60 protein-coding genes and 1 tRNA gene (2 of these 61 cut by a window edge) are annotated in these 53391 nt (G+C 68.0%); 36 read left to right on the plus strand and 25 right to left on the minus strand.

The window, feature by feature from the left end:
- Positions 1–424, plus strand: the 3' portion of a protein-coding gene (cmk, locus tag RF701_RS07810) for a (d)CMP kinase (RefSeq protein ID WP_287978015.1). It extends 200 nt beyond the left edge of the window; 424 of the gene's 624 nt are visible here — the last part of the coding sequence; its start codon lies beyond the left edge, outside the window; it ends in the stop codon at positions 422–424.
- Here the strand turns inward: cmk and RF701_RS07815 are convergent.
- Both RF701_RS07815 and RF701_RS07820 read right to left on the minus strand, forming a co-directional pair.
- Complete coding sequence (locus RF701_RS07815; RefSeq protein WP_210359312.1) at positions 421–708, minus strand: type II toxin-antitoxin system RelE/ParE family toxin; 288 nt, start codon at positions 706–708, stop codon at positions 421–423. The genes cmk and RF701_RS07815 overlap by 4 nt on opposite strands.
- Positions 698–967, minus strand: coding sequence for a type II toxin-antitoxin system ParD family antitoxin (locus RF701_RS07820; protein ID WP_308814613.1), 270 nt, complete (start codon positions 965–967; stop codon positions 698–700). The genes RF701_RS07815 and RF701_RS07820 overlap by 11 nt, the downstream gene beginning before the upstream one ends.
- 260 nt (positions 968–1227) lie before the next feature.
- Here RF701_RS07820 and rpsA point away from each other — a divergent pair, with 260 nt between their 5' ends.
- The 7 genes from rpsA (at position 1228) to RF701_RS07855 (ending at position 7397) form a co-directional block, all read left to right on the plus strand.
- Positions 1228–2937, plus strand: a complete 1710-nt coding sequence (gene rpsA, locus RF701_RS07825; protein WP_203310292.1) for a 30S ribosomal protein S1 — start codon at positions 1228–1230, stop codon at positions 2935–2937.
- A 133-nt stretch (positions 2938–3070) separates the two neighbouring features.
- Positions 3071–3349: an integration host factor subunit beta gene (locus tag RF701_RS07830; RefSeq protein ID WP_203310291.1), complete on the plus strand. Its 279-nt coding sequence runs from the start codon at positions 3071–3073 to the stop codon at positions 3347–3349.
- A 459-nt stretch (positions 3350–3808) separates the two neighbouring features.
- Positions 3809–3892 (plus strand) — tRNA-Leu (locus RF701_RS07835).
- A gap of 11 nt (positions 3893–3903) precedes the next feature.
- Positions 3904–5310, plus strand: a complete 1407-nt coding sequence (locus RF701_RS07840) for an ABC transporter substrate-binding protein (RefSeq protein WP_308814614.1) — start codon at positions 3904–3906, stop codon at positions 5308–5310.
- A gap of 5 nt (positions 5311–5315) precedes the next feature.
- Positions 5316–5741, plus strand: a complete 426-nt coding sequence (locus RF701_RS07845; protein ID WP_308814616.1) for a DUF4112 domain-containing protein — start codon at positions 5316–5318, stop codon at positions 5739–5741.
- Positions 5742–5844: 103 nt separating this feature from the next.
- On the plus strand, positions 5845–6747 hold the full coding sequence (locus RF701_RS07850; protein WP_210359314.1) for a hydrogen peroxide-inducible genes activator: 903 nt from the start codon (positions 5845–5847) through the stop codon (positions 6745–6747).
- The gene (locus RF701_RS07855; RefSeq protein ID WP_308814617.1) at positions 6747–7397 is read left to right on the plus strand and encodes a fasciclin domain-containing protein; all 651 of its coding nucleotides are present in this window, start codon (positions 6747–6749) and stop codon (positions 7395–7397) included. Before RF701_RS07850 ends, RF701_RS07855 begins: the two co-directional genes overlap by 1 nt.
- A gap of 175 nt (positions 7398–7572) precedes the next feature.
- Here the strand turns inward: RF701_RS07855 and RF701_RS07860 are convergent, their stop codons facing one another.
- From RF701_RS07860 to pgsA, 3 genes are read right to left on the minus strand one after another with little or no spacing between them, the layout of a single operon-like run.
- Positions 7573–8034, minus strand: coding sequence for a molybdenum cofactor biosynthesis protein MoaE (locus tag RF701_RS07860; RefSeq protein WP_308814619.1), 462 nt, complete (start codon positions 8032–8034; stop codon positions 7573–7575).
- Complete coding sequence (gene moaD / locus RF701_RS07865; protein WP_203310287.1) at positions 8031–8288, minus strand: molybdopterin converting factor subunit 1; 258 nt, start codon at positions 8286–8288, stop codon at positions 8031–8033. Before moaD ends, RF701_RS07860 begins: the two co-directional genes overlap by 4 nt.
- 5 nt (positions 8289–8293) lie before the next feature.
- Entirely contained in the window at positions 8294–8860 is a 567-nt protein-coding gene (pgsA, locus tag RF701_RS07870; RefSeq protein ID WP_210359316.1) for a CDP-diacylglycerol--glycerol-3-phosphate 3-phosphatidyltransferase, read from the minus strand.
- Between the two features lie 224 nt (positions 8861–9084).
- Between pgsA and RF701_RS07875 the strand changes: the two genes are divergently transcribed.
- Positions 9085–10374: an MFS transporter gene (locus RF701_RS07875; RefSeq protein ID WP_203310285.1), complete on the plus strand. Its 1290-nt coding sequence runs from the start codon at positions 9085–9087 to the stop codon at positions 10372–10374.
- Positions 10375–10428: 54 nt separating this feature from the next.
- Here the strand turns inward: RF701_RS07875 and RF701_RS07880 are convergent, their stop codons facing one another.
- On the minus strand, positions 10429–10599 hold the full coding sequence (locus RF701_RS07880) for a hypothetical protein (RefSeq protein WP_203310284.1): 171 nt from the start codon (positions 10597–10599) through the stop codon (positions 10429–10431).
- Positions 10600–10703: 104 nt separating this feature from the next.
- Here RF701_RS07880 and RF701_RS07885 point away from each other — a divergent pair, with 104 nt between their 5' ends.
- Positions 10704–11189 (plus strand): GreA/GreB family elongation factor, encoded by a 486-nt coding sequence (locus RF701_RS07885; RefSeq protein ID WP_308814620.1) that lies wholly within the window; start codon positions 10704–10706, stop codon positions 11187–11189.
- 472 nt (positions 11190–11661) lie between these two features.
- Here the strand turns inward: RF701_RS07885 and RF701_RS07890 are convergent, their stop codons facing one another.
- Both RF701_RS07890 and RF701_RS07895 read right to left on the minus strand, forming a co-directional pair.
- The gene (locus RF701_RS07890) at positions 11662–13014 is read right to left on the minus strand and encodes an ATP-binding protein (protein ID WP_308814621.1); all 1353 of its coding nucleotides are present in this window, start codon (positions 13012–13014) and stop codon (positions 11662–11664) included.
- The gene (locus RF701_RS07895; RefSeq protein ID WP_210359319.1) at positions 13011–13733 is read right to left on the minus strand and encodes a response regulator; all 723 of its coding nucleotides are present in this window, start codon (positions 13731–13733) and stop codon (positions 13011–13013) included. Before RF701_RS07895 ends, RF701_RS07890 begins: the two co-directional genes overlap by 4 nt.
- Positions 13734–13940: 207 nt before the next feature.
- Here RF701_RS07895 and RF701_RS07900 point away from each other — a divergent pair, with 207 nt between their 5' ends.
- Positions 13941–14681 carry an EF-hand domain-containing protein gene (locus RF701_RS07900; RefSeq protein WP_308814622.1) on the plus strand — a complete coding sequence of 247 codons (741 nt, stop codon included), beginning with the start codon at positions 13941–13943 and terminating at the stop codon, positions 14679–14681.
- A gap of 49 nt (positions 14682–14730) precedes the next feature.
- On the opposite strand, the gene RF701_RS07905 is transcribed toward RF701_RS07900, so the two are convergent.
- Entirely contained in the window at positions 14731–16059 is a 1329-nt protein-coding gene (locus RF701_RS07905) for an MFS transporter (RefSeq protein WP_308814623.1), read from the minus strand.
- Positions 16060–16253: 194 nt separating this feature from the next.
- Between RF701_RS07905 and cyoA the strand changes: the two genes are divergently transcribed.
- The 7 genes from cyoA to RF701_RS07940 all read left to right on the plus strand — a co-directional run bounded on the left by cyoA (position 16254) and on the right by RF701_RS07940 (position 23060).
- The gene (gene cyoA, locus RF701_RS07910; RefSeq protein ID WP_308814624.1) at positions 16254–17396 is read left to right on the plus strand and encodes a ubiquinol oxidase subunit II; all 1143 of its coding nucleotides are present in this window, start codon (positions 16254–16256) and stop codon (positions 17394–17396) included.
- A gap of 11 nt (positions 17397–17407) precedes the next feature.
- On the plus strand, positions 17408–19408 hold the full coding sequence (gene cyoB, locus RF701_RS07915; RefSeq protein ID WP_203310277.1) for a cytochrome o ubiquinol oxidase subunit I: 2001 nt from the start codon (positions 17408–17410) through the stop codon (positions 19406–19408).
- 6 nt (positions 19409–19414) lie between these two features.
- Positions 19415–20044 carry a cytochrome o ubiquinol oxidase subunit III gene (gene cyoC / locus RF701_RS07920; RefSeq protein WP_203310276.1) on the plus strand — a complete coding sequence of 210 codons (630 nt, stop codon included), beginning with the start codon at positions 19415–19417 and terminating at the stop codon, positions 20042–20044.
- Positions 20041–20442 (plus strand): cytochrome o ubiquinol oxidase subunit IV, encoded by a 402-nt coding sequence (cyoD, locus tag RF701_RS07925; protein ID WP_203310275.1) that lies wholly within the window; start codon positions 20041–20043, stop codon positions 20440–20442. The genes cyoC and cyoD overlap by 4 nt, the downstream gene beginning before the upstream one ends.
- 14 nt (positions 20443–20456) lie before the next feature.
- Positions 20457–21143 (plus strand): SURF1 family protein, encoded by a 687-nt coding sequence (locus RF701_RS07930; RefSeq protein ID WP_210359322.1) that lies wholly within the window; start codon positions 20457–20459, stop codon positions 21141–21143.
- Positions 21144–21249: 106 nt separating this feature from the next.
- Positions 21250–22521: an ATP-binding protein gene (locus RF701_RS07935; protein WP_308814625.1), complete on the plus strand. Its 1272-nt coding sequence runs from the start codon at positions 21250–21252 to the stop codon at positions 22519–22521.
- Complete coding sequence (locus RF701_RS07940; protein WP_203310273.1) at positions 22518–23060, plus strand: response regulator transcription factor; 543 nt, start codon at positions 22518–22520, stop codon at positions 23058–23060. Before RF701_RS07935 ends, RF701_RS07940 begins: the two co-directional genes overlap by 4 nt.
- Before the next feature lie 129 nt (positions 23061–23189).
- Here the strand turns inward: RF701_RS07940 and RF701_RS07945 are convergent, their stop codons facing one another.
- Entirely contained in the window at positions 23190–23489 is a 300-nt protein-coding gene (locus tag RF701_RS07945; protein ID WP_308814626.1) for a polyhydroxyalkanoic acid system family protein, read from the minus strand.
- Entirely contained in the window at positions 23486–23929 is a 444-nt protein-coding gene (locus RF701_RS07950; protein WP_308814627.1) for a VOC family protein, read from the minus strand. Before RF701_RS07950 ends, RF701_RS07945 begins: the two co-directional genes overlap by 4 nt.
- Positions 23930–24084: 155 nt before the next feature.
- On the opposite strand from RF701_RS07950, the gene lnt reads away from it, so the two are divergent.
- Together lnt and metK are read left to right on the plus strand one after the other, a co-directional pair.
- On the plus strand, positions 24085–25614 hold the full coding sequence (gene lnt, locus RF701_RS07955; protein ID WP_308814628.1) for an apolipoprotein N-acyltransferase: 1530 nt from the start codon (positions 24085–24087) through the stop codon (positions 25612–25614).
- Positions 25615–25654: 40 nt separating this feature from the next.
- On the plus strand, positions 25655–26857 hold the full coding sequence (gene metK, locus RF701_RS07960) for a methionine adenosyltransferase (protein ID WP_308814629.1): 1203 nt from the start codon (positions 25655–25657) through the stop codon (positions 26855–26857).
- Positions 26858–26973: 116 nt separating this feature from the next.
- On the opposite strand, the gene RF701_RS07965 is transcribed toward metK, so the two are convergent.
- From RF701_RS07965 to RF701_RS07975, 3 genes are all read right to left on the minus strand, one after another.
- Complete coding sequence (locus RF701_RS07965; protein ID WP_203310268.1) at positions 26974–27333, minus strand: PilZ domain-containing protein; 360 nt, start codon at positions 27331–27333, stop codon at positions 26974–26976.
- A gap of 71 nt (positions 27334–27404) precedes the next feature.
- Entirely contained in the window at positions 27405–27773 is a 369-nt protein-coding gene (locus RF701_RS07970; protein WP_203310267.1) for a hypothetical protein, read from the minus strand.
- A complete protein-coding gene (locus tag RF701_RS07975) occupies positions 27770–28564 on the minus strand; it encodes a formate/nitrite transporter family protein (RefSeq protein WP_374758605.1) in 795 nt (264 codons plus the stop codon). Before RF701_RS07975 ends, RF701_RS07970 begins: the two co-directional genes overlap by 4 nt.
- 89 nt (positions 28565–28653) lie before the next feature.
- On the opposite strand from RF701_RS07975, the gene RF701_RS07980 reads away from it, so the two are divergent.
- Positions 28654–29334, plus strand: a complete 681-nt coding sequence (locus RF701_RS07980) for a tRNA (guanosine(46)-N(7))-methyltransferase TrmB (RefSeq protein ID WP_203310266.1) — start codon at positions 28654–28656, stop codon at positions 29332–29334.
- Positions 29335–29346: 12 nt separating this feature from the next.
- Here RF701_RS07980 and RF701_RS07985 read toward each other — a convergent pair whose 3' ends face one another.
- From RF701_RS07985 to RF701_RS07995, 3 genes are read right to left on the minus strand one after another with little or no spacing between them, the layout of a single operon-like run.
- Positions 29347–29523: a DUF4169 family protein gene (locus RF701_RS07985; RefSeq protein WP_288934918.1), complete on the minus strand. Its 177-nt coding sequence runs from the start codon at positions 29521–29523 to the stop codon at positions 29347–29349.
- Between the two features lie 9 nt (positions 29524–29532).
- Positions 29533–30081: a transcriptional regulator gene (locus tag RF701_RS07990; RefSeq protein ID WP_308814630.1), complete on the minus strand. Its 549-nt coding sequence runs from the start codon at positions 30079–30081 to the stop codon at positions 29533–29535.
- A 32-nt stretch (positions 30082–30113) separates the two neighbouring features.
- On the minus strand, positions 30114–31205 hold the full coding sequence (locus RF701_RS07995; protein ID WP_308814631.1) for a GNAT family N-acetyltransferase: 1092 nt from the start codon (positions 31203–31205) through the stop codon (positions 30114–30116).
- Positions 31206–31334: 129 nt separating this feature from the next.
- Here RF701_RS07995 and RF701_RS08000 point away from each other — a divergent pair, with 129 nt between their 5' ends.
- Both RF701_RS08000 and RF701_RS08005 read left to right on the plus strand, forming a co-directional pair.
- Positions 31335–31784: a DUF2721 domain-containing protein gene (locus tag RF701_RS08000; protein WP_210359328.1), complete on the plus strand. Its 450-nt coding sequence runs from the start codon at positions 31335–31337 to the stop codon at positions 31782–31784.
- On the plus strand, positions 31781–32176 hold the full coding sequence (locus RF701_RS08005) for a DUF4345 domain-containing protein (protein ID WP_210359329.1): 396 nt from the start codon (positions 31781–31783) through the stop codon (positions 32174–32176). The genes RF701_RS08000 and RF701_RS08005 overlap by 4 nt, the downstream gene beginning before the upstream one ends.
- Positions 32177–32186: 10 nt before the next feature.
- Here the strand turns inward: RF701_RS08005 and RF701_RS08010 are convergent, their stop codons facing one another.
- Positions 32187–33767 carry an amidase gene (locus RF701_RS08010; protein WP_308814632.1) on the minus strand — a complete coding sequence of 527 codons (1581 nt, stop codon included), beginning with the start codon at positions 33765–33767 and terminating at the stop codon, positions 32187–32189.
- Positions 33768–33888: 121 nt separating this feature from the next.
- Between RF701_RS08010 and RF701_RS08015 the strand changes: the two genes are divergently transcribed.
- Entirely contained in the window at positions 33889–35130 is a 1242-nt protein-coding gene (locus RF701_RS08015) for an MBL fold metallo-hydrolase (protein ID WP_308814634.1), read from the plus strand.
- An 87-nt stretch (positions 35131–35217) separates the two neighbouring features.
- Here the strand turns inward: RF701_RS08015 and RF701_RS08020 are convergent, their stop codons facing one another.
- Positions 35218–35670, minus strand: a complete 453-nt coding sequence (locus RF701_RS08020) for a hypothetical protein (protein WP_210359332.1) — start codon at positions 35668–35670, stop codon at positions 35218–35220.
- Positions 35671–35836: 166 nt separating this feature from the next.
- On the opposite strand from RF701_RS08020, the gene RF701_RS08025 reads away from it, so the two are divergent.
- Positions 35837–36262, plus strand: coding sequence for a hemerythrin domain-containing protein (locus RF701_RS08025; RefSeq protein WP_210359333.1), 426 nt, complete (start codon positions 35837–35839; stop codon positions 36260–36262).
- A gap of 52 nt (positions 36263–36314) precedes the next feature.
- Here the strand turns inward: RF701_RS08025 and RF701_RS08030 are convergent, their stop codons facing one another.
- Entirely contained in the window at positions 36315–37628 is a 1314-nt protein-coding gene (locus tag RF701_RS08030; RefSeq protein ID WP_210359334.1) for a chloride channel protein, read from the minus strand.
- Between the two features lie 86 nt (positions 37629–37714).
- Complete coding sequence (locus RF701_RS08035; protein WP_308814635.1) at positions 37715–38536, minus strand: ferredoxin--NADP reductase; 822 nt, start codon at positions 38534–38536, stop codon at positions 37715–37717.
- A gap of 274 nt (positions 38537–38810) precedes the next feature.
- On the opposite strand from RF701_RS08035, the gene uvrB reads away from it, so the two are divergent.
- The 3 genes from uvrB (at position 38811) to RF701_RS08050 (ending at position 41652) form a co-directional block, all read left to right on the plus strand.
- Positions 38811–41012, plus strand: a complete 2202-nt coding sequence (gene uvrB, locus RF701_RS08040; RefSeq protein ID WP_308814637.1) for an excinuclease ABC subunit UvrB — start codon at positions 38811–38813, stop codon at positions 41010–41012.
- 63 nt (positions 41013–41075) lie between these two features.
- Positions 41076–41363: a type II toxin-antitoxin system RelE/ParE family toxin gene (locus tag RF701_RS08045; protein WP_308814638.1), complete on the plus strand. Its 288-nt coding sequence runs from the start codon at positions 41076–41078 to the stop codon at positions 41361–41363.
- A 7-nt stretch (positions 41364–41370) separates the two neighbouring features.
- On the plus strand, positions 41371–41652 hold the full coding sequence (locus RF701_RS08050; RefSeq protein WP_246848421.1) for a HigA family addiction module antitoxin: 282 nt from the start codon (positions 41371–41373) through the stop codon (positions 41650–41652).
- Here the strand turns inward: RF701_RS08050 and RF701_RS08055 are convergent.
- Positions 41649–42047 (minus strand): PRC-barrel domain-containing protein, encoded by a 399-nt coding sequence (locus RF701_RS08055; protein WP_203310253.1) that lies wholly within the window; start codon positions 42045–42047, stop codon positions 41649–41651. The genes RF701_RS08050 and RF701_RS08055 overlap by 4 nt on opposite strands.
- 117 nt (positions 42048–42164) lie before the next feature.
- On the opposite strand from RF701_RS08055, the gene RF701_RS08060 reads away from it, so the two are divergent.
- Positions 42165–42698 carry a hypothetical protein gene (locus tag RF701_RS08060; RefSeq protein WP_203310252.1) on the plus strand — a complete coding sequence of 178 codons (534 nt, stop codon included), beginning with the start codon at positions 42165–42167 and terminating at the stop codon, positions 42696–42698.
- 556 nt (positions 42699–43254) lie between these two features.
- Here the strand turns inward: RF701_RS08060 and RF701_RS08065 are convergent.
- Positions 43255–43689, minus strand: coding sequence for a hemerythrin domain-containing protein (locus RF701_RS08065; RefSeq protein ID WP_308814639.1), 435 nt, complete (start codon positions 43687–43689; stop codon positions 43255–43257).
- A gap of 160 nt (positions 43690–43849) precedes the next feature.
- A complete protein-coding gene (locus RF701_RS08070; protein ID WP_308814640.1) occupies positions 43850–45397 on the minus strand; it encodes a fumarate hydratase in 1548 nt (515 codons plus the stop codon).
- A gap of 163 nt (positions 45398–45560) precedes the next feature.
- Here RF701_RS08070 and RF701_RS08075 point away from each other — a divergent pair, with 163 nt between their 5' ends.
- From RF701_RS08075 to RF701_RS08085, 3 genes are all read left to right on the plus strand, one after another.
- A complete protein-coding gene (locus tag RF701_RS08075) occupies positions 45561–48203 on the plus strand; it encodes an EAL domain-containing protein (protein ID WP_308814641.1) in 2643 nt (880 codons plus the stop codon).
- A 462-nt stretch (positions 48204–48665) separates the two neighbouring features.
- Positions 48666–50591 carry a ribonucleoside-diphosphate reductase subunit alpha gene (locus RF701_RS08080; protein ID WP_210359344.1) on the plus strand — a complete coding sequence of 642 codons (1926 nt, stop codon included), beginning with the start codon at positions 48666–48668 and terminating at the stop codon, positions 50589–50591.
- 243 nt (positions 50592–50834) lie between these two features.
- Positions 50835–51209, plus strand: coding sequence for a DUF559 domain-containing protein (locus tag RF701_RS08085; RefSeq protein WP_308814642.1), 375 nt, complete (start codon positions 50835–50837; stop codon positions 51207–51209).
- A gap of 71 nt (positions 51210–51280) precedes the next feature.
- On the opposite strand, the gene RF701_RS08090 is transcribed toward RF701_RS08085, so the two are convergent.
- Positions 51281–51529 (minus strand): DUF2171 domain-containing protein, encoded by a 249-nt coding sequence (locus RF701_RS08090; protein ID WP_024310411.1) that lies wholly within the window; start codon positions 51527–51529, stop codon positions 51281–51283.
- 56 nt (positions 51530–51585) lie between these two features.
- On the opposite strand from RF701_RS08090, the gene RF701_RS08095 reads away from it, so the two are divergent.
- The 4 genes from RF701_RS08095 to RF701_RS08110 form a co-directional block, all read left to right on the plus strand.
- Positions 51586–51786, plus strand: coding sequence for a hypothetical protein (locus RF701_RS08095; RefSeq protein ID WP_308814643.1), 201 nt, complete (start codon positions 51586–51588; stop codon positions 51784–51786).
- Entirely contained in the window at positions 51783–52061 is a 279-nt protein-coding gene (locus RF701_RS08100) for a hypothetical protein (protein ID WP_308814644.1), read from the plus strand. Before RF701_RS08095 ends, RF701_RS08100 begins: the two co-directional genes overlap by 4 nt.
- Before the next feature lie 5 nt (positions 52062–52066).
- Positions 52067–53125 (plus strand): ribonucleotide-diphosphate reductase subunit beta, encoded by a 1059-nt coding sequence (locus tag RF701_RS08105; protein WP_210359356.1) that lies wholly within the window; start codon positions 52067–52069, stop codon positions 53123–53125.
- Between the two features lie 96 nt (positions 53126–53221).
- Positions 53222–53391: the 5' portion of a DarT ssDNA thymidine ADP-ribosyltransferase family protein gene (locus tag RF701_RS08110; protein ID WP_210359357.1), read on the plus strand. Its footprint extends 349 nt past the window's final position; only the first 170 of its 519 coding nucleotides appear in the window; the start codon lies at positions 53222–53224; its stop codon lies beyond the right edge, outside the window.

Raw genomic sequence — 53391 nt, forward strand, 5'->3', positions numbered from 1 at the left:
CGATCCGGCGCTGCGGACCGACGAGATCGGCCAGCTCGCCTCCGTCGTCTCCGCGCATCCATTGGTGCGCGCGGCGCTGCTCCAGCGACAGAAACGGTTCGCGCACCAGGAAGGCGGCGCGGTGCTCGACGGACGCGACATCGGCACCGTGATCGCGCCGGATGCGACCGCCAAATTGTTCGTCAAGGCAACCCCGCAGGTGCGCGCGCAACGGCGCCATGCGGAACTGAAGATGCACGGATCGACGGTCAGCTTCGACAAGGTGCTCGCCGACATCCGCGCGCGCGACGCGCGCGACAGCGGACGGTCTGCAGCGCCGCTGGTCCAGGCGCCGGATGCGGTGACGCTCGACACCAGCTTCCTGTCGATCGAAGCGAGCGTGCAGCGGGCCGTCGAAATCGTCGAGACCGCCCGGGCAGGCTAGTCGGTCGCCCAGTCGCTCCGGCTGTGAGAGATGCGCAAGATCGTAATGGCATCCTCCTCATCGACGTCATATACGATGAGATGTGCGCCCATCGGATGCGCGCGCACCGGGGGCGTCAACTCCACCCGCAGGCGCGCGGCACGGGGATGATTAGCCAGGAACAAGAAACATTGCCGTAATCGTTGCGCATAGCGCTCAGCCTGATCCTGCCCGTAATGCTCGAAACCGTAGCGGTAGATCGCGATAAAGTCCTCTTCCGCTTCGCCAGAGAGCCTATAAAACATGGACACCGGCTCGCCGCCGCGCTTCTGCCAGAAGCTCCTCCGGCGTCAGCGTCGAAATCCCGCTCGCTCGCGCCTCGTCGACCATTTTCTGCATCGCGGCGATCTTCTCCGCCCGCACCTGTTCGCGGCGGATGAGGTCGCGCACCACGTCGCTGGAATTGGCGTAGCGGCCGGTCTGGGCCTGGGCCTCGACCCATTCCTTCATGGCGTCGGGCAGCGAAATGTTCATGGTAGCCATGCCGCAGATCGTGGGATCCATGGCAAGGATTGTCAACTTGCTTTCTCCGCCCTTTGGCGTTACCGCTGCATCGTCCGCCGGACCTATGGTTTGCGGAAGGTGTCGGCGCGTGTGGCATGTCCCCCGCGCCTTTTCGCATATCGGCGATCCCTCACCTCCCGCGGCCCATGCGTACGGCCGGATGCCGCGACCGACATGGGGTCGCCGCGGCGTTTTCAGCCAAGACCAGCGGAGCCAACCGCTTGGCCGGAAACGAATAAGCTCGAGGACACTCTAACCCTATGGCTACTCAAGCCCTTCCGAGCCGCGACGATTTCGCGGCGATGCTCGATGACATGTTCGGCGGCGCCGACAGCTTCGAGGGCCGCGTGGTGCACGGCACCGTCACCGCGATCGAAAACGACATGGCCGTCATCGACGTCGGTCTGAAGTCCGAAGGCCGTGTGCCGCTGCGCGAGTTCGCCGCGCCGGGCCAGAAGGCCGACCTCAAGGTCGGTGACGAGGTCGAGGTCTATGTCGACCGCGTCGAGAATATGCACGGCGAAGCGATGCTCAGCCGCGACCGCGCCCGCCGCGAGGCCGCGTGGGACAAGCTCGAGCTCGAATTCTCGCAGGGCAACCGCGTCGAGGGCGTGATCTTCGGCCGCGTCAAGGGCGGCTTCACGGTCGACCTGTCGGGCGCCGTGGCCTTCCTGCCGGGCAGCCAGGTCGACATCCGTCCGGTGCGCGACGTCACCCCGCTGATGGACATCCCGCAGCCGTTCCAGATCCTGAAGATGGACCGCAAGCGCGGCAACATCGTCGTCAGCCGCCGCGCCGTGCTGGAAGAGACCCGCGCCGAGCAGCGTTCGGGCCTGATCCAGTCGCTGCACGAGGGCCAGATCATCGAGGGCGTCGTCAAGAACATCACCGATTACGGTGCGTTCGTCGACCTGGGCGGCATCGACGGCCTGCTGCACGTCACCGACCTGAGCTACAAGCGCGTCAACCACCCGTCCGAGATGATCAACATCGGCGACACCGTCCGCGTCCAGATCATCCGCATCAACAAGGACACGCAGCGCATCAGCCTCGGCATGAAGCAGCTCGAGTCGGATCCGTGGGACGGCGCCAGCGCCAAGTATCCCGTCGGCGCCAAGCTGTCGGGCCGCGTCACGAACATCACCGAATATGGTGCGTTCGTCGAGCTGGAAGCCGGCATCGAGGGCCTGGTCCACGTGTCGGAAATGTCCTGGACCAAGAAGAACGTCCATCCGGGCAAGATCGTCTCGACCTCGCAGGAAGTCGATGTCGTCGTGCTCGAGGTCGACGAGGACAAGCGCCGCATCAGCCTGGGCCTGAAGCAGGCGCAGAACAACCCGTGGGAGGCGTTCGCCGCCGCGCATCCGATCGGCTCGACCGTCGAGGGCGAAGTCAAGAACGCGACCGAATTCGGTCTGTTCATCGGCCTGGACAACGACGTCGACGGCATGGTCCACATGTCCGACATCGCCTGGGGTGTGTCGGGTGAGGACGCGCTGGCGCTGCACCGTAAGGGCGAGACCGTCCAGGCGGTCGTGCTCGACATCGATCCGGAGAAGGAGCGCATCAGCCTCGGCATGAAGCAGCTCGAGCGCGGCGGCCCCGTCGCCGCGGGCGCGGGCGATCGCCTGGGCAAGAACCAGGTCGTCACCGTCACCGTCCTCGAAGTCCGCGACGCGGGCCTCGAAGTGCAGGCGGGCGACGATGGTGCGACCGGCTTCATCAAGCGCACCGACCTCGGCCGCGATCGCGACGAGCAGCGTCCGGAGCGTTTCCAGGTCGGCCAGAAGTTCGATGCGATGGTGACCGGCTTCGATCGTTCGAAGAAGCCGACCTTCTCGGTCAAGGCGATGCAGATCGCCGAAGAGAAGCAGGCGGTCGCCCAGTACGGCTCGTCCGACTCGGGCGCGACGCTCGGCAACATCCTCGGCGAGGCGCTCAAGGCGCGCAACGAGGCGGACAAGAAGTAAGCACAGGTGGGGCCGGGACGCGAAGGTGTCCCGGCCCTGCTCATTTTGGCGGCTGCTATCCGAATTGGACCTATGCTTCGTGCGCATTGATGCGTATCAAGGCATTATACGATGTCCTGCAGGAAGCCTGCCAATGATCCGTTCCGAACTTATCCAGACGCTGACCGATCAGAATCCCGAGCTGAATGCGAAGGACATGGAAACGATCGTCACCACCTTCTTCGATGAGATCACCCGGCGGCTCGCCGCCAACGGCCGCGTCGAACTGCGCGGTTTCGGTGCCTTCTCGACCCGCTCGCGCGACGCCCGCCAGGGCCGCAATCCCCGCACGGGCGAGATGGTCGACGTGGACGCCAAGCGCGTCCCCTATTTCAAGCCCGGCAAGGAAATGCGCGCGCGCCTCAACGTGTGACGGCCGGCCTGTCCCGCGCACCGCTGGTTCCGGCGGCGGGCGAGGACCAGAATGTCGCGGCACGCCCGACACATGGCCGGCGTCCGTCACGATAGGCAAGCGCGCCGGGACGCGGCAACTCGCTGCATGGCGCGATGAACGCGCTTTTCCTCATCCGACCGTCGCCATGCTGTCCACGCCGTGCAAGCCCGGGCTTCGGCGGCATCGCCGCCTGCGCTGCCGTCACCGCCTGCGTGTTTCGCCCGCGCGTCGTTCCGCCGGATAGCCGCGCCGGTCTGTTCCGGTCGCTTCCGATCCGTCGGGCCCGGTCGATCACGCCGGCGATCGCAGCCGCGGCCTTTGCCGCCGCATCTCTCGGTGTGCGCCGGCCGTCGCACCGCGTCCGGCACGTATATCCGACCTCTGAACGCCTCGCGCGGGTTGACGCCCGCGCCAAGCTGCGCTTCGGATCGTTCGTGCGCGGACGTGGCGGAATCGGTAGACGCTGCCGACTTAAAATCGGTTTCCTTCGGAGTGCGGGTTCGAGTCCCGCCGTCCGCACCATCGCCGTCGCCGTGGCGCTCGCCAGCTGCAACCAGCGGCCGGATTCGGGTCCCGTCGTGGCCAGCGCGATCGGGATGCCGCCCCGCGCCGCCGATCCGTCACGCAAGGCGCTGGATACGCCTGCCCGCCTGCTGATGGACGCGACCGCCGAGGGCCTCGTCCGGTTCGACGCGGCCGGGCAGATCGAGCCGGGGCTGGCCGAGCGATGGATCGTCATCGACGATGGCATGAGCTACATCTTCCGCCTGCGCACCGCCCAATGGACCGATGGCAGCCCCGTTTCCGCAGACCAGGTCGTGGCGTTGCTCCGCCGTCAGTTACGCGCCGGATCGCGCAACCCGCTCGCACCGTTCCTCACCGCGGTCGACGAAATCGTGGTGATGACGCCGCAGGTGATCGAGGTCCGCCTGCGTCGACCGCGCCCGGATCTGCTGAAACTGTTCGCGCAGCCGGAGCTTGCGCTGTGGCGGCCACGCAGCGGCGGCGCCGGCCCTTTGCGGATCGTCCATGCCACGGCCAGCCCGCTGCTGCGCCCAGCCATCGATCCCGGCCGCGCCGATCCGGACGATCAGCGCCGCACGGCGCCGGAGGACGAGGTCCGCCTGATCGGCGAACGGGCGGCGCGGGCGATCGTGCGTTTCGCCGCGCACGAATCGGACCTGGTCAGCGGCGGCACCTTCCGCGACTGGCCGCTTGTCGCCTCCGCCGGCGTCGCGCCGGCGAACGTGCGGATCGATCCCGCAGCCGGGCTGTTCGGCCTCGCGATCGAACGCCGCGTCGGCTTTCTCGCCGACGCGGCAAATCGCGCGGCGCTGGCGGGCGCGATCGATCGGACGGCCCTGACCGGCGCGGTCATGGCCGGCTGGGAGGGGGCCGACAGGATCCTGCCCGATCAGCTCGACTCGGCCGCGCCCCCTGCGGTGCCGGGCTGGTCGTTGCTGACGCCGGAGCAGCGCCGGGACGCCTTGCGCGCCAGGGTCGCCGCGGCCGGTGCCCCGGTTACGTTGACGATCGCGCTGCCGCCAGGGCCCGGCGCGACGCTCGTCTACGGGCAGGTCGCCGCGACGCTGGTGACGGCGGGAATTGCGCCGCGGCGGGTCGCCGCCGATGCCGCAGCCGATCTGCGCCTGGTCGACCTGGTTGCGCCCTATGACAGCGCACGTTGGTATCTGGCGCAGGCATGCCGGCCGTGCAGCACCGAAGCCGCAACCGCGATCGAGGCCGCGCGCGATGCGCCGACGCTGGCCGAACGGTCGCGCCTGATCGCCGCCGCGGACGTGGCCTTGACCAGCGATGCCGCGTTCATCCCGCTCGCCCGCCCGTTGCGCTGGTCGCTTGTCGCCCTGCGCCTGCGCCAGTGGCAGGCGAACCCGCGCGCATGGCACCCGTTGAACCGGTTGCGCGACGACACCAAATAACTCGCATGACAGACCGCACTCGCCCGATCGACGCGCAGAGCGTGCTCGCCACGCTTCCCGTTGGCCGTGACCCCGCCTCCGTCCGCACGCGGATCGCTGCGATGGAGCGCGTGATGGAGGGCCTGTTCGTCATCCCCGGCACGAACCGGCGGGTCGGCCTCGACGTGCTGCTGGACCTGGTGCCGGTCGTCGGCACGACGATCGCCGCGGCCATCGGCTCGTATCTCGTCTGGGAGGCGCGCAATCTCGGCATGTCGAAGATGCAGATGGCGCGCATGTTCGGCAATGTCGGGATCGACTGGGCGCTGGGGATGATCCCCTGGGTCGGTGCGGTCCCCGACTTCTTCTTCCGTTCCAACACGCGCAACCTGCGGATCATCCGGCGTCATCTCGATCGCCATCACCCCGGCACGGTGACGCTGCAGGGCTGAGGCGGACGCTTCGCGCGACAGGCCGTGGCGCGCGGCTGGCGCCGTCGTCCGATCGCGTCTATCCGCACCGCCTCATCGACAAAAGCGATCAACGGAGCGACCCATGGCCGCCACCTATCTGCCGACCCTCAAGCAGCTGCAATATCTCGTGGCGCTGAAGGACCACGGCCATTTTGGCCGCGCGGCTGAGGCATGTTTCGTCACGCAGTCGACGCTGTCGGCCGGCTTGCGGGAACTCGAGACGCTGATCGGCGTGGTGCTCGTCGAGCGGACGCGCCGGGTCGTCCGCTTCACCCCGCTGGGCGATCGGATCGCCGACAAGGCGCGTCGCGTGCTGCGCGAAGCGGAGGAACTGGGCGATATCGCGCGTGCCGCGGGCCGGCCGCTGTCGGGCGAGATGCGGATGAGCGTCATCCCGACGATCGCACCGTTCATGCTGCCGCGCATCCTGCCGCGCCTGCGTGCCGATTACCCCGACCTGAAACTGTTCCTGCGCGAGGAGCCGAGCGGTGCGGCGTGCGAGGGCCTGCACAACGGTCGCACCGACTGCGTGCTGCTCGCCCTGCCCTTCGCGTGTGGCGAAGTCGCGTCGCAGACGCTGTTCGACGACCGGCTCTACGTCGCCTATCAGCCCGGCGACATGCCGAGCGACCCTGCCTCCATTCCCGCTTCGGCGATCGACGAGAATCGCCTGTTGCTGCTCGAGGACGGCCATTGCCTGAAGGATCACGCGCTGGCGGCATGCAACCGGCCCGAGCTGCGGGCGGAGGCGACCATGCTGGGAACCTCGCTGCACACGATCGTGCAGATGGTCGACAACGGTCTGGGCATGACGATGTTGCCGCAGATGGCGATCGACGCCGGCATCCTGGAGCATACGGGGATCGTCGCGCGCCCGCTTGCGGCGGAAAATGCGGTGCGGCGGATCGCTTTGGTCTGGCGGCGCGCGTCGCCACGGGAGCGCGACTTCCAGCTGCTCGCCGAAACGCTGGCGCAGGTCCACTGATGCGCCGGATCGATATCGCTCGGCCTGACCGGGTCGCCGCGACGCGGCGACGCGTCCTGCCCCGCCACAGCGCCGCCATCATATTGCTCGCGGCCCTGCCCGGATGCGTGCCGCCGGCGGCCATACCCGGCGTCGCCCCGCCGCCGACCAGCGCCACGCTGACGCCGACTGCGGTCGATCCCGCCCGGATCGCCCCGGACGCGACGATCGGCCAGTCCGTCGCAGCCACGCCCGGCCTGTCGACGCTGGCGGCGGAGGTCCGTGCCGCCGGTCTGGGCACGATGCTCGACGGGCCCGGGCCCTATACGCTCTTCGCGCCCAGCGACGCGGCCTATTCGCGCCTGGCGCCGGGCGTGGCGCAGGACCTGCTAGCGCCGGACAATCGGGCGACGCTGGCCTTGCTGTTGCGCAATCACGCGGTCGCCGGCGAGGTCGATGTCGCGGCGCTGACGCAAAGGATCGAGGCAGGCGGCGGCCGCGCGACGCTGACGACCCTCGCCGGACAGCCCATCACGGCGACGCTGATCGACGGCGTCGTCACGCTGACCAGCAGCAGCGGCGAGAAGGCCTATGTCGAGGCCGCCGACATACGCCAGGCCAACGGCATGTTGCAGGTGATCAACGGCGTGCTGACGCCGACACTGCCGTAAGGTCTGATCCACGTGCGCGGATGCGATTCCGGCCCGCACCCCGCTCCGGCATCGCCGGATTGGACGTCATGGCCCGGCCGGCGGGGCCCCCGCGCCAGCGACGGGCCACGGGCGGCGAGGCTGCCGAACGAACGCCCGGCGTGAAGCAGCGTAGGATGTTAGGCCTGTCCGCCGGTCAGCCCCAGCGTGCGGCCGCGGCATTGTCCGTGTCGCGCGCCTCGACCCAGCGGGCGATGCCGTCGCGCATCTCGCGCTTCCAGAACGGCGCGTCGGTCTTCAGGCGGTCGATCAGATAGGCGCAGGCCTCGAGCGCGGCGGCGCGGTGCGGTGCCGCAGTCGCGACGAAGACGATCCGCTCGCCCGGCGACATCGGGCCGACGCGGTGGACGATCGTCGCCGCGCCGAGCGACCATCTTTGCTGCGCATGCTCGACGAGCCGGGTCAGGGCGGCCTCGGTGGCGCCGGGATAATGTTCGAGCTCGAGCGTGCCGACTCCGCCCGTCCCGTCCGCCCCGTCCGCATCGCGGCGCACCAGCCCGGTGAAGGTGGCGATCGCGCCTGCCCCCTCCGCTGCCTCGATCCGCGCCATCTCCGCGGCGAGGTCGATCGGATCCTGCTGGACGAGGATGCGGATCATCCGCCCGTCACCGGGGGGAACAGCGCGATCTCGCGGGCCCCGGCGATCGGTGCGTCGAGCGCGACGAACGCCTGGTCGACCGCTGCGCGCAGCCGACCGCGATCGCTGAGCGCCGCCGCGCCCGCGGGATCGCGCGCGACGAGCCAGTCGATCAGGTCGGCGACGGTGCCGACCGTGGCGGGCGGCGTCACCCGCTCGCCCGCGCGTCCCATCGCCTCGCGTACCCAGGCGAAATAGAGCAGGTCGATGGCCATCGTAATCAATCCATGTGCTTCAGGCCGACGCGCAGGTAATCCCAGCCCGTCACCAGGGTGAGCGCCGCCGCGCCCCACAGGCTGCCGAGCCCGGCGATCTTGATCCACGGCGCGCCGGGCAGCGCGCCGGCGAGGATCAGCGCGCCGAGCGAGACGAGCTGCAGCGTCGTCTTCCACTTGGCCAGCTTGGACACCGGCAGCGAAACCTGCAGGCCGGCCAGGAACTCGCGCAGGCCGGAGACCGCGATCTCGCGCAACAGGATGACGAGCGCGGCAATGAGATGGACGCCCGTGATCAGCGCGGCATCGTCGTGCCGGGTCCCGACCAGCATCAGGATCACCGCGGCGACCATGATCTTGTCCGCGATCGGATCGAGGAAGATGCCCAGTTTCGACACCGCCCCCTGCGCGCGGGCGAGATAGCCGTCGAAATAGTCGGTGATCCCCATCAGGCAGTAGAGCGCGAAGGCGATGCCAAACCCCGCCTCCCACCGCGGCCACCACAGAAAGGCGACGAGCAGCGGAACCGCGACGATCCGCGACAGGGTCAACAGGTTGGGGAGCGTCAGCATGCCCCTTCCTATCGAGCCGGAGGACCGGGCGGAACCCGGCATCGCACGAACCGGCATCATGCCTGCCGCAGGATGGCTCGATGACGCCGCCGCGGCACGGTCGCCGTCGCTTCCGCCGCGTCGCGCCACGCGCGCCGCGTCGGCAAAGCTAAGGCGTTGGCGATCCCCCGCGCCTCGGCTATGCCGATGACACGTCCGTCACGATCGAAGGGCCTGCGTCCATCATGCTGAATGCCTTGGGGTTGCTGAAGCAACGCCGCTTCCTGCCCCTGTTCACCACGCAATTTCTCGGTGCGTTCAACGACAATCTGTTCAAGACGTCGATGGTGTTGTTCGCGACCTACGCGATCTTCGACGATGCGCGGATGGAAGCCAATTTCAACGCGCTCGCGACCGGAATCGCGATCCTCCCCTTCTTCCTCTTCTCCGCCCTAGCCGGGCAGCTCGCCGACAGCCACGACAAGGCGCGCATCATCCGCATCGTCAAGACGGCTGAGATCCTGATCATGCTGCTCGGCGCGGCGGGATTGATGGTGGCGCGCGCCGGACTGCCGACGGTCGGTATCGGCCTGATGCTCGGCGCGGTGCTGTTCCTCGGCGTTCACTCGACCTTCTTCGGCCCGATCAAATATGCGATCCTGCCCCAGCACCTGCCGCCGCACGACGTGCTCGGCGGCACCGGCCTCGTCGAGGCCGGGACCTATCTGGCGATCCTCCTCGGCACCGTCGTCGCCGGCTGGATCCCGATCGAAGGCGCGGCGGCACTCGTGCTGGTGATCGCGGCGGTAGGCTGGCTGAGCGCACGACAGGTTCCGCCGGCCCCGCGCGAGGGGGCGAAGCTCGCCATCAACTACAATCCCTTCACCTCGTCCTGGCGGCTGATCCGCGCGACGCTCCATATCCCGCGCCTGTTCCTGTCCATCTGCGCGATCAGCTTCTTCTGGACGATCGGCGCCGTGCTGATCGTCATCTTTCCGCCGCTGGTGAAGAACGTCCTGACCGCCGACGAACGTGTCGCCAGCGGCGCGATCGCGGTCTTCTCGGTCGGTGTCGCGCTCGGCTCGGTGGTCATCAACACCTTGCTGCGCGGCCGGATCAGCGCACGCTATTCGCCCGCATCGGTGATCGCGATGGGCGCGTGCGTGGTCCTCTTCTCCTTCCTGTGCCGCGGCTGGACGCCGGCCCCCGCCGGCGCGCTGTACCATTGGCCGGACTTCGTCGCCCAGCCGCGCGCGATACCGATCATGCTGTGCCTGCTGGCGATCGCGACGACGGGCGGCATGTTCGTCGTGCCGCTCTACGCCTTCCTGACGACGACGGTGGAGAAGGACCAGACCGCCCGCACGGTCGCGGCGAACAACGTCGTCAATTCGGGGGCGATGACGCTGGGTTCGGCGGCCGTGTTCGGGCTGAGCGCCGCAGGTGTGCAACCGCTGGAGATGCTGTTCCTGGTCGCCGCCATGTGTCTCGTCGCGGCATGGCTGGCGCAGAAGCTGCACCAGGCCTGCGACTGACCGCCGCGCGGCGGCCCCGGCACGGCGGTCGTCCCGGCCGTCCCGTTTCGGGACTCAGCCGATCATGGTATAGAAGCAGGTGAAGAACGCCGCGAAGCTCAGGCAGAAGAGCTTCCAGTCCTGATCGTCGTTGCGCGGCCGTGCGAGGCGAACCACGGTGGGGGGAAGGCTCCGCCGGAAAGGATGGCGGGCGGCTTCGTTGGTGAGGACGAGGCGTCTGGTCATGGCGAAGCGTTAACGCGCCGTTTACGATTCAGGCCAGTCGCAAAGAGGGTTAAATCCCCGCCGTCCCATGTCGGGACAGCGAAATGGAGAGGGATTGCAAGGGCATGAGCGTGGCCTTCCGCCGCGAAAGCGACGACGAGCATCTGGAGCCGAAGTTCGAAATCCCGTTGCCGCCCGGCCCCAACCGCGTGACGCGCGCAGGGCTGGCGCTGATCGCGACGCGGATCGAGGCGCTGGAACGCGCGCTCGCCGACACTGACACCGATGCTGACCCGGCGGCGGCCGAGCCGATCCGGCGCGACCTGCGCTATTGGCGGACGCGGCGCGCCACGGCGGAACCGACCCTGGCGCCGGACGACGGCAGCGCGGGGTTCGGCACCTATGTGGAGGTCGAGATGGGTGGCCGGACGCGGCGGCTGGCGATCGTCGGCGACGACGAAGCGGATCCCCATGCGGATCGAATCGCCTTCTCGGCGCCATTGGCGCGCGCGCTGATGGGGGCGGAAGCCGGCGACGAGATCGCGTTCAACGGCAAGGACGGCGCGATACGCGTACTGTCGATCGCGCCGATCGACCTACCGGCGCAATAGCCGGGCTGCGACGGCGGGAGACCGCCGCAGCCCGGTTCCAGACGCCGGGGAGCATCTGAAAGCGTCGATGGAGTCGATTGGGAGAGAACAACACCGACGGCTGCCCCGTTAGCGCGACCATGTGTCCCGCATATTTCCGCACCGGGGTGATCGGGACATTCGCGTGCAAGACCGCGGGCGCAACGGGTGCCACCTGCCAAGGAGGTGCTTTGCCGTGATGTCCCGAACGACGCCGTCCTGCTGTCACAGCCGCCATCGGCCCGGTCGTCTGCAATGGGAGGCGGGCGGGATCACCCGCGCGCGGTGTCGCAGCTGCGGGATGAACCTGATGCGTCTGGCGCTCAGCCGCCGCTGGATCATCGCCGACCAGCTCGGCGGGGGCGGCGTCGACCAGGCTGAACGGGCGCAGTCGGTCGATCGCGCCGTCGGTCATCACTGATTGGGGCAGCCAACCGCACAACTGGCGGCGGGGTCAGAGCGGCAGCCAGACCGTCGCGATCGCGCCGCCGTCCGAATGGTTGCCGATCGTCGCATCCCCGCCATGCGCACGCGCGATGCCGCGCACGCTCGCCAGACCCAGGCCGATCCCGCCGGTATCCCGATTGCGCGAACGCTCGCCCCGGAAGAACGGCTCGAACACGCGATCGAGATCGTCCGGATCGATTCCGGGACCATGATCGCGCACCTCGATACAGGCATGACCGTCTTCCTGTGACAGTGTCACCACCGCGTCGCCCGCATATTTGAGGGCGTTGCCGACAAGATTGCCGATCATCGCCTTTATCCCCGTCGCGTCTCCGGTCAGCACCAGCGGATCGCCGTCCGCGAGCGACACCGCCGCGCCGCGATCGGCAAGATCGTCGACGATGCTTTCGGTCAGCGAGCGAAGATCGAGCGCACGCCGCTCCACCGATTGGGTCGCATCGCGGAAGAAGGCGAGCCCGGCCGCGATCATCGCCTGCATGTCGTGGATGTCGGCCTCGCTCGCGGCGCGGATCGACTCGGGCGCCTGCTCCAGCCGCAGCGACAGGCGCATCAACGGCGTGCGGAGGTCGTGCGCGATAGCGGCGATGACGGTCGTGCGGTCTTCGACATAGCGGTTGAGCCGCGTTTGCATGCGGTTGAAGGCGACCGCGGCTTCCGCGATCTCGCTCGGCCCGTCCAGCGGCACGGGCGCGGCACGCGGATCGCGGCCCAGGCGCTCCGCGGCGGCGGCGAACAGCTTGACGGGCGCGATCGAACGGCGCGCGAGCATCCAGGCGAAGGGCGCGACCGCGACCAGCGCGGCGAGAAGCCACAGCAGCGCGCGCCATCGCCATCCTTCCAGGCCGGTGCGGCCGGCGCGGGCGATGATCCAGTCGCCGTCAGGCTCGCGCACGGCGACGGTGAAACCGCCGAACAGGATCTGCGCGCGTGCGTCGGGGCGCGGGTGACGCCGCGCGGCGAAGTCCGGCATCACGGGATGGAAGCCGCCCGGCGGCCCGCCGAAATGGACACGGACGCGCTGGATCGGCACGCCCAATTGCGCCGCCAGCGCCTGTTCGAGGTGCAAGGTGCGCGGCCCCCTGCCCGCCGGTGCGTCGTCCTCGCGATCGAGCACGATTTCGCCGCTCGCATCGCGACCGTGGCGCAGCGCGCTCGCGACCTGCGCCACCGAAAAGATGTGCGGCGTCGGCGGCGTAACGAAGACGAGCAGCGCGACGTTGACGAGCTGCACGCTCGCGACGCTCGCCAGCATGACGAGGAAGATTCGCCAGAACAGCGACAGGCCGATCCGCCGCCACCAGGCCATGGCGGGTATCGGCTCGTCCGCCGTGGCGCTCATACCCGCGCTACGGCGGGTACGAACAGATAGCCCTCATTGCGGATCGTGCGGATCATTTCGTCCCCGCCACAGCGCAGCTTCCGGCGCAGGCGGCTGATCTGTACGTCGATCGCACGGTCGAACGCGTCGGAATTTGGCCCGCGCGCCGCCTCGAGCAGCGTCTCGCGCGACAGCACGCGGCGCGGCCGCTCGACGAAGGCGCGCAGCAGCGCGAATTCGCCATCGGTGAGGCCGACCAACACATTCTGCGGGTCGAACAATTCGTGCGCGACGAGATCCATCACCCAGCCGTCGAAGCCCAGGCACAGCCGATCGCCGGCGGTCACCTGGCGGCGCATGCGCAGCGCGGCGCGCACGGTCGCCAGCACCTCGCGGGCGCTGCAGGGTTTGGGCAGATAATGCGTCGCGCCCATCTCGAGCCCGACGATCCGATCGCGTTCCTCGCCGAGTGCGCTGAGGAAGATCACCGCCGGCCCGTCGTCGCGCGCGATGCGGCGGCACGCGGCGATGCCGTCCTCGCCCGGCATCATCACGTCGAGCAGGATCGCGTCGATCCGCTCGCGTTCCAGTACCGCGTCCATCTCGCGCGTGTTCGCCGCCGCCTGCACGCGATAGCCGCGCGCGCCGAGGCTCTGCGTCAGAAGGGTCCGGATGTCGCGATCGTCGTCGACCACCAGGATCGATGCGGGCTGGTCCGCGCCAGTCGGTTGCAGGGTCATGAGGCGGTCCGATGCCAGTGCTTTGTTGCGGCAAGATATCAGCATGAGTGGATTCGCGCCGCAAGCCGCCGGCGCGCGACGGCGGCGCGACGCGAGGATTTCCGACGCGCGGGCGGGGTCGCGGGCGCACGCCCCCTGCTCAGACATTTGCGGGTAACATTCGCCTGATTGACGCTATGCTCCGCTTTTTCCTGGGGGAGAATTTCCATGCGTCGTCTCGCCAGCATCGCCGTCGCCGTCGCGCTCGCCACCGGATCGGGCGCTCAGGCGGAAGGGTCGCGCCGCATCTTCATCAGCCCGATGGGCCAGCCCTTCCGCGGTACCGACGCCGCGCCCGACCCGGAACGCACCTGGTTCGATGCCGCCGACGCCAATCACGATGGCGCGGTGTCGCAGGCGGAATTCGTCGCGGACGCGATGCGTTTCTTCAAGATCCTCGACCGCAAGAACGACGGCGAGATCGATCCCGACGACATCGACTATTACGAGAACACGCTCGCGCCCGAAGTCCGTTCGGGCAATGCGGGCGGCAGCGGGATCATCGCGCGGCGATCGGATGGCGAAGGCGGCGCCGACGTGCAGGGCACGCGTGGACCGCTCTACGACCCCAGCAAGCTGGGCGCGGCGCGGTTCAGCTATTTCGACCTGCCGGAGCCGGTGACCTCCACCGACCGCAACTTCAACCGCGGCGTGGACCCGCAGGAATTCACGCGCGCCGCGCAGCAGCGATTCGACTCGCTGGACACCAACCACGACGGCAAGCTGATGTGGGACGAGCTGCCGCACGTGCGCGTGCGTGCGGAGGTGCGCAGCTTCGGCGGCGACCGCCACGGCGGCGACCGCAAGGGCGGTCGGCGGCGCGGTGGTTATGACGGCATGTCCGGGGGCATGTCGGGCGGCGGCCGGATGCCGATGGGCGGCATGAGCGGGGGCGACGCCACGCCCTGATAGCCTCGCTGATCAGCCTCCTGATCGGCGGCGCCCCCCGACCGCCGGCTCAGTCGAGCCGGCGTGCCAGTTCCTTGTTCAGGCCAAGCGCGATCAGCGTGCCCAGCGCGCCCGACAGCAGATAGCCGCCCGCCGCGATCAGCCCGAAGGTGCTGGCGAGCAGCAGCGCCGCGAGCGGCGCGAATCCGGCCCCGAACAGCCAGGCGAGATCCGACGTCAGCGCCGCACCGGTATAGCGCGCGCGCTTGGGAAAGTTGCTCGTCACCGCGCCAGACGACTGGCCGAACGACAGGCCGAGCAGGACGAAGCCGGCGATCATGAACACCAGTTCGCCCGCGGTGCCGCCGCGCAGCAGCTGCGGCGCGAAGCCGCTGAAAACCGCGATGCCGACGGCCGTATAGCCCAGCAGCGAGCGGCGGCCGACGCGATCGGCGAGCAGACCCGATGCGACCAGCGCGCCCAGGCCGAAGACCGCGCCCACGATCTCGATCCCCAGGAACCAGGCGATGTTGACGTTGGTGTAGAGGAATATCCACGACAGCGGGAACACCGTCACCATGTGGAACAGCGCGAAGCTGGCCAGCGGCGCGAAGGCACCGATGATGATGTTGCGCCACTGCGCCTTGATGGTGGGCAGCACCGGCGAGGGCGTCAGCTCGCGGCTGTGGAACAGCTCGGTATATTCGGGGGTGACGACAATGCGCAGGCGCGCGAACAGTGCGACGACGTTGAGCGCGAAGGCGACGAAGAACGGATAGCGCCAGCCCCACGACAGGAAGTCGACCGGCTCCATGTTGGCGAGGAAGAAGGCGAACAGGCCGCTCGCCACGATCAGGCCCAGCGGCGCGCCCAGCTGCGGCACCATCGCATACCAGCCGCGCTTCTTCTCGGGCGCGTTGAGCGCGAGCAGGGAGGCGAGGCCATCCCAGGTCCCGCCCAGGGCGAGGCCCTGGCCGATGCGGAACAGCGCCAGGAGTACCGCCGACGCATTGCCCGCCTCCGCATAGCCGGGAAGGAAGGCCAGCGACACGGTCGACGTGCCGAGCAGCAGCAGCGCGATCGTCAGTTTCGTGCCGCGCCCGTGCTGGCGGTCCACCCACATGAACACCTGCGTCCCGATCGGCCGGACGATCCAGGCGAGCGGGAACAGGGCAAAGGACCATAGCGTGCCGCTCAGCCGGTCGAGATAGGGGAAGACGACCTGCGGAAAGACGAGCACCGAGGCGATCGCGTAGACGAAAAAGTCGAAGAATTCCGACGTACGGCCAATGATGACGCCGATCGCAATCTCACCGGGACGGACCTGATGGTCGCCCTGAGTGTTGACCGCACGCGCGTCGCGCTCGAGCGGGGCGGAATGGGCGGAAGCCACGGCCATGAATCGTCATCCTGTCTTCACATGGAGGTCGCCCGACCTCATCGTCTCAACGCACCGGAGCCTAACACGGTCCCGGCGCAAGTGCTCCCCTGTAACGTCGCATGCTGCGCCGCGGGATAGGACAAAATGTCCTATTTTGCAGTGCAGCGCGCAGGCTTAGGCGCACGGTCATGCGAGCCAAACCGCCCCTCCCCATGCGCACCGGCAAAGGCCTGCGCGCACTCGCCGTCGTCCTCGCCGGGCCCGCCCTCCTGGGCGGCTGCGACATGGTGGTGATGAACCCGTCCGGCGACGTCGCGCAGCAACAGGCGAAACTGGTGCTGGCGTCGACCGGGCTGATGCTGCTGATCATCGTGCCGGTGATCGTGCTGACCGTGCTGTTCGCGTGGAAGTATCGCGCGAGTAACACGGACGCCGAATATGCACCGGACTGGGATCATTCGACCGGTCTGGAGCTCGTCATTTGGTCGGCACCGCTGCTCATCATCATTGCGCTGGGCGCCCTCACCTGGATCAGCACGCATACGCTTGACCCCTATCGTCCGCTCGCTCGGCTGGCGGAGGGGCGTCCGCTCGCCAAGACGGACAAGCCGCTGGAGATCCAGGTCGTCTCGCTCGACTGGAAGTGGCTGTTCATCTATCCCGAACAGGGCGTCGCCACCGTCAACGAACTGGTTCTGCCCAAGGATCGCCAGGTCCGTTTCCGCCTGACGTCCTCGTCGGTGATGAACGCCTTCTACGTCCCCGCGATGGCCGGCATGGTCTACACGATGCCCGGCATGGAGACGAAGCTGCACGCGGTGCTCAACCGCCCGGGCCGCTTCGAGGGCATGTCCGCCAATTACAGCGGCGCGGGCTTCTCCTACATGCACTTCCCGGTCGACAGCGTCGATGACGCGGGCTTCGCGCGCTGGGTGTCGGAGGCGAAGACCGCGGGCCGCACGCTGAACGCCGCGACGTACATGCAGCTCGAGAAGCCGAGCGAGCGCGTGCCCGCGATCCGCTTCGCAACGGTCGAGCCGCGGCTGTTCGACCGCGCGGTCGGCATGTGCATCCAGCCCGGCCTGTCGTGCATGCAGGATACAATGGCCAAGGACATGCAGGCCGGCGGCGGCCATGGGTCCGCGGTCAACGACACGCCTGACCAGCGCGGCAGCGAGGCGAAGGGCGCGATCCTGAAGACCCCGGAGGAAAAGGGCTCGAGCCCCCACCGCAACGCCCCGCGCCCGCCCGCGCCCGGCACCAACGATCGCGGTTCGGCAGCGAACCGCACCATGACCTCGGCCGATCCGTTGCCGCAGCCGTTCGCCGGCCGCGCGCCGATCGCCCGCTCGTAGGACGAAGACCCATGTCCGATTCCCTGCTCAAGACCATCTTCGGGCGCCTGACGCTCGACAGCTTCCCCATCCACGAGCCGATCCTGGTCGCGACCTTCATCATGGTCGCGATCGGCGGCGCGGCGGTGCTGGGCGCGCTCACCTATTTCAAGGTGTGGGGCTATCTGTGGAAGGAGTGGTTTACCAGCGTCGACCACAAGAAGATCGGCATCATGTACATGGTGCTCGGCATCATCATGCTTCTGCGCGGCTTTGCCGATGCGCTGATGATGCGCGCGCAGCAGGCGATGGCGTTCGGCTCGAACGAGGGTTTCCTGCCCGCGCATCACTATGACCAGGTGTTCACCGCGCACGGTGTCATCATGATCTTCTTCGTGGCGATGCCGTTCGTCACGGGCCTGATGAACTATGTCGTGCCGCTGCAGATCGGCGCGCGCGACGTATCCTTCCCCTTCCTCAACAACTTCAGCTTCTGGATGACTGTGGCAGGCGCGCTGATCGTCATGGCCAGCCTGTTCGTGGGCGAGTTCGCGCGCACCGGCTGGCTGGCGATGGCGCCGCTTTCGGGCCTCGACTACAGCCCCGACGTCGGCGTGGATTATTACGTCTGGGCGTTGCAGATCGCGGGCGTCGGCACGTTGCTGTCGGGCGTCAACCTGCTCACCACCATCATCAAGATGCGCGCGCCGGGCATGAGCCTGATGAAGATGCCGATCTTCACCTGGTCGGCGCTGGCGACCAACACCCTGATCGTCGCCGCCTTCCCGATCCTGACCGCCGTGCTCGCGCTGCTCAGCCTCGACCGCTACGTCGGCACGCACTTCTTCACCAACACCATGGGCGGCAACCCCATGATGTACACCAACATGATCTGGATCTGGGGCCACCCGGAGGTGTACATCCTGATCCTGCCGGCGTTCGGCGTGTTCAGCGAGGTAACCAGCGCCTTCTGCGGCAAGCGCCTGTTCGGCTACACGTCGATGGTCTACGCGCTGCTGGTCATCACCATCCTCGCCTATCTCGTCTGGCTGCACCACTTCTTCACCATGGGGTCGGGGGCGAGCGTCAACTCGTTCTTCGGCATCACCACGATGATCATCTCGATCCCGACGGGCGCGAAGATCTTCAACTGGCTGTTCACCATGTACAAGGGGCGGATCCGCTTCGAGCTGCCGATGATGTGGACCATCGCGTTCATGATCACCTTCGTGATCGGCGGCATGACCGGCGTGCTGCTCGCGGTACCGCCCGCAGACTTCGTGCTGCACAACTCGCTGTTCCTGGTCGCGCACTTCCACAACGTGATCATCGGCGGCGTGCTGTTCGGCATGTTCGCGGGCATCAACTTCTGGTTCCCGAAGGCGTTCGGCTTCAAGCTCGACAAGTTCTGGGGCACGATCAGCTTCTGGTGCTGGACGATCGGCTTCTACGTCGCCTTCATGCCGCTCTACGTGCTGGGCCTGATGGGCGTGACGCGTCGCCTGCGCCACTTCGACGATCCCAGCCTGCAGATCTGGTTCATCATCGCGGCGATCGGCGCTGTGATCATCGCGGCGGGCATCGGCGCCTTCCTGATGCAGCTGTTCGTCAGCATCCGGAACCGCGACAAGCTCGTCGACACCACGGGCGATCCGTGGAACGCGCGCAGCCTGGAGTGGGCGACCTCGTCGCCGCCGCCGGCCTACAACTTCGCGTTCACGCCGGTCGTCCACGATCTCGACGCCTGGTACGACATGAAGAGCCGCAACGCGGCGCGCCCGGAGGAGGGGTTCCGTCCGATCCACATGCCCAGCAACACCGGCTCGGGCGTGATCCTGGCCGGCCTGTCGATGGTCTTCGGGCTCGCGATGATCTGGTACATCTGGTGGCTGGCGATCCTGTGCTTCGTCGGGATCCTGGCGGTCGCGATCGGCCACACCTTCATCTACGACCGCGACTATTACATCCCCGCCGACGAAGTGACCGCGACCGAGAATGCGCGCACCAAGGCGCTGGCGACGGCGGGAGCCTGAGGACCCATGAGCACAGCCACCATCCCCCCCGGCGCCGAGGCGCCGATCTTCTACGAGCTGGACGAGCACGAGCACGAGGCAGGCGGCAGCACGATGCTGGGCTTCTGGCTCTATCTGATGAGCGACTGCCTGATCTTCGCCATGCTGTTCGCGGCCTATGGCGTCTATGGCGGCAGCTATGCCGGTGGCCCGCAGCCGCACGAGATCTTCGAGCTGCCGCTGGTCGCGCTCAACACCTCGATGCTGCTGCTGTCCTCGATCACCTATGGCTTCGCCATGCTGGCGATGAACCAGGGCAAGGCGCGCGCGGTCCAGCTCTGGCTGGCGGTCACCGGCCTGTTCGGCGCGTCCTTCGTCGGCATCGAGCTCTACGAGTTCGGCAACCTGATCCATGAAGGCGCGACGCCGCAGCGCAGCGCCTTCCTGTCCTCCTTCTTCACCCTGGTGTCGACGCACGGGCTGCACGTCACATTCGGCTTGATCTGGCTGGTGACGCTGATGGTGCAGGTGGGGCGCAAGGGGCTGATCCCGGCCAACCAGCGCCGGCTGCAGTGCCTGTCGCTGTTCTGGCACTTCCTCGACGTCATCTGGATCGGCGTCTTCACCTTCGTCTACTTGCTGGGAGTGCTGCGATGAGCGCCGGTAACCATGCGCACGGTCACGACCATGGCCATGGCGATAACGGGCACGGGCACGGCCATGACGGCGCGCCGCACGGGTCGATGCGCGACTATGTGATCGGCTTCGTCCTGTCGGTCATCCTCACCGCGATTCCCTTCGCGCTGGTGATGACCAATGCCTTCGCCGATCACCGGGTCACCGCCGGCCTCTGCATGGCGTTCGCGCTGGTGCAGATCGTCGTGCACATGATCTACTTCCTGCACATGAACACGAAGTCGGAGAACGGCTGGACGCTGATGGCGCTGTTGTTCACCATCGTCATCGTCGTGATCTGCCTGTCGGGCTCTTTGTGGGTCATGTATCACATGAACCTCAACATGATGCCGGGCAGCGGCGCGATGTCCGCGATGTAGGGAGCCGCCGGGCGATGGCTTCCCGATCGCCCCGCCGCGCGGTCGCCACGATCCTCGTGGCGGCCGCGATCCTGCTTCTGATCGGGCTCGGCATCTGGCAGGTCGAGCGATTGCAATGGAAGCGCGCGCTGATCGCGCAGACCAATCGGCAGCTGGGCCTGCCGCCGGTTCCCGCGCCCGGCCCCGACGCCTGGCGCACCATCGGCAAGGCCGACGCCTATCGCCCCGTTCTCGCGACCGGCCGCTATCGCGCGGGGGCCGACGCCTATGTCCAGGCGGTGACGGAGCTCGGCGGCGGCTATTGGGTGATGACGCCGCTCGCCACCGACGCGGGCTTCACGCTTCTCGTCAACCGCGGCTTCATTCCCGCCGCGCTGCGCGGGCGCGTGCCGGTACCGGCCGGGCCGCAGCGCGTCGTCGGCCTGCTCCGCCTTTCCGAACCGAACGGCGCCTTTCTGCGCCACAACGATCCCGCCGCCGACCGTTGGTATTCGCGCGACGTCGGCGCGATCGGCGCCCGACACCGGCTTGACCGCCTCGCTCCCTATTTCATCGACGCGCGCGAACCGACCAGCGGCTGGCCGCGCGGCGGGCTGACGGTGGTCCGCTTCCCCAACAACCACCTCGTCTATGCGATCACCTGGTTCGGCATGGCGGCGCTGGTCGCGTTCATGGCGTGGCGGTCGCGGCGACGGATGTAGGCGGATCGTCCGCTCCGCGCCCGTCGGCCCCCTCCTTCCATCCACGCGCACGTCGCCCGCATCCTCGGATGCCAAGCCGCCGTCCCGGCGTTATACTGGCCATCGCATGCTGCCCCCCTCCCCAGCCCGCGCCGACGCCGCCAGCCAGCGCAACATGCGCCAGCTGGTGCTGCTGCGCTGGCTCGCCGTCGGCGGGCAGCTCGCCGCGATCGTCGTCGTCCACTACGGCCTCGGCATCCGCCTGCCGCTGGTACCGATGGTGTCGGTGCTCGGCGGTCTGGTTTTCCTCAATCTGGTCACGCTGCTGCGCCTCGCGCGCTGGCCGGTCACGCATGCGGAGCTGTTCGGCAGCCTGCTGGTCGACGTCACCGCGCTCACCGTGCAGCTCTACCTCAGCGGCGGCGCCTCCAACCCGTTCGTGCTGCTCTACCTGCTCCAGGTCGTGATGGGCGCGGTGCTGCTGGAGGTTTGGGCGAGTTGGGCGCTGGTCGGCATCACCAGCGCGACCTTCGCGCTGCTGGCGATCGAGCATCGCCCGCTGCTGCTGCCCGCCGATTTCGCCACCAGTCTGTCGCCCGTCTATATCCTCGGCAGCTGGTTCGCCTTCGTTCTCGCCGCGGTGCTGCTGGTGCTGTTCGTCACCCGCATTGCCGCCAACTTGCGCAGCCGCGACGCGCATCTCGCCGAAATGCGCCGTCGCGCCGCGGAGGAGGAGCAGATCGTGCGCATGGGCCTGCTCGCCAGCGGCGCCGCGCACGAACTCGGCACGCCTTTGTCCTCCATCTCCGTGCTGCTCGGCGACTGGAAGACGGAGAGCCTGATCCGCGCCGATGCGCGCCTCGCCGCCGAGGTCGACGAGATGCAGGCGGAGGTGAAGCGCTGCAAGGCGATCGTCTCCGGTATCCTCTTCGCCGCCGGCGAGGTGACGGGCGAGGCGCCGGCGCGCACGACGCTGCGGCGCTTCCTGCGCGGCATCGTCGACACCTGGCCCGGCAAGGTGGGGTTCGAGGATCGTTTGGGGCATGACCGGCCGATCGTGGCCGACCGGGCGCTGGGGCAGGCGCTGACCGCGCTGCTCGACAATGCCGCCGAGGCGTCCGCGACGACGATCGCTCTGGTCGCCGTCACCGACGCGGACGACCTGATCCTGTCGGTACAGGACGACGGCATCGGCTATCCCGCGCAGGTACTAGAAAGCCTCGGCCGCCCCTATAACAGCAGCAAGCCGCGTCAGGGCGCCGGACTCGGCCTGTTCCTCGCCACCAACGTCCTGCGGACGCTGGGCGGGTCCCTGGAGGCGCGCAACCTGCCGGGCGGCGGCGCCGAGACGCGCCTGACGCTGCCGCTCGCGAGCCTCGCGCTGGAGGAGGACGCATGACCGATTCGCCCGTCGACCGCCGCCTGCTCGTCGTGGAGGACGACGCCAGTTTCGCGCGCACGCTCGCCCGGAGCTTCGAACGGCGCGGCTATAGCGTCGAGATGCTGCCGGGCCCCGACGGGCTCGAGCAGACTGCGGCGCGCTTCCGTCCGACGCACGCGGTCGTCGACCTCCGGCTCGGCGGCGCGTCGGGGCTCGCGTGCGTCGCCACCCTCCACGCCGCGGACCCGGCGCTCAAGATCGTCGTCCTCACCGGCTTCGCCAGCATCGCCACCGCCGTCGAGGCGATCAAGCTGGGCGCGACCAACTACCTGACGAAACCCGCCAACACCGACGATATCGAGGCCGCCTTCGCGCGCGAGGGCGGCGACGCGGACGTCGACATCTCGGCCGCGCCGACGTCGATCAAGACGCTCGAATGGGAGCATATCCACCAGACGCTGGCCGATGCGGACTTCAACATCTCGGAGGCCGCACGGCGCCTGGGAATGCACCGGCGGACGTTGGCGCGAAAGCTCGACAAGCGGCACATGGGCTAAGGCCGCGACGGAAAAACCGTTGCCGTCCCCCCCCGCGCAGGCGGAGGGCCAGACATGCCATCGTCGCGAACGAGCCGAGCGGTCGAGCGATCTGGACTCCGCCTTTCGCGGGAAGGACGGTGTTTCCCGTTACCGCAACAGCTTCGGCGCCTCCTGCTGCAACACCTCGCGGATCTTGCCGGAGAACATCGCCAGGAACATCGGCACGTCGACGATCATGTGCACGTTGGCGTCGCTCACCGTCGCGCGCGTGGCGAGGGCCTGGCCCATCGCCTCGACCTTGAAATGGAGCGTGTCGCCGTCCCAGCGCTGCTCCGTGATCGACCCGCCGGGGATCACCTTGCCGATCTTGCCGATCCCGCCGTCGAGCCGCGCCTTCGCGGCGTCCTTGCCCAATTGGTGGGGGATGTTGACGTCGATCTGGCTCATGCCGGTTCCTTTTCTTGCACTGCGGTCGCGAATAGCATCGCATCGTCTGCGAACGCCTTGAACTCCAGCGCGTTGCCCGACGGATCGCAGAAGAACATCGTCGCCTGCTCGCCCACCTGCCCCTTGAAGCGGACGTGCGGCGCAATGCCGAACGCCACGCCCGCCGCGGTCAGCCGCTCGGCGAGCGACCGCCAATCCGCCATCGTCAGCACGACGCCGAAATGCGGCACGGGCACATGGTGGCCATCGACCGCATTGGCGACCGCCACCGGCTCCGCCGCCGGATCGAGATGCGCAACGATCTGGTGACCATAGAGATCGAAGTCGATCCACTGGTCGCTCGAACGACCTTCGCGGCAGCCGAGCAGACCGCCGTAGAAGCCGCGCGCGGCGGCGAGGTCGTGGACGGGAAAGGCGAGATGGAAGGGGCGCAGCGTCATCGCGCCGTGATACGCCGTGTGTAGGCGAGCGTCACCTGCCATCGGTCAGCCCGGGCTTGTTCCGGCATCCACCGTGCCGCACATAGCCGCGTAACTGGCTTGCGGCGGCGTGGATGCCGGACCGAGTCCGGCCTGACGAAAGAAGACGATCGCTGATGACCCGCCGCCCTGCCCTTTTCGCGCTGACGCTCGGCGCGCTCGCCGCCTGCGGCTTCGCGCCGCTACAGCTGTGGCCGCTGACGATCCTCGGTCTCGCCGGCCTCGCCTGGCTCGTCCATCGCGCGCCGACGATGAAGCGGGCAGGCTGGATCGGCTGGTGCTGGGGGGTCGGCCATTTCACCGTAAACGACAACTGGTTCCAGCACGCGTTCGACTTCCAGGACAAGATGCCGCCGGTGCTCGGCTATTTCGCCGCGGTTGCGCTGGCGCTCTACCTCGCGGTGTTTCCGATGCTAGCCGCGCTCGCCGCATGGCGGATCGGCCGTCGCGACACGCCGGATGCGGCTTATGCGTTCGTCTTCGCGGCGGCTTGGATCGCCGCCGAATATCTGCGCAGCGTGCTGTTCACCGGCTATGCCTGGGACCCGATCGGCGTGGTCTGGCTGCCGGTGATCGGCGTCGCGCGGCTGGCGGCCTTGATCGGCACCTATGCGCTGTCGGGCGTGACCATGCTCGCCGCCACATCGCTGCTGCTCCTGCCGCAGCGTCGCTGGCGTCTGCCCGCCGGCATCGCCGCGCTGCTCGCGCTCGCCGCCTTGTCCGCGCCCCTCACCCGTGCACCCGATGCCTCTGGCGACGCCCCGCTGCTGCGCACCGTCCAGCCCAACATCGGCCAGGACCAGCGCAGCGAGGACGACGGCGAGCGGGTGCTCGACGCGCTTTCCGCATTATCCGGCAGGCCCGGCCCCCGCCCCCGCCTGATCCTGTGGCCGGAGGGCGTGGTCCGCGACTTCATCGAAACCGACTATCCACGCTGGGCCTATGGGCTCGCCAGCCCCTATTACACGCGCTGGCGGATGGCGCGACTGCTCGGCCCGCGCGACGTGCTGCTGACCGGCGGCACCGCGCTGAAATTCGACAAGGCGGAAAATGTCAGCGGCGCCGCCAACACCATCTTCGCGATCGACTCGCGCGCGCGGATCCTCGACCGCTACGACAAGGCGCATCTCGTACCCTATGGCGAATATCTCCCCTTGCCCTGGCTGCTCAAGCCGCTCGGCCTCGCCCGCCTCGTACCCGGCGACATCGACTTCGACGAAGGTCCGGGGCCGCGCAGCTTCACCGTTCCGGGGTTCGGTCCGATCGGCTTTCAGATCTGCTACGAGATCATCTTTTCGGGACAGGTCGTCGACGGGGCGCACCGCCCGCGCCTCATCTTCAATCCCTCCAACGACGCGTGGTTCGGCCGCTGGGGCCCGCCGCAGCACCTGGCGCAGGCACGGATGCGCGCGATCGAGGAAGGCCTGCCGATCGTCCGATCCACGCCGACCGGCATTTCGGCGGTGATCGCCGCCGACGGACGGCTGCTCGCCGCAGTGCCGCACCGGACGGCCGGCGCGGCGGAGGTGCCCATGCCCCCCGCACTGCCGCCGACGCCGTTCAGCCGGCTGGGCAACTGGGCCGCCCTGATCGTCGCGCTTCTGTTCGCCGCCGCGGCGATTGCCATCCGGCGGAGGACGCGATAGGGCTCATATAACGACATCTTTATATCGTTATGAGGCAGTGATGCGCGGTTCTTACATCTTCACGTCCGAGTCCGTGTCCGAAGGGCACCCCGACAAGGTCGCCGACCAGATCAGCGACGCGATCGTCGATCTCTTCCTGTCCAAGGACCCGGAGGCCCGCATCGCCTGCGAGACGCTGACCACCACCAACAAGGTCGTGCTGGCTGGCGAGATCCGCTGCAAGGGCGTGTTCGAGGACGACCAATGGGCGCCCGGCGCGCTCGAGGAGATCGAGAAGACGGTGCGCGAGACCGTGAAGCGCATCGGCTACGAACAGTCGGGTTTCCATTGGCAGACGTTCGATTTCTCGAACAACCTGCACGCCCAGTCCGCGCACATCGCGATGGGCGTCGACGAGAGCGGCAACAAGGACGAGGGTGCGGGCGACCAGGGCATCATGTTCGGCTACGCGACCGACGAAACGCCCGGCCTGATGCCCGCGACGCTCTATTACAGCCACAAGATCCTCGAGAAGATGGCCGCCGATCGCCATGCCGGCGCCGCGCCCTTCCTCGAGCCGGACGCGAAGAGCCAGGTGACGCTGCAATATGAGAACGGCGTGCCGGTCAAGGCGACCGCGCTCGTCGTGTCGACGCAGCACAGTGCCGATCATTCGAACCCCGAGGGCCAGGCCAAGCTGCGCGACTACGTCAAGGGCGTGTTCGCCGAAATCCTGCCCGACGGCTGGCTGCCGGAGGACGACAAGATCTACGTCAATCCAACCGGCCTGTTCGAGATCGGCGGACCCGACGGCGACGCCGGCCTCACCGGCCGCAAGATCATCGTCGACACCTATGGCGGCGCGGCACCGCACGGCGGCGGCGCGTTCAGCGGCAAGGACCCGACCAAGGTCGACCGCTCGGCCGCCTATGTCGCGCGCTACCTAGCCAAGAACGTCGTCGCGGCGGGTCTCGCCAAGCGCTGCACGATCCAGCTCAGCTATGCGATCGGCATCGCCGAGCCGCTCAGCGTCTATGTCGACACGCACGGCACGGGCACGGTCGACGAGGCGAAGCTGGAGCAGGTGTTGCCGCAGCTCGTGCGCCTGACCCCCAAGGGCATCCGCGAGCATCTGAAGCTCAACGCGCCGATCTATTCGAAGACCGCCGCCTACGGGCATTTCGGGCGCGATCCCGACGGTGCGCTGTTCACCTGGGAAAAGACCGACCTGGTCGATCGGCTCAAGGAAGCGGTCGCCGCTTGATCTGCGATCCGGATCGGGGCGGCACCGCGTCCCCGAACATGGATCGTCCTTCGATACGAAAAACCCCGGGGGAACCCGGGGTTTTTTCTTGGTCGCTTCGGATGGCGCTTGCCGGCTCAGCGCCGGTAGGCGTGCCGCACCTCCGCCATCCATCCGACCTGGATGCCGCCCACCGAGGTGACCGCGGCGGCCCGCGGCTTGCGGGCCTCGTCCAGATTGACCGGCTGTTCGAAACGAAGGCCCGCAAGGCGGTCGGTGATCCACATCACCGTCCCGCGCAGCTCACGCAGGGTTCCCATGTCGATGCGCAGCGTCATGCCGACCTGCATCTCGCCCTGGTGCTCGATGCACGCGCCCGTCAGCGAGAGGTTGCGCACGCGGCGCTCGACCTGGCGGTCGCTGTCGGGAAGGCTGACCAGCGCGCGCACGATGACGCTGCTGCGCTTTTGCCGGGGGTTTTCGGTAAGATCGTCCATCGGGTCCTCTTGCCGACCCTTCTATCGCTATCGTCGTAACCAGAAAGTAAACACGCGGACGCTTATATCCGTTACGAACGTTTTTTTCCGTGGCTGACCGCCCGCACGGCCCAGTCGATCGCAAATCCCGCGGCCATGTCGGCGATCGGGTGGGATGGCGTCTCCGCGCCCTCGCGCGGGGCGAGCAGACGCGCGCGGGCAGTCGCTCCGACGGCTGCGACCAGCTGAGCGGCGACCATGCGGCCGCCGCCGCGCACCAGCGCGGGTCGCCGGGCCGCGACGCCGACGGCGACCGTGCCGAGCGCGACCGCAAGCATCGCGGGGTGGCGGCGCAATTCGCGTATCACCGACGCCGCTGCCTCGCCGAGGCCGTCCGTGGCAGGCGCCTCCGCCGGCCGCACCACCACCGCCTGTCCGGCGCCACCCGCCACGTCGTTCATGTCAGCTCCTTCGGCATCTCGCCCCGTACCTGCGCGTGCGCCAGCAGCGCGAAAATGCCGGCCCCGCCGATCAGATTGCCCAGCACGGCCGGTGCGATCAATCCCAGCAGCGTCTCGACCGGCTCGGAGCGGCCGCTGAACAGCAGCAGGAACGCCTGGGCGGATCCGACGATCGAATGGCTGAACCCCGCGATCGTCAGGATGTAGGTGAAGGACAGGATCAGCCAGAAGCTCTGCATACGCGCGCTGGGCAATACCCATGCCAGCACGGCGATGACGAAGCCGGCGGGAACGGCGTTGATCACCGTCCCACCCGGCGACAATCGGGTGATCTTGTCCGACACCGCCAGCGCCGCGGTGCGCAGCGCATCGTCGCCGATGATGCCGTTGGCGATCGCCCAGCCCGCGATCGCGGTGCCCAGCAAATTGGCGAGCAGCACGATCCCCCACAGCCGCAACGTCCGGCCGAGCGCCCAGGCGGACGGCCGCGTCACCAGCGGCAGCATCGCGGTGATCGTGCTTTCCGTGAACAGCTGCATCCGACCGAGCACCACGAACAGAAAGCCGATCGGATAGCCGAACCCGACGACCAGCTCGCGCCACGGCGCGTCGGGCAGATGTTCGTGCAGCGCCGCCTCGGCGATCAACGAGGTGCTGATCGCGATGCCCGCCGCCAGGCCCGACCAGAATAGCGACATGGCCGGGCGGCGCAGTTCCTCCTCGCCCTCTTCGCGCACGGTGCGGTGGAGGTCCTTGGCGTCCGCCGCCTTCAGGTCATCGTCGTCGTGCATTTCGGCCATCTTCATGGGGTAACGGCTGCGCCGTGCAATGGGTCCGCGACTTTGCCAGCCGCGCGCGATGTCGCTAAGGCCGCGCTCCCATGAACGACCCCGTCACCATCCGCCGCCTCTACGGCCGCCGCCAGGGCCACAAGCTTCGCCAGGGCCAGGCCGCGCTCGTCGAGGATCTGCTGCCGACCGTCAGCGTACCCGAGGATGGCGCGCTGGATGCGAAGCGCCTGTTCGGCGACGATCGCCCGCTCGAGGTGGAGATCGGCTTCGGCGCGGGCGAGCATCTCGCCGGCCAGGCGGCCATGCGCCCCGGCACCGGCTTCATCGGCTGCGAGCCGTTTCTGAACGGGGTGGTCGGGGCGCTCGGCCACATTCGCGACGGCGGTCTCGCCAACGTCCGGCTGCACATGGGCGATGCGCTCGAGGTGCTGGAGCGGCTGCCCGATGCCAGTTTGTCGCGCCTGTACCTGCTCCACCCCGACCCCTGGCCCAAGGCGCGGCATGCCAAGCGCCGGATGATCAACCACGGCCCGCTCGACGTCATCGCCGCCAAGCTGAAGCCGGGCGCCGAATTCCGGCTCGGCACCGACGATCCGACATATTGCCGCTGGTCGATGATGGTGATGAACCAGCGCCGCGATTTCGCCTGGACCGCGCGCACGCCGCAGGACTTCCTGACCCGCCCCGCCGACTGGCCGGAGACGCGCTACGAGCGCAAGGCGCGGCGCCAGGGGCACGAGGTGTGGTACTTCCGTTACCTGCGCGTCTGACGCGCGGGGGGATCAATCGTCCAGCTTCGCGCCGTCGAGCGTGCGGTCGATGCGCGCCCGGTCGGCGGCGTCGGCGGCCTTTTCCGCCTTGGTCCGCCCGAACTTCGCGCGGTTCGCCTCCGCGCTGCGGGCGTCGGCGGCGCGGTCGCGCGCCTTGCGGGCGCGGCGCAGGTTGATGATCTCGGCCATGGCGACAGCCTATCGCGCCGCGCGATCGCGCGCCACCGCGCAGACACGGCGATAAGCGGCGAGTTCGCCACGCGCATCGGCAAGCGCACGATGCGCCGGCGGTTCGGCATCGCTGTCGGGCGTCGCGCTGCGCACCACCTCCTCGACCACGCTGCCGAGCGCCTCGCGCCGCACCACCGGCGCCAGGATCTCCGCCGCGCCGTCGCGCTGCGCCTCGTCCGTGTCCCGCAGACGCAGCGCATGGCGCGGCAATTTCGCGGCACGCAGCAGCGCGCTCAGCCATTTGCCGTCCCAGGACGGCGCGCTGGCGAACAGGTCGTGCCCGCTCAACGCCTCCACCATCCGCCGCGCGACGACGTCGTGCGGCGTGCCGTCGCGCTCGATCGTCGCGCGCGCGATGCCATGCACCGCCTCGGCCGCCGGGTCCCAGTCCGTCCAGCGTTCGGGCGGACGGATCAGGTAGGATTGCTCGCGTCCGTCCTCGAACACCCAGGCCACCTCGATCGGGTAGCTGGTCTTGCCGAGCGATGAGGCTTCGAAATCGATGAATACGCGCATGGCGGCCGAACGCATCGAGCCGCGATCGGGGTTCAATGCCGCTGGCCCGACCGCGCCCACAGGCCGCGCAGCATCCGGCCGGCCCATGCCGGCGCGCCGGGCCGCAGCAGCAGCCAGTCGCGGATCGCCGGGCCCTTGGTGGCGCCGATCACCTGCTTGTAACCGCTGTCGCCCGCCCCCCAGTCGACCCGCGCGATGCCGCGGTCGAGCGCACTGCCGAGGTTGCGGTAATAGAGCAATTTGCCCGGCGACTGTTTGGCGAAGGCGGGGTCGTAGCTGTTGGCGATCGCATATGTGAGGTCGCCGGCATCTATATCGAAGGAAAAGGCCACCGGGCGCCCGTCGATCGTGAGGAGCGCGGCATGCATCATCGCCGCCACCTCCGGATCGGCGGCGGCGGCGCGCCAGAAGGCGCCATGCCCCCCTTCGGTGAATTTGGCGTCGCGCCCGTCGGTGCGCGACGCGATCCAGCTCGCCGCCTCCACCGCCGCCAGCCTGTCGAAGGCGGCCGGCCAGTCCGCGCCGCGCAGGCCGAGCCATTCGGGCGTACCGCGTTCGCCGAGCTGCCGTTCGAGCTGCCGGTTCTTGCGCAGCGTCGAGCCACGCGGCCACGTCCCCTCCGCGCGGAGCGCCGTCATGTCGAGCAGCCAGCTGTCGGCGACGAACCGCGGCATCGCGCACCAGCCCGCGCGTCGTGCCGCCGCGATCAGCGGCGTCGCGCCGGGATCGTCGTCATAGACCGGCCCGATGCGCAATCCGTTCACTGTGCCGGCAAGTGCCGCCAGCGCCGCGTTCCAGCCGCCCTCGCTCGCGCCATGCGCGACGGGGAAGCTGCGGAAAGGCCAATAACTTCCCGGTATCGCAGCAAGGTGCAGCGATCCGGGCCCGAACCCGACGAAGGGTAGCGCGATGACGGGCACCCCGTCGTCCTCGACCACCAATGTCCGCGGCGACCCGCCATAGGCGGCGAGTGCCGCCGCATACCAGCCGTAGCGCAGGAAGCCGTGGCTCGCCGGCCCGGCCGCGGCCACGGTATCGATCGCGCTGGCCAGCCCTTCGGCGATCCGCGCGCGCGCGATCGGCGGCATCCGCTCAAACTCGGCAAGGAGCATCGGCTTCGTCACGACCATCGTCGCTATACGCAATCGGTTACCAAGCGGTGCAGCTCGCAAGGCGGCAATCGCGAGGCTGCGTCGGACGCCGACCCCGTTTCGGCCCTTCCGCTGCCGCGCCCGCCGCCTATGATGCGCATCATGCCGACCATGCCCGCCGTCACTACCATCGCACAAACCATCCAGCTGTCGCTCGCCCCTGTGTTCATGCTGGCGGCGATCGGTCAGATTCTCAATGTGCTCGCCGGCCGGCTGGCCCGCGTCATCGACCGGGCGCGCGCGCTCGAAAGCCTGCTCGGCGAGATCGACGGCGACGAGGCCGCGCGCCGCAAATGGGAACTCAAGCTGCTCGACGAGCGCATGTCGATCATCAACGGCGCGCTGTTCCTGTCGGTGTCGAGCGCGGTGATGGCCTGCATCGTCATCGCGATGCTGTTCGTCGCCAATCTCGCCAAGCTGCACATCGGCACGTGGATCGCGTTGGTCTTCATCGTCGCGGTGACGCTGCTGATCCTCTGTCTCACCGCCTTCATGTGGGAGGTGCGGGTATCGCTGCGCGCGATCCACGTGCGCAAGGAGATCCTGATATGAATGCCACGCTGGAACGCCGCCTGCTCCAGGCCGTGGTCGCGGTCGCCTGCCTCGTCCCGCTGGCGATCGGCGGCATGGGGATCGTCAGGGGCCCCGGCTTCCTCGGCCATCCGCCGGTGATCCCGCGCGACCTCGACAGCCACTTCCGCTACATCTCCGGCATCTTTTTCGCGGTCGGCGTCGCCTTCGCCACCTGCATTCCCGATATCGCGCGCAAGGGCCCGCGCTTCCGCCTGCTCGGCGCGCTGGTCATCGCGGGCGGCTGCTCGCGGCTGGTCTCGCTGGCCAGCGTCGGCGCGCCCTCGTCGGGCCATCTGTTCGGGCTGGCGATGGAACTGGGCGTCGTGCCGTTGCTGATGCTGTGGCAGGCAAGCGTCGCACGCCGGGCCTGACGCCCCCCGTTCAGCGCACGCCTTCCAGCCCCGGCCCCACGTCGGCCTGTGCGCGATAGGTCGGGACGACCCGCGCCTTGGCCCGCTGTTCATAGGCATAGCCCGCACCCAGCACGGTCGCCTCACCGCCCTTGGTCGCGATGAACGACAGGCCGACCGGCAGTCCCTTGGCCAGCCCCATGGGAACCGTCAGGTGGGGATAGCCAGCGATCGCCGGCAATTCGGCAGCCGACGGGCCATTATACTGGTCGCCATAGACCGGATCGCTCAGCCAGGCGCCGGCATAGGTCGGCTCGACCAGAACGGTGGCGGCCGCCGCCTTGAGCATCGCGTCGATGCCCTCCTGCCCGGCGAGCCGCAGCGACTTGGCCCGCGCCGTTTTGTAGGCGGCATCGTCCAGCCCGCCGGTCTTCGCCGCCATCTCGAAGATCTCCTGGCCGAAGAAGGGCATTTCCACCGCCGCATGATCGCGGTTGAACGCGATCAGCTCGTCGAGCGTCCGCGCCGTCACCGCCGCGGGGGTCGTCGCCAGATAGGCATTGAGGTCGGCCTTCAACTCCGTCTGCAACACGAGGAACTCGGCGTCGCCGAGGCCGTCCAGCTTGGGCGGCGTCACGTCGACCAGCACCGCCCCGCCCGCGCGGAGCACCGCAAGCGCCGCATCGTAGCGCGCGGCCGTGTCCGCGGGCAGATCCTTGGGGCGGATCACGCCGATCCGCAGCCCCGACAGCGCGCTCACCGACAGGCCGCTCGCATAATCGCGGCGCACCGCGCCCGCCGTCGCCGGATCGGCGGGATCGGGCGCGACCATCGCAGACAGGAGCAGCGCGACGTCGCGGACGCTGCGCCCCATCGGCCCGGGCGTGTCCTGACTATGGCTGATCGGCACGACGCGCGTGCGGCTGACGAGGCCGATCGACGGCTTCAGCCCGACCAGGCCGTTGATCGACGACGGGCAGGTCACCGATCCGTCCGTCTCCGTCCCCACCGCCACCGCGGCAAAGCTGGCCGCCACCGCCGCGCCCGATCCGGACGACGATCCGCAGGCGGTGCGGTCGAGCGCATAGGGATTCTTGACCAGACCGCCGACCGCGCTCCAACCGCTCATCGCGTGCGTCGAACGGATGTTCGCCCATTCCGACAAATTGGTCTTGCCCAGGATGACCGCGCCCGCGCGGCGCAGCTCCGCCACCACCGGCGCGTCGCGGCCGGTGACATTGTCCTTCAGCGCCAGGCTGCCGGCCGTCGTCGCCATGCGGTCCGCGGTTTCGATATTGTCCTTGATCAGCACGGGTATGCCATGCAGCGGCCCGCGGATGCGGCCGGCCTTGCGCTCCGCGTCGAGCGCCTTCGCCTGGTCGAGCGCATCGGGGTTGACGGCGATGACGCTGCGCAGCGCCGGCCCCTTGCGATCCATCGCCGCGATCCGCGCCAGATAGGCGCGGGTCAGCTCGACGCTGGACGCCTCCCCCCGTGCCATCATCGCCTGCAGCTGGTCGATCGACGCTTCTTCGACCTTCACCGTCTTCGCCGCCGCGATATTCGGCACGACCGCACCGGCAAGCAGAAAGGCCAATAAAATCCGACGCATGGAATCCCCCTTCGAGACAGGCACGATGCTATCGCGCCCGTCGCGGAGCGCAAGCGGGGTTGCCGGGTGAACCGCAATCGCGCACCTGCGTTGGTCGCGATCCTCTTGTCCTGGACTGTCCGTGGCCACAGCGCTCAAGATCATCAGTGCCATCGTCGTATGTCTCGTGGTCGTCATCGGCCTCGGCATCACGATCGTCCCACGCTTCCTCGATCGCCTCTATTATGAGGGGCCGGACAGCGACCATTACGACGGACAACGCTTTTTCAATCCGGATGGCGACGGCGACACGTTCCGCATCGCGCCGACGGGCGGTAGCCGCGCGGGCTTCTTCTGGCGCCAGCTGACCGGGCGCGACGGCCGGCCGGCATGGCCGGATACCGTCGCGGTGACGCCCGACCGTCCCCCCGCCCGTGTGGAGGGAGAGGCGATGCGCGTCACCTGGGTCGGCCATGCCACGGTGCTGATCCAGACCGCCGGTCTCAACATTCTGACCGATCCCGTCTGGAGCGAGCGCGCCGGCCCGCTCGGCTTCGGGCCAAAGCGGGTCGCGGAACCCGGCATACGGTTCGAGGATCTGCCCAGGATCGACCTCGTGCTCGTCAGCCACAACCATTACGACCATCTCGACCAGGCGACGCTGCGGCGCCTTTGGGAGCGCGACCGTCCCCAGATCATCACCAGCCTGGGCAACGACAGCGTCATCGGTCAGGTCGGTGCCAAAGCCACCGCGCTCGACTGGGGGCAGGCCGCGACGCTGGACGCAACGGGATTGAAGGTCACGCCTGTCGCGCCGCGCTGCGGGGAAAGCCCCTGGTGCCCCGGCGACCGCGCGCAGGTGATCGTGACGCGCAACCACCATTGGGGCAGCCGCTGGTTCACCGACCGCAATCGTGCGCTCTGGTCCAGCTTCGTGATCCGCCTGCCCGGCGACGGCGGCAACATCTTCTTCGCCGGCGACACCGGCTTCGGCGACGGCAACTGGCCGCGCGAGGCAGCGGCGTACGGGCCGATACGCTTCGCGATGATCCCGATCGGCGCCTTCCGCTTCGTGCCGGGACAGATGTCCTCGGGCAGCCATGTCGGCCCGGCGGAGGCGGCGCTGATCCACCAGCGTCTGGGTGCCGCGCGCAGCATGGCGATCCACTGGGGGACGTTCCGCCTGTCCTACGAAGGCTATGACACGCCGCCGCGCATGCTGGCCGAGGCGATGCGCTGCACCGGCGGCACCGGCTTCACCGCCCAAGGCCTGGGCAGGCCGTTCGAGGTGCCCCCCTACACCGCCCCCGCACCGCACGCCCCGCTGACGCGCGACGCGATGCTGCGCTGCATGGACACGCCCGCAGTGAAGGCGCTGCCCTGACGTTGCGACGATCGTCGGCGATGGGGAGGTCCGGCGTGCGCGGCAGCCGGAATTGTCGCAACGCGGCGCCGACCGGCGTGCCTTTCTTCAGTCGTGCGGACCTCGCGCGCACGACGGCTGCCTCGTGTCGCGCCGGTCGATCCGGCTGGTCGAACCATCGGGATCGTCGGCGAACACCCAGGCTTCGGCTTCCTCATATGTCCGGAAATAGGCGGCATCCTCCCGAGCGGTGATCCGCTTGATCTGCATCTGCGCCAGCGCGGCATCGATGACATAGGCGAGTCGCCGCGAACGGGCCTCGGGATTGGCCAGCATCGCTTCGAAGGCCGCTCCGGCTTCGGCGGACTGGATCTGGACGCCACGCGTGTCGCAGATCGTGACGTGCGGCCTTCCTGCGAGCGAGGGCCGCAATCTGACGATCGCCGCGCGCACGGCGGTCGCGAACCCCGCAACGTCGTCGACAGTGAAAAAGCCACGGATCGCGAGCTTGAGAAGCCTGCGATCGAGCTCGACCTCTACATTCCAGGACGCTTTCGTCATGCTTACTGGTTACGGCGATCATATTAATCTAAGGTAATCAAATTGATCTGGATCAAACTTTAGACTGCCCCTAGGGGGTCACGGCCCGAGCACCAGCATCGCTCTCATCGGGACATGCGGGCCCCGAAATCCAGCGAGCGATTAATGACGATATCATGAGCTCGCCATGCCCCAGATAGACATCGCGCTCCTCAAGCGGCAGCATGCCGACATAGTGGTTGCTGTCGACGCCCTCATCGCGTTGACCAGGCAACCGCAGGCGACGGCCCTTCCGCAATTGGGAGCGACCCGCGTCAGGCTGGCGCAGCTTCTCAGGGACCATCGCCTCGCCGAGGAGGCACAGGTCCACGCACCCTTGCGGGCGGCGCGTCGGATTGACGCCATCCCCGGCTATGCGTCCATCCTCGAAGACGCGCGCCGGCTACGCGGTGTATATTCCGCGCATCTGAACCGCTGGTCGGCGGCCGAGATCGCCAAGGCATGGGCGGAGTACGGCCAGGAGGTGCCGACCCACCGAGCGGCGTTGCTCGCCATGTTCAAGCGCGAGGAAGCCGAGCTCTACCCGGCGGCCGCGCGGCTCTTGCAAGGCTGATCGGTTCCAGCTTCGGGCGACCGGGCGCATCTCCTTCCGGCAGGTGGCCTGCTCACCGGAACGTCTGCGCCAGGCCGTGGTACAGCTTCTCCCGGCAGACGGCGCGGCTCGCCCAGTCGGCGATGAAGGCGACCGCGAACATCGGCAGCAGCAGGCCGCGGCTTGCCGTCGTTTCCGACAGGATGATCACCGCCGTCAGCGGCGCGCGGACCACGCCGGCGAAATAGGCGGTCATCCCCAGGATCACGACCGCGCCTGCCGGATCGCCGGGAAACAGCGCGTGCAGCAGGTTGCCGACGCCCGCGCCCACCGCCAGGCTGGGCGCGAAGATGCCGCCGGGCAGCCCCGCCACCGCGGTCGCCAGCGTCGCCAGTGCCTTGGCCGGGCCGAACCACAAGGGCGCGTCGACGCCGACGATCATCGCCCGCGCCGCCGAATAGCCGGTGCCCCAGGTCAGGCCGGACGTCGCGATTCCCAGCGCAGCGACGATCAGGCCGCACAGGCCGGCAAAGGCGATCGGCTGCGCCTTGGTCAGCGCCGTGATGCGATGCGCGCCGCTCGCCAGGCCGAGCATGACGCGCGAGAACAGCCCGCCGAACGCGCCGCCGACCACGCCTGCGACCGGCACGACCAGCAGGGCGGTGGCCAGCGAGATGTGCGCCCCGATCGCGCCGAAATAGATATAGTCGCCCATCAGCGCCTGCGCGGTGATGCCGGCGACGACGATGAGCGACAGCACCAGCAGCGTCACCTTCTGCTCATAGGCGGCGGCGAGTTCCTCGATCGCGAACAGCACGCCCGCCAGCGGCGTGTTGAACGCCGCCGCGACGCCGGCCGCGCCGCCCGCGACGATCACCGCCGCATTGAGCGGCACGCGCAGCACGCGGTGCGTTACCCCCATCACCGCCGCCGCGATCTGCACCGTCGGCCCCTCGCGCCCCACGCTCGCGCCGCACAGGATCGCGCCGATCGTCAGCAGCACCTTGGCGCAGACGGTTTTCACGGAGATCAGCCCGCGGGTCGCCCCCTGCGGATCGGCGCGCGCAGCCATCACCTGCGGAATGCCCGACCCGCGCGCCAGCGGCGCGAACCTGCGCGTCAGCCAGACCAGCGCCATGAAACCGATGGGCGTGGTGAGCAACGGCAACCAGTGCCACCGCCGCGCGAAGGCGGCGAACATCAGGCCGGTCGCGTCGGACGCGCGCGCGAACAGCACCGCGACGATGCCGATCGCGACCGCGCCGGTCAGCACCGCGATCCGGCGGCGGAAGCGCAGGCTGGTCGGCCCCCGCGATCGCAACAGCGCACGAAAACGTCGTGGCGTCCACCCGCGCGGGCGACGCGGCGGCAGGGCTTCGCCGGTCATGCGCCGGGGGGTAGGGGAAAGGCGCGGCGGAGAGAAGCGCTAAACGCGCATGTCACGCCCCTCCCGCAACCGGGAGGGGAATCTCCTCAATCGACGAAGGCGCGCTCGATCACATAGGTCCCGGGCTTGGCGTTCGAGCCTTCCTCGAAGCCGATGCCGTCCAGCATCTGCGCGGTCTCGCGGATCATCGCCATGCTGCCGCACAGCATGATCCGGTCCGTCTCCGGATCGAGCTTCTTGGGGCCCTGCACCGGATCGCCGAACAGCGCCGCGCTCTCGATCAGATCGCCGATGCGCCCCGTCGTGCGGAACGGCTCGCGCGTCACCGTCGGAATATAATGGAACTGCTGCGCCGCCTCTTCGGACACGAGCGGATCGTCCACCAGCCGCGCCTGCAGTTCGTCGTGATAGGCAAGGTCGCTGACCTGCCGCACCGAATGGACCAGGATCACCTGGTCGAACATGCCATAGACGTCCGGGTCGCGCGCCAGGCTGAGGAACGGCGCGAGGCCGGTACCGGTGGAGAAGAAGAACAGCCTTTTGCCGCCGACCAGCGCGTCGGTGACCAAGGTGCCGGTCGGCTTCTTGCCCATATACACCTCGTCGCCCGGCTGGATCAGCTGCAGCTTCGACGTCAGCGGCCCGTCCTCGACCTTGATCGACAGGAACTCCAGCTCCTCGGCATAATTCGGGCTGGCGACCGAATAGGCGCGCATGATCGGCTTGGCGTCCGGTCCGTCGCCCGGCAGGCCGATCATCACGAATTCGCCCGAGCGGAAGCGGAACGACGCAGGCCGTTCGACCGCGAAGGAGAACAGGCGGTCGTTCCAATGGCGCACCCACAGCACCTTGACGTTGAGGAACGCCTTGGTCTCGGGAATCAGCACGGGGGCACGGGTATCGGTCATTGCGGACAGGGCTTTGGATGGTTCGTGGAACGCGGTCGCATTATGAAGCGCGGCGCGGCGGGTCAACCAAAGCGAAACTTGGGCGCCACCCACCAAGCCTGCGCGCGTCCCTCTTCGTGGCGCCAGGCGAAGGCCGGGGCCCAGTTGGGTTACGCTCAGCGATCATGCTCGGCGGCCTTCCCGGCTGGGCCCCGGCCTTCGCCGGGGGAACAAAGAGCGCGCATGTTCCCGATCCGTTGCCACCGCCCGCCCCCGCCCCCATATCCCCGATTCTATGGCCATCCAGATCCGCACCAGTCTCGCCGAGCCGGAAACGGGCGAGAGCTTCGTCCCCCATCGCCCCGCGCGGCCCGACAAGGTGGAGGGCGGCAAGCGCTTCGATTTGGTCAGCGATTATCAGCCATCGGGCGACCAGCCGACCGCGATCGCCGAGCTGACCGCGGCCGCGCGTGCGGGCGAGAAGGATCAGGTGCTGCTCGGCGTCACCGGCTCGGGCAAGACCTTCACCATGGCCAAGGTCATCGAGGAGCTGCAGCGCCCCGCGCTGATCCTCGCCCCCAACAAGATCCTCGCTGCGCAGCTCTATGGCGAGTTCAAGAGCTTCTTCCCAAACAACGCGGTCGAATATTTCGTCAGCTATTACGATTACTACCAGCCCGAGGCGTACGTCCCGCGGTCCGACACCTATATCGAGAAGGAAAGCTCGGTGAACGAGTCGATCGACCGGATGCGCCATTCGGCGACCCGGTCGCTGCTCGAACGCGACGACGTCATCATCGTCGCCTCGGTGTCGTGCCTCTACGGCATCGGCTCGGTCGAGACCTATTCGGCGATGATCTTCGACCTGAAGAAGGGCCAGACCGCCGACCAGCGCGAGATCGTGCGCAAGCTCGTCGCGCTCCAGTACAAGCGCAACGACGCCGCCTTCGCGCGCGGCAATTTCCGCGTGAAGGGCGACACGCTGGAGGTCTTCCCGTCGCATTACGAGGATACCGCCTGGCGGATCAGCTTCTTCGGCAACGACATCGAGGAGATCGTCGAGTTCGATCCGCTGACCGGCAAGAAGGTCGCCAGCCTCAATAGCGTGCGCATCTACGCCAACAGCCACTATGTCACGCCCGGCCCGACGCTGAAACAGGCGACCGAGGCGATCAAGCACGAGCTGTCAGAACGGCTCAAGGAGCTGGTCGCGGAAGGAAAGTTGCTCGAGGCCCAGCGGCTGGAGCAGCGCACCAATTTCGACCTCGAGATGATCGCCGCCACCGGCAGCTGCAACGGCATCGAGAATTACAGTCGCTTCCTCACGGGCCGCCTGCCCGGCGAGCCGCCGCCGACGCTGTTCGAATACCTTCCCGAAAACGCCGTCCTGTTCGTCGACGAGAGCCACCAGACGGTGCCGCAGATCGGCGCGATGGCGCGCGGCGACCATCGTCGCAAGATCACGCTCGCCGAATATGGCTTCCGCCTGCCGTCGTGCATCGACAACCGGCCGCTGCGCTTCAACGAATGGGACGCGATGCGCCCGCAGACGGTCAGCGTCTCGGCGACGCCGGGCGGCTGGGAGATGGAGCAGACCGGCGGCGTCTTCGCCGAACAGGTCATCCGCCCCACCGGCCTGATCGACCCGCCCGTCGAGATCAAGCCGGTCGAGGAACAGGTGCAGGACCTGATCCAGGAGTGCAAGGCGACGACGGCGAAGGGCTATCGCAGCCTAGTCACCACGCTGACCAAGCGGATGAGCGAGGACCTGACCGAATATATGCACGAGGCGGGGATCAAGGTCCGCTACATGCATTCCGACGTCGAGACGCTGGAGCGTATCGAGCTGATCCGCGATCTGCGGCTCGGGGTCTATGACGTGCTCATCGGCATCAACCTGCTGCGCGAGGGGCTCGACATTCCCGAATGCGGGCTGGTCGCGATCCTCGACGCCGACAAGGAAGGCTTCCTGCGCTCCGAGACGTCGCTGATCCAGACGATCGGCCGCGCCGCGCGCAACGTCGACGGCCGCGTGATCCTCTATGCCGACCGCATCACCGGCAGCATGGAGCGCGCAATGAACGAGACCGCGCGCCGGCGGGAAAAGCAGCAGGCGTATAATATCGAGCACGGCATCACGCCCGCGACGGTGCGCAAGAACATCGGCGACATCATCGCCCATGTCGCCAGCCAGGATCAGGTGACGGTGCCGATCGACGAGGACGGCCAGCGGCCGCACATGGTCGGCCACAATCTGCGCGCCTATATCGAGGAGCTGGAGAAGAAGATGCGCAAGGCCGCCGCCGACCTCGAGTTCGAGGAGGCCGGCCGCCTGCGCGACGAGATCCGCAGCCTGGAGCAGGAGGAGCTCGGCCTGCCCGTCGAACAGCAGAAGGCGCCGATCATGGGCCGCAGCAACGAAGGCAAGCCCGGCACGCGCAAGACGCGCTTCGGCAAGCAGCAGAAGATGCGCATGGGGGGCAGCCGGTCGCGATAGGCTATCGAAACGATCCTTTCCGGGTTACCAGCGTGGTTAGGGTGCTGGCGAAAGGTAGCCAACATGATCCGCAGCTTCGCCACGCGTGAAACCCATGCGCTCTTTCGCGGCAAGCGCGTACGCCAACTCCCGCCGGATATTCACGATACGGCACGTCGCAAGCTCCGTCAGCTTGAAGCGGCGGAACGGCTGGACGATATGCGGCAGCCGCCGGGTAACAGGCTGGAGCAGTTGAAAGGCTACGCGCCTCCACGATATAGTGTACGCATCAACGACCAGTGGCGGCTCACCTTCTGCTGGTCCGATGGAGGCGCGGACGATGTCCGGATCGAGGATTACCATCGCGGATGAGGACCGGTTGGACAACGTCCATCCAGGCGACATCCTGCGCGAAGATTTTCTGGTCGGTTCGCAGATTCCGTTGGACGAAGTGGCGCGTGGCGCTGGGATCGACCTGACAACGCTTGAAGCGATCGTAGCGAGCAAGCGACACATTGACGCTGCCGTCGACGCCAGGCTCACTCGCTATTTTGGCATGTCGAACGGCTTCTTTCTGCGTCTGCAGAATAGCTATGATATCGAGGAGGTCGAACGCGCCGAAGGCGACGCGCTCGACCGGATCGTGCCGCGCGCGGCTTAACCCGCGCTCAGATCCTCGCGACCGACGCCGTAATAGCTCGCGACGCGATCGGCATAGGCCTGGTCGAACACCGGCGCGTTGTTGGACCAGCTCGGCCCGCCCTCCAGCATGCGCCGGTCGATCGTGATGACGTACAGGTCGCGCACCGGATCGAACTGCAGCAGGTGGAACGGCACCGGGTAGAAGCTCTTGCCCATGCCCAGGAAGCCGCCCAGGCTCAGCACCGCGTGCGTCGTGCGGCCCGAGCCCTTGTGCACCATCAGCGCATAGACCGAACCAACGACGTCGCCGTCGCGGCTTTCCACCTTCAGCGTGTGCGCGACATTGGTCTGCGCGAGCAGCTGCGTGGCGGCGGTGGTGGCGGCATGGGTGTCGGGGGCGGCATCGGCGGACATGGCGGCTCCTGATAGGCTGGCGTTGCACGTTGATGCAGATGAACCGTCCTGCCGCCGCGCCGGTTCCCGCGCTCCTCGGGTTGAGGCATCCGCGCGCATCGCCCATAAGCCGCCGCCATGCCCGTCCGTCATCCGCCTCTATCCGTGCCGCTTTTGGCGCTCGCCGCCGCGGCGTGCGTTCCGCAGTCCGCCGCCCGGCCGGTCGTCGCGCCGCCGCCCGCTGCCCTGCCGGCGCCCCCGCCGGTCGTGCAGCCGGTGAGCGACGACTGGCGCGACTGGCCGACCACGCCGGGGACCTGGAGCTATCGCCGCGATGCGCGCGGCGGTTTGGCGCTGTTCGGACCCGCCGGCGGCGATGCCCTGCTGTCGCTGCGCTGCGACGTGGCGGCCCGGCGGCTCTATCTTTCGCGTGCGGGCAGCGCGACGGGGCCGCTGACGATCCGCACCACCAGCCTGACGCGCGGCGTCGCGGTCCAGCCGACCGGCGGCACGCCGCCCTATGTCGCGGTCGCGCTCGCGCCCGACGACCGCCTGCTCGACGCGATGGCGTTCAGTCGCGGCCATTTTACCGTGCAGCAGGCCGGTACTGCGACACTCGTCGTGCCCGCCTGGGCCGAAGTCGGCCGGGTGATCGAGGACTGCCGCGGCTGATCCGCCACCGTGGCGCCGCACATGGCGCGAAGCGGCGGATTCTCGTGCAAAGATTGCGACAAAACAAGTCTTGTATGTCGGCCCGCGCTTACGCACATTGGTGGCGTGGCGGGGGTCCCCGGCACATGGCTATCACAAGCGAAAGGAGGTGATCCGATGTCTCATGGTTCAGCAATGGGGTCGGTTCAGTTCGTTCGGGGGACCGGCTTCTAAGACCCGATACGGCCTGCATCGGGGGGTATCCTCCCCCAATCAACGATGCCGGCAAGGGTTGAAGAGGCCGCATGGTCTCCCGGGCTGGAGCTCTCCGGCCGCTGACCATGTTTAGGGGTTGTCGGGCATACCCGGGAGGGATGCTCGGCAACCTCTTCTCATATCTGGCGCAGGGCGGCAGGGCGGCAGGCCCTCGACGCACGTGCGACACCTACCGACAGCCGCACATGATGCGCGATCCTCGCCTACGGCAGCCGTCGGGCCCTACCCGCGCATGCACCCTCCATTCACCACCTTTTCCCTCCACGCCAGACGGTGCGCTGGCAGGGCGACGACTGAGGCGTCAGGCGGCGTTGCGCCCGGGCTGCGGCGGTGTCCCTGGCAGGAGCGCGTAGAGCGCCGTCTCCTCGCGCATGATCCGGTGGTTCAGCGTCTGCACGATGCGGCGGGTTTCCAAGCCGAACCCGCGCCAGTCGGCTGCGATCCTGTCTGCGGGCCAGTCCGCGATATAGGCGCGGTACCGATGCGCCAGGTCCCCCATCTCGTCGGCGAAGCGATGCGCGAGCGCCGCCGCACGCGCATCGCTGCCCGCCTTCAGCCGCGGGTAGAGAAGATTGTCCTCCTTCGCGAGATGCGCGAGCAGCTTGCGGGTCAGCTGCCAGCGGATCCGCCCGACCGCATCCGGCCGCGGTGCCGCCGCGCCGACGCAGTCGACGAGCGCCGCGGCCAGATCCGTCAATTCCTCATGTTCCGCAGACAGCGTCAGTCGGCTGAGCATATCCGTCCCCCCTTGCCAAGACCAGTGGCATCGCCCCCCGGCGATCCGGGACTCGGCGTAAGGAGTACGGAGTTTCCCTTTCGTTAAAGCATCTTAGCCGGCATGCGGCACCCGACACGGCGCGCTTGCCCCGTCGCGCATCGCGCGCGTCCCGCGCGGGTCACGCCGGCTGCAGCAGCCCCTCTCCGGCTTCCCTCGCCCGTGCGATCTTCTCGCGCCACACCAGCGGCGCGAGCGCGTGGACGTTCTGCCCTTCCGCATCGACCGCGACGGTGACGGGGAAGTCCTTCACCTCGAACTCGTAGATCGCCTCCATGCCCAGATCGGCGAAGCCGACGACCTTGCTGCCCTTGATCGCGCGCGCGACCAGGTAGGCTGCGCCACCGACTGCCATCAGATAGGCCGACTTGTGGTCGCGGATCGCCTCCGTCGCCGCCGGCCCGCGCTCCGCCTTGCCGACCATCGCGAGCAGCCCCTGCTCCAGCATCATGCGCGTGAACTTGTCCATCCGCGTCGCGGTCGTCGGGCCGGCGGGGCCGACCACTTCCTCGCCGACCGGGTCGACCGGGCCGACGTAATAGATCACGCGCCCCCTGAAATCGACGGGCAGTTCCTCGCCCTTCGCCAGCATGTCGGCGATCCGCTTGTGCGCAGCGTCGCGCCCGGTCAGCATCTTGCCGTTGAGCAGCAGTCGGTCGCCATGCTTCCACGTCCCCACCACCTCGGGCGTCAGCGTGTCGAGGTCGACGCGGATCGCGGCGCTGTCGGGCTGCCAGTCGACCCTGGGCCATTCGTCGAGCTTCGGCGCCTCGAGGAACACCGGCCCGCTGCCGTCGAGCGTGAAATGCGCGTGGCGGGTCGCGGCGCAATTGGGGATCATCGCCACCGGCTTCGATGCGGCATGCGTCGGCCAGTCGAGGATCTTGACGTCGAGGATCGTCGACAGCCCGCCCAGCCCCTGCGCGCCGATGCCGAGCGCATTGACCTTGTCGAACAGCTCGATGCGCAGCGCCTCCAGATCGTTTTTCGGCCCGCGCGCCTTCAGCTGCGCCATGTCGATCTGGCCCATCAGCGATTCCTTGGCGAGCACCATCGCCTTTTCGGCGGTGCCGCCGATGCCGATGCCCAGCATCCCCGGCGGGCACCAGCCCGCGCCCATCTGCGGGATCATTTCCAGCACCCAGTCGACGATCGAATCGCTGGGATTCATCATCTTGAACTTGGTCTTGTTCTCGCTGCCGCCGCCCTTGGCCGCGACGTCGACATGCACCTGCGCGCCCGGCACCATCTCGACGTGTAGCACGCTCGGCGTATTGTCTCGCGTGTTGCGTCGCGTGAACGCCGGGTCCGCCAGGATCGAGGCGCGCAGCTTGTTCTCGGGGTGCAGATAGGCGCGCCGCACGCCCTCGTCGACGACTTCCTGCAGCGACCGGTCGCCCTCCAGGCGGCAGTCCTGGCCCCATTTGACGAAGACGGTGACGATGCCCGTATCCTGACAGATCGGCCGATGCCCCTCGGCGCACATCCGGCTGTTGGTCAGGATCTGCGCCATCGCATCCTTGGCGGCGGGGCTCTGCTCCGCGGCATAGGCTTCGCCCAGCGCGCGGATGTAATCCATCGGGTGGTAGTAGCTGATGAACTGCAGCGCGTCGGCGACGCTGTCGATCAGGTCGTCGGGGCGGATGGTCACGGGCGTCACGGAAGTCACGGGGGCGCAAGCTCCTTTTTACCTGGGCAGCCTTAGGCGCCCCCCCGCGCCAATCCAAGTCCCGTCCACCCGGCCGCATGGGTCGCTGCAAACCGCCCTCGGTCCGCCACCGCACCCACCCCTCGCAACCCTTCGGAAACGATTCGGCACATAAGGATCGGATATGCGGGCCTTTCTTCCAAAACCTGAGCAAGATACGGAAAAAGGCTCCGTCTGGCACCTGCTCGGCCTGAAGGAGGATCACGACGATCCGATCACGCGCCAGCATGCCGCGCGCCTGCGGACCGCCGCCGTGACCTGGCCCTTTGCCGGCATGATGGCAGTCGCCGCCGCGGCGGTGCTCCCGATCGTCGCGGTCGTTCAGGGACAGTCGTGGATCGCCGGCGTCTCCGCGCTGGAAGCCGCGGCGATGATCGCGCTGGCGGCCTGTCTGTGGCTGCTGCTGGGCCAGGGCGAACGCCAGCGCTGGCCCATCCACCTGCGCATGCGCGCGCTCGTCGTCGGCAGCGCGGGGATCGCGGCGACGCTGACCGCCATGCTGTGGACGACGACCGGCCTCGCCGACGGTCCGACGCAGACCGCGGCCTTCGTCGCCACGCTGGCCGCGCTGATCGCGACCGCGCTCGCGATCCATCCGCTACGCGCCGCGTCCCTGGGCTTCCTCACCAGCCTCGTCGTCACGCTCGGCGTCGTGTCGCAGCAATGGCTGGCGACGCTCCTCGCCGCCTGCTTTCTCGTCGCGCTCGTCGCCGCCGTCCTGCGCATCGCCCGCGTCGAGGCCGCCGCCGCCCGTGCGTCGATCCGCGACCGCGAAGCGGGCCAGTCGGCCGCGCGCATGATCGGCGAGTTCGAGGCGCATGGTAACGGCTGGTTCTGGCAGACCGATCGCTACGGACGCCTCACCTACCTATCGGACAAGGTCGCCGGCGACCTGACCTACGACGGGCAGGCGCCGATCGGGCAATTGCTCACCGACCTGTTCCAGATGGACAGCGTCGCGCCGGGCACGGAGCGCACGCTCGCCTTCCATCTCTCTTCGCGGACGTCCTTCGCCGACTATACCGTCCGCGCGGTGCGCGACGACGGCCAGCCGGAAGGGGAACGGCGCTGGTGGTCGATCTCCGGCCGTCCGCTGATCGACCATCTCGACCGGTTCCAGGGATTCATCGGCTCCGGCAGCGACCTCACCGAGCGGCGCCGTTCGGAAGCCGAGATCACGCGTCTCGCGCTGTTCGACAGCCTCACCGGCCTCGCCAACCGCCAGCGCATGCGCCACAGCCTGGACAAGACGCTGCAGCAGCAGGGCGCCTCCTATCGTCCCGCCGCGCTCTTCCTGATGGACCTCGACCGGTTCAAGGCAGTCAACGACACGCTCGGCCACCAGGCGGGCGACGCGCTGCTCGTCCAGGTGGCGCAGCGTCTCCAGCGCGGCGTCGGCGACGCGGGGCTCGTCGGCCGGCTCGGCGGCGACGAGTTCCAGGTGCTGCTCCCCGGCCTCGACAAGCGCAACGCCCTCGCCCAGCTGGCGCAGGAGCTGATCGAATCGCTGTCGCAACCCTATTTCATCAGCGGCACGTCGGTATCGATCGGCTGCTCGATCGGCATCGCCATCGCGCCCGACCATGGCGAGGATGCCGAGGAGCTGATCCGCAACGCGGACCTTGCCCTCTATGCCGCGAAGGCGGACGGGCGCGGCGTGCATCGCTTCTACACCGACGCGATGCTGGCCGGCGCGCGCACGCGCAAGCAGCTCGAGGACGATCTGCGCACCGCGCTCGCGGAGGGGCAGTTCCACCTCGTCTATCAGCCGCTGGTCGGCACGGTCGACGAGCGGATCGTCGGCTATGAGGCGCTGCTGCGCTGGAACCACCCGACGCAGGGGCCGATCTCGCCCGCCACCTTCATCCCCGTCGCTGAGGAATCGGGCCTGATCGCACCGATCGGCGAATGGGTGTTGCGGACCGCCTGCGCCGCCGCCGCGTGCTGGCCGCGCGCCGTCCGCGTCGCGGTCAACGTCTCGCCGCTCCAGTTCGCCAACCCGACGCTGCCCACGCTCGTCGCCAGCGCGCTTGCGCATGCCCGACTCGCCGCGCATCGGCTCGAGCTGGAGATCACCGAGACCGCGTTCCTCAACGATTCGTCGGACGCGATGTTCAAGGCGTTGAAGGGGCTTGGCGTGCGCCTGAGCCTCGACGATTTCGGCACGGGCTATTCCTCGCTCGGCTATCTCCGCAATGCGCCGTTCGACAAGATCAAGATCGACCAGTCGTTCGTGCGCGGCGCGGCGCAGCCCGCCAGCCGCAACGCGGCGATCATCAAGGCGATCGTCACGCTCGCCGACACGCTGGGGATGGAAACGACCGCCGAGGGCGTGGAGGTACAGGACGAGATCGCGCTGGTCCGCGCGCTGGGCGTCAGCCACATCCAGGGCTTCGTCTACGGCCCGCCCGTGCTCGACCCCGAGGTCGTCGGCCAGCTCGGCGGCGGCGTGATCGCGCCCACCGGCCACAAGGTCAGCCGGCGCCCGCGTACGAAGATGCTGCGCACCGCACGGATCACGGTCGGCAGCGCCACCGGCGACGTGCGCATCCGCAACATCTCGCCCATGGGGGTGATGGTTGAGGGGCTGTCGATCGCCGGCAATTCGGTCGGCATGGACGTGTCGATCGAGCTGGTGGAGCATGAAATGGTGCCCGCGCGCGTCGCCTGGGCCCACGACGGCCGGGCGGGGCTGCATTTTCTCCACGAATTCGACCTGTCGCGCCTGGCGCCCCAGCCGGCCCGCCCGCTGCGCCGCACCGCCTGACCCGCCATGGGCGGCGCGTGGCGCCGCAACCTCGCGCGGCCGCCCCTTCCGGCGAAGCGGCGGCGCCTGCCGTTCCCGCCCGTCTCGGACCCATCGGCGGCCGGTGAAAATTTTTTTCCAGGCGGCTTCTGCGCTTGCACTTTGGGAAACCCGCAGAAGTCCGCGCGTCGCGCGTTCGAGCCTGCTAGGACGGTCCGGAAACGACGGGAACCGGACGGCCGGCACGCCATTAATCCTCTTGCCTCCCGCGACGGTTTGCCACAATTTGTTGGGGTTGGTCTCGGGGGAGCACCCTACTACTGGTGTCGATCACATACCCTATATAGGGTGTGGAAAGGCGCCGCGCGCCCTCGACCAGGCGAAATATGTCGGGTCTCCGCCGATCGGCGCCATGGACGGAACAACCGCCCGTGCCGCTGCCGAAGCGCAGGCGAAGACGGATGTGAAGGAGCGCTTTTGGCGATGGATTTCAGGGATACGCAGGACGCAGTCATGACCACCGATATGCTCGCTCCCATCCTGGCTCAGGACCCCGCGTCCGGCGACGTCGCGGCGGCGCCTGCCGCCACCGGCAGTCGCGCGGTCGCGCGCCCCTATGCGCTCGACGTCGACCACGGCCGCGACGCGCTGCTCACCGACTTCGGCAAGGAGACGCTGAAGGATCGCTACCTGCTGCCGGGCGAGAGCTTCCAGGACCTGTTCGTGCGCGTCGCCTCCGCCTATGCCGACGACGCCGCGCATGCGCAGCGGATCTACGACTATATCAGCCGCCTGTGGTTCATGCCCGCGACGCCGGTGCTGTCGAACGGCGGCACGGGTCGCGGCCTGCCGATCAGCTGCTACCTCAACTCGGTGCCCGACAGCCTCAACGGCATCGTCGACACCTGGAACGAGAACGTCTGGCTGGCGTCGCGCGGCGGCGGCATCGGCACCTATTGGGGCAATGTGCGCGGCATCGGCGAGCCGGTCGGCCTCAACGGCAAGACCAGCGGCATCATCCCCTTCGTCCGCGTGATGGACTCGCTGACGCTGGCGATCTCGCAGGGCTCGCTGCGCCGCGGTTCCGCCGCCTGCTATCTCGACATCAGTCACCCGGAGATCGAGGAGTTCCTCGAGATCCGCAAGCCGTCGGGCGACTTCAACCGCAAGGCGCTCAATCTTCACCACGGCGTGCTGCTGACCGACGATTTCATGGAGGCGGTGCGCGATGGCCGGGAGTGGGAGCTGAAGAGCCCCAAGGACGGCTCGGTCCGCGGCAAGGTCGATGCGCGCGCGCTGTTCCAGAAGCTGGTCGAGACCCGCCTCGCGACCGGCGAGCCGTACATCGTCTTCGCCGATCACGTGAACAAGGCGATGCCGCGCCATCACCGCGAGCTGGGGCTCAAGGTGTCGACGTCGAACCTGTGCAGCGAGATCACGCTGCCGACCGGTGTCGACCATCTCGGCAACGACCGCACCGCGGTCTGCTGCCTGTCCAGCCTCAACCTCGAGACGTGGGACGAGTGGAAGGACGACAAGCAGTTCATCGAGGACGTGATGCGCTTCCTCGACAACGTGCTGCAGGATTACATCGACCGGCACGAGCCGGGCATGGAGCGCGCCGCCTATTCCGCCGGCCGCGAGCGTTCGGTGGGCCTGGGCGTGATGGGCTTCCACTCCTTCCTCCAGGCGCGCGGCCTGCCCTTCGAAGGCGCGATGGCGAAGAGCTGGAACCTCAGGATCTTCAAGCACATCAACGCGCAGGTGAATCAGGCGTCGATGACGCTCGCCGCCGAGCGCGGGCCCTGCCCGGATGCCGCCGACGTCGGCGTGATGGAGCGGTTCAGCTGCAAGATGGCGATCGCGCCGACCGCGTCGATCAGCATCATCTGCGGCGGCACCAGCGCCTGCATCGAGCCGATCCCCGCCAACATCTACACGCACAAGACGCTGTCGGGCAGCTTCTCGGTCAAGAATCCGTATCTGGAGAAGCTGCTCAAGGAGAAGTCCAAGAACTCCGACGCGGTGTGGAACTCGATCCTCGAGCATGGCGGCAGCGTCCAGCACCTCGACTTCCTCAGCCAGGAGGAGAAGGATTGCTACAAGACCAGCTTCGAGATCGACCAGCGCTGGCTGCTCGAGCTCGCCGGCGACCGCACGCCGTACATCGACCAGGCGCAGTCGCTGAACCTGTTCATCCCGGCGGACGTCGAGAAGTGGGACCTGCTGATGCTCCACTTCCGCGCCTGGGAACTGGGCATCAAGTCGCTCTACTACCTGCGCTCCAAGTCGGTGCAGCGCGCCGGCTTCGCGGGTTCGGGCGGCGTCGAGGCGGACAATACGATCAGCGCGCCCAAGTTCGAGATCGGCGAGACGACGGACTATGACGAATGCCTCGCCTGTCAGTGAGGTGCGGGCGGCTTCGGATCGCGTAGCGATCCGAAGACCCGCCACGGCGGGCAGCAGCGGCGGCAACGCCGCCGATGTCTGACGGCGTGGCGGATGTGGTCAGAAAGGCTGTCCTCACCCTCCCACCCGGCTGCGCCGGGCGGGCCCCTCCCTCTCCCGGGGGGAGAGGGGTTGAGGCGGCCGGCAATTCCCTCTCCCATGGGAGAGGGAGGGAGCCGCGAAGCGGCGGAAGGGTGAGGGCAGGTGCGCCTCTACGAGCGACAGCCGATCGGTACGGTTCCCCGCGCCCGACAGCTGCGCCGCGACGCGCCCGAGCCCGAACGCCGCCTGCTCCGCGCGCTACGCGAGGCCTATCCGGCGCTGAAATGGCGCCACCAGGCACCGGTCGGCCCCTTCTTTGCCGACATCCTGTGTTTCTCGATCCGCCTGATCATCGAGATCGACGGCGACGACCATGCGCTGAAACCGGAACGGGACGCGCAGCGCACCCGCTTCCTCGAATCCGAAGGCTATGTCGTGATCCGCTTCGCCAACGCCGATGTGATGACGAACCTCGACGGTGTCGTGGCGCGCATCGGCGCGAATCTGGCGGGCAAGCAAAAGGGTGGCACCGCATGACCGGTGCCACCCTCACCTTCCCACAGCCTGCGGCTGCGGGCCTCTCCCACGGGGGGAGAGGGAAAAAAGGCTCACGCCTCTTCGAACATGTCCTGCGCGTTCTGCGCGGTGGCCGACAGGCGGACGGTGTCGCCCTCGATCTCCGCGACCAGACCGGCGGGCAGGTAGTGATGCTTGGCGCCCTGCCCGTCCTCGGTGGAGGGCGAGTCGGTCTTGGTCAGCTTGATGCGCTCGCCCTCGACATGGTCGACGGTGCCGACATGAACGCCGTCGGCGCCGATGACCTTCATATGTTCCTTGATGTTGCTATGGTCGTGCATGCTGGGTCTCCTTCAAGGGGGTCGGACGCGAAACGAGCATCGCGGGGAATGGATGCATGATCCGCCAGGTCGCCATCATGTACGCGGTCGCCGCCTTGCTGCTGCTGGTCGGGGCGGGCTGCCTGCTGCTGCTGCTCCGCCCCGGCGGCGCGGCGCGCGCCTATGTGCTGCGCATGACGGGCATCATGGCGCTCGCCGCGGGCATCATGCTGGCCGCCGGCGCGGGCGCGATGCAGCGATGGAGCATGGCGGGATGAACAGGATCGTCTCGATCATCCCCTCCATTCTGATGGCGGCCTACGGTGGCCGCCTGCTGCTGGATACGCGCGGCCAGCTGGCAGAGGCGCAGGCGCGGCACGACCGCCTGCTGGGCGATCGCCTCGCCCGCGGCGCCGACGCCTACGCCGACGAGTTGCGCAGCCTGCAAGCCTATCGCCCGATCGCCAGCATACGGCAGCGGCGCCTGCTCGGCGCGCTGCTCTTTATCCTGTCCATCGCTTCTCTCAGTCTTCTTCTTTTTGTTCCGGAGTAACCCCCATGTCCCTCCTCCAAGCCTCCAAGCAGTACAAGCCGTTCGAATACCCCTGGGCGTTCGAGTTCTGGAAGCGTCAGCAGCAGCTCCACTGGCTGCCCGAAGAGGTGCCGTTGGGCGAGGATTGCCGCGACTGGGCGCAGAAGCTGACGGATCACGAGCGCAACCTGCTCACGCAGATCTTCCGCTTCTTCACGCAGGCGGACGTCGAGGTGCAGGATTGCTACCACGAGAAGTACGGCCGCGTGTTCAAGCCGACCGAGATCAAGATGATGTTGACCGCGTTCAGCAACATGGAGACGGTGCACATCGCCGCCTACAGCCATCTGCTCGACACGATCGGCATGCCCGAGAGCGAATATGGCGCCTTCCTCGAATATGCCGAGATGAAGGACAAGCATGACTACATGCAGAACTTCGGCGTCGACAGCGACGAGGACATCGCGCGCACGCTCGCCATGTTCGGCGGGTTCACCGAGGGCGTGCAGCTGTTCGCGAGCTTCGCGATGCTGATGAACTTCCCGCGCTTCAACAAGATGAAGGGCATGGGCCAGATCGTCAGCTGGTCGGTGCGCGACGAAAGCCTGCATTGCGAGGGCATCATCCGCATGTTCCACGCCTTCTGCCAGGAGCGGCAGTGCCTGACCAAGGCGGTGAAGGACGACATCGCCGACGTGTGCCAGACGACGATCCGGCTGGAGGACAATTTCATCGACCTGGCGTTCGAGATGGGCCCGGTCGAGGGGATGAAGCCCAAGGAGATCAAGAAGTACATCCGCTACATCGCGGACTGGCGGCTGGGCCAGCTGGGCCTGAAGCCGATCTACATGATCGACGAGCACCCGCTGCCGTGGCTGACGCCGCTGCTCAACGGTGTCGAGCACGCCAATTTCTTCGAAACCCGCGCGACCGAATATTCGAAGGCGGCGACCAAGGGCCAGTGGAACGACGTCTGGGACAGCTTCGACAAGCGCCAGAAGGCCAAGGGCGCCAAGCCGGCGAACGAGGACGCGGGCGCCGTCGAGGGTGATATGTTCTCGCGGGCCGGGGTAGCGGCGGAGTGACGGACTGAGGCAACAGATAGAACGATTTCGGACCATTTTGGCCTTGTGTAGCATTGGGAGCCCTATCCTTTTCCTTATGGAAAAGGATAGGCCCCAATGCCGATCGAGAATTTCATCCGTCTCGTCAGAGCCAATTGCCAGCAGAGAACGTTCTTCCACTTCACGGCAAACGAAAACGTCGCCTCGATTCGTGAACATGGCCTTCTAAGTATGGCGGAACTACGCCAACGGCGACTGAGGCACGTCGCTGGCGGCAATGCACTGAG

The organism is Sphingomonas sp. GV3, from assembly GCF_031082075.1.
Lineage (GTDB): Bacteria > Pseudomonadota > Alphaproteobacteria > Sphingomonadales > Sphingomonadaceae > Sphingomonas > Sphingomonas beigongshangi.

Coding starts and splice junctions, on each gene's coding strand:
- RF701_RS07815 (WP_210359312.1), bottom strand. CDS start 708: ATGTTTTATAGGCTCTCTGGCGAAGCGGAAGAGGACTTTATCGCGATC.
- RF701_RS07820 (WP_308814613.1), bottom strand. CDS start 967: ATGGATCCCACGATCTGCGGCATGGCTACCATGAACATTTCGCTGCCC.
- rpsA (WP_203310292.1), top strand. CDS start 1,228: ATGGCTACTCAAGCCCTTCCGAGCCGCGACGATTTCGCGGCGATGCTC.
- RF701_RS07830 (WP_203310291.1), top strand. CDS start 3,071: ATGATCCGTTCCGAACTTATCCAGACGCTGACCGATCAGAATCCCGAG.
- RF701_RS07845 (WP_308814616.1), top strand. CDS start 5,316: ATGACAGACCGCACTCGCCCGATCGACGCGCAGAGCGTGCTCGCCACG.
- RF701_RS07850 (WP_210359314.1), top strand. CDS start 5,845: ATGGCCGCCACCTATCTGCCGACCCTCAAGCAGCTGCAATATCTCGTG.
- RF701_RS07855 (WP_308814617.1), top strand. CDS start 6,747: ATGCGCCGGATCGATATCGCTCGGCCTGACCGGGTCGCCGCGACGCGG.
- RF701_RS07860 (WP_308814619.1), bottom strand. CDS start 8,034: ATGATCCGCATCCTCGTCCAGCAGGATCCGATCGACCTCGCCGCGGAG.
- moaD (WP_203310287.1), bottom strand. CDS start 8,288: ATGGCCATCGACCTGCTCTATTTCGCCTGGGTACGCGAGGCGATGGGA.
- pgsA (WP_210359316.1), bottom strand. CDS start 8,860: ATGCTGACGCTCCCCAACCTGTTGACCCTGTCGCGGATCGTCGCGGTT.
- RF701_RS07875 (WP_203310285.1), top strand. CDS start 9,085: ATGCTGAATGCCTTGGGGTTGCTGAAGCAACGCCGCTTCCTGCCCCTG.
- RF701_RS07880 (WP_203310284.1), bottom strand. CDS start 10,599: ATGACCAGACGCCTCGTCCTCACCAACGAAGCCGCCCGCCATCCTTTC.
- RF701_RS07885 (WP_308814620.1), top strand. CDS start 10,704: ATGAGCGTGGCCTTCCGCCGCGAAAGCGACGACGAGCATCTGGAGCCG.
- RF701_RS07890 (WP_308814621.1), bottom strand. CDS start 13,014: ATGAGCGCCACGGCGGACGAGCCGATACCCGCCATGGCCTGGTGGCGG.
- RF701_RS07895 (WP_210359319.1), bottom strand. CDS start 13,733: ATGACCCTGCAACCGACTGGCGCGGACCAGCCCGCATCGATCCTGGTG.
- RF701_RS07900 (WP_308814622.1), top strand. CDS start 13,941: ATGCGTCGTCTCGCCAGCATCGCCGTCGCCGTCGCGCTCGCCACCGGA.
- RF701_RS07905 (WP_308814623.1), bottom strand. CDS start 16,059: ATGGCCGTGGCTTCCGCCCATTCCGCCCCGCTCGAGCGCGACGCGCGT.
- cyoA (WP_308814624.1), top strand. CDS start 16,254: ATGCGCACCGGCAAAGGCCTGCGCGCACTCGCCGTCGTCCTCGCCGGG.
- cyoB (WP_203310277.1), top strand. CDS start 17,408: ATGTCCGATTCCCTGCTCAAGACCATCTTCGGGCGCCTGACGCTCGAC.
- cyoC (WP_203310276.1), top strand. CDS start 19,415: ATGAGCACAGCCACCATCCCCCCCGGCGCCGAGGCGCCGATCTTCTAC.
- cyoD (WP_203310275.1), top strand. CDS start 20,041: ATGAGCGCCGGTAACCATGCGCACGGTCACGACCATGGCCATGGCGAT.
- RF701_RS07930 (WP_210359322.1), top strand. CDS start 20,457: ATGGCTTCCCGATCGCCCCGCCGCGCGGTCGCCACGATCCTCGTGGCG.
- RF701_RS07935 (WP_308814625.1), top strand. CDS start 21,250: ATGCTGCCCCCCTCCCCAGCCCGCGCCGACGCCGCCAGCCAGCGCAAC.
- RF701_RS07940 (WP_203310273.1), top strand. CDS start 22,518: ATGACCGATTCGCCCGTCGACCGCCGCCTGCTCGTCGTGGAGGACGAC.
- RF701_RS07945 (WP_308814626.1), bottom strand. CDS start 23,489: ATGAGCCAGATCGACGTCAACATCCCCCACCAATTGGGCAAGGACGCC.
- RF701_RS07950 (WP_308814627.1), bottom strand. CDS start 23,929: ATGACGCTGCGCCCCTTCCATCTCGCCTTTCCCGTCCACGACCTCGCC.
- lnt (WP_308814628.1), top strand. CDS start 24,085: ATGACCCGCCGCCCTGCCCTTTTCGCGCTGACGCTCGGCGCGCTCGCC.
- metK (WP_308814629.1), top strand. CDS start 25,655: ATGCGCGGTTCTTACATCTTCACGTCCGAGTCCGTGTCCGAAGGGCAC.
- RF701_RS07965 (WP_203310268.1), bottom strand. CDS start 27,333: ATGGACGATCTTACCGAAAACCCCCGGCAAAAGCGCAGCAGCGTCATC.
- RF701_RS07970 (WP_203310267.1), bottom strand. CDS start 27,773: ATGAACGACGTGGCGGGTGGCGCCGGACAGGCGGTGGTGGTGCGGCCG.
- RF701_RS07975 (WP_374758605.1), bottom strand. CDS start 28,564: ATGCACGACGACGATGACCTGAAGGCGGCGGACGCCAAGGACCTCCAC.
- RF701_RS07980 (WP_203310266.1), top strand. CDS start 28,654: ATGAACGACCCCGTCACCATCCGCCGCCTCTACGGCCGCCGCCAGGGC.
- RF701_RS07985 (WP_288934918.1), bottom strand. CDS start 29,523: ATGGCCGAGATCATCAACCTGCGCCGCGCCCGCAAGGCGCGCGACCGC.
- RF701_RS07990 (WP_308814630.1), bottom strand. CDS start 30,081: ATGCGCGTATTCATCGATTTCGAAGCCTCATCGCTCGGCAAGACCAGC.
- RF701_RS08000 (WP_210359328.1), top strand. CDS start 31,335: ATGCCGACCATGCCCGCCGTCACTACCATCGCACAAACCATCCAGCTG.
- RF701_RS08005 (WP_210359329.1), top strand. CDS start 31,781: ATGAATGCCACGCTGGAACGCCGCCTGCTCCAGGCCGTGGTCGCGGTC.
- RF701_RS08010 (WP_308814632.1), bottom strand. CDS start 33,767: ATGCGTCGGATTTTATTGGCCTTTCTGCTTGCCGGTGCGGTCGTGCCG.
- RF701_RS08020 (WP_210359332.1), bottom strand. CDS start 35,670: ATGACGAAAGCGTCCTGGAATGTAGAGGTCGAGCTCGATCGCAGGCTT.
- RF701_RS08025 (WP_210359333.1), top strand. CDS start 35,837: ATGCCCCAGATAGACATCGCGCTCCTCAAGCGGCAGCATGCCGACATA.
- RF701_RS08030 (WP_210359334.1), bottom strand. CDS start 37,628: ATGACCGGCGAAGCCCTGCCGCCGCGTCGCCCGCGCGGGTGGACGCCA.
- RF701_RS08035 (WP_308814635.1), bottom strand. CDS start 38,536: ATGACCGATACCCGTGCCCCCGTGCTGATTCCCGAGACCAAGGCGTTC.
- uvrB (WP_308814637.1), top strand. CDS start 38,811: ATGGCCATCCAGATCCGCACCAGTCTCGCCGAGCCGGAAACGGGCGAG.
- RF701_RS08045 (WP_308814638.1), top strand. CDS start 41,076: ATGATCCGCAGCTTCGCCACGCGTGAAACCCATGCGCTCTTTCGCGGC.
- RF701_RS08055 (WP_203310253.1), bottom strand. CDS start 42,047: ATGTCCGCCGATGCCGCCCCCGACACCCATGCCGCCACCACCGCCGCC.
- RF701_RS08060 (WP_203310252.1), top strand. CDS start 42,165: ATGCCCGTCCGTCATCCGCCTCTATCCGTGCCGCTTTTGGCGCTCGCC.
- RF701_RS08065 (WP_308814639.1), bottom strand. CDS start 43,689: ATGCTCAGCCGACTGACGCTGTCTGCGGAACATGAGGAATTGACGGAT.
- RF701_RS08075 (WP_308814641.1), top strand. CDS start 45,561: ATGCGGGCCTTTCTTCCAAAACCTGAGCAAGATACGGAAAAAGGCTCC.
- RF701_RS08080 (WP_210359344.1), top strand. CDS start 48,666: ATGGATTTCAGGGATACGCAGGACGCAGTCATGACCACCGATATGCTC.
- RF701_RS08090 (WP_024310411.1), bottom strand. CDS start 51,529: ATGCACGACCATAGCAACATCAAGGAACATATGAAGGTCATCGGCGCC.
- RF701_RS08095 (WP_308814643.1), top strand. CDS start 51,586: ATGATCCGCCAGGTCGCCATCATGTACGCGGTCGCCGCCTTGCTGCTG.
- RF701_RS08100 (WP_308814644.1), top strand. CDS start 51,783: ATGAACAGGATCGTCTCGATCATCCCCTCCATTCTGATGGCGGCCTAC.
- RF701_RS08105 (WP_210359356.1), top strand. CDS start 52,067: ATGTCCCTCCTCCAAGCCTCCAAGCAGTACAAGCCGTTCGAATACCCC.